This is a genomic window from Paludisphaera sp. (genome assembly GCF_037189885.1).
Taxonomy (GTDB): Bacteria; Planctomycetota; Planctomycetia; order Isosphaerales; family Isosphaeraceae; genus Paludisphaera.
Map to the genome: position 1 here is coordinate 1 of NZ_JBBCIR010000025.1, position 57671 is coordinate 57671.

Here is a 57671-nt window from a genome sequence, read left to right on the forward strand (position 1 = left end):
GGCGGCGGCCGCGCGCCCCCGCTCCGTCATCCTCCTCATGCTGGTGGGGGGGCCGAGCCAACTGGAGACGTTCGACCCCAAGCCCGACGCCGCCGAGGACGTCCGCGGACCCTTCGGCTCGATCGCGACGCGCTTGCCCGGCGTCCGCGTCTGCGAGCACTTGCCGGGGGTCGCGGCGCGGATGGACAAGCTGGCGTTGATCCGATCGCTCCACCACGACCAGGCCCCCATCCACGAGACGGGCCTGCAACTGATGCAGACGGGCCGATTTAGCCGCGACGGCGAGCATCCCCACTTCGGCGCGGTCGCCTCCTCGCGGTCCGGCCGCCCGGACGGCCCGCCGCGCTTCGCCGTCCTGCCGGGCCCGATCGGCGACACCGGCGTCCAGATGCCCCGGGGCCAGTCGGCGGGCGTCCTCGGCGAGCGTCACGGCCCGACTTTCCTCGACCCCGACGCGGATCTCGCCCTCGCCGCCGAGCCGCCCCGGCTCCGCGAAGCCTACGGCGAGACCCGGTTCGGCCGGAGCTGTCTCGCGGCGCGGCGGCTTGTGGAGGCCGGTTCGCGGGTGGTGACGGTCAACATGCACGACACCGTCTTCGGCCGGGTCTCCTGGGACTGCCACGGCTACCGCCCGTTCAGCTCGATGGACGACTACCGGAGCGAGGTCCTCCCCACCTTCGACCGGGCGTTCTCGGCGCTCATCGACGACCTCGACGCGCGCGGGCTCCTGGCGACGACGTTGGTGGCGGCGGTCGGCGAGTTCGGCCGGACCCCGCGGATCAACGAGCGCGGGGGGCGCGACCACTGGCCGGGCGTCTGGAGCGGCGTGATGGCCGGCGGCGGCGTCCAGGGGGGCCGCGTCGTCGGGGCCAGCGACGCCCGCGCCGCCGAGCCGATTGACCGCCCCGTCACGCCCGGGGAATGGCTGGCGACGATCCGCATGACGCTCGGCATCGACGAGCCTTCCGAGGATGGCGCCGAGCCGATCCGGGAATTGTTCTGACTCAATAAAGAGGACGAGACGCATGCCCCGGCGTGCTTCGCGGGTCACGATGCTGGTCGTCGCGGCCTACGCGGTCGCGCTGGTGGGCTGGGCCTGGTTCGTCACGACCGTCGATCCTCCGTGGCTCACCTTCGATCGGCCGGGGGGACGGCCCGCCGCGCTCGGGACGGCGATCGGCGGCGCGATCGCGGCGCACGGGGCGTTGGTGCTGGCGATCCTACGTTGGGGACGCGGCGGGGGGAGGGCGGGGGCCTTGGCCTCGGGCATCCTGATCGTCGCGAGCCTGGCGCACCTGATCGTCTCAACCATCGTCGGCGAATATCAGGATTACTACCTGTTCCTGGACATCTGGCGCGAGATCCTCGCCGGTCGCGACCCGTGGTTCCTCGTCGTGGGGGGGCCGCGGGGGTCGTACTCGCTGCACGCCTACGGGCCGCTCTACAACCTTCTGGCCCCCCTCACGCACTGGCATCCGCTGGGGCCGAAGCTGTTATTCGCCGGGGCGTACTGGGCATTCGTCGCCTGGCTCTCGCTGACGGCGCCGAGCCGAGGGATGCCGCGATGGTCGGCCCCGGCGATGGCGGCCTGGTTCGCCGGCCCGTTCGCGTGGGTGGAGATCGCCGTCTTCGGGCATTTCGACGTCCTCGTCGCGCTCCTTTGCGTGGGGGCGGTCGACGCCGTCGCCCGGGGCCGATGGGGCGCGTCCGCCGTCTGGACCGCCTCCGGGGTGCTGTTGAAGTACATCCCCGGGATCCTCGCCCCGTTCCTGGCGTTGGACCGGGGGAAGGTCCGATGGCGGTGGCTGGCGGCGACGGCGGGGCTGTCGCTCGCCGGCCTGGGGGTCGCCTGGGCGATCTGGGGCCCATCGGTCCTCCGGCCGATCTTGCTGGCGACGAGCCGTGAATCCGCCGGCCTATCGTTCTTCCGGTACCTGCGCGGGATGCATTCTCCGGTCAGCGGCGAGGATTTGTTCTTCCGGACCGACGAGTACGCCGGGCCGGCCCTGCTGCTGGGCCTGTACCTCGCGTGGCGATGGTCGAGGCGGGAGCGACTTGAGCCGGCCGCCTCGGGCGTCCTGGGCCTCGTCGTGACGCTCGCGCTCTACAAGGTGGGGTTTCCGCAGTACTTCATGGTGCCCTATCTGCTCGCGCCATACTGGTTCGCGCGCGAGCACGCGACGCTCCCGCGCCGAGGATGGCTGGTCGCCACGTACCTGGCGGCCTTCGCCTGGGTCTCCTGGTTCAACATCCTGATGGCGGGGAATCGCCACGTCTGGGTCGAGCACTGGGCCGGGCTGGTGACGCTCCCGCTCATGCTGGCGCTGGCGGCGGCGATCGCCGTGGCGGGGCGGGATCAGTCCCTGTCCGAGGTCAGCCGGCCGACGCCTGGGCCAGAATCTCGTCGAGCGTGACCATCCGGGCCTCGTCGACCGCCTTGCGGACCAGAAGCCCGGCGAGGGTGGCGTCGCGAGCCTCCAGGAGCGTGACCGGCGGGGCGGGGGGGGCCTCGGCGAGCGTCGCGGCGATGAACGCCTCGACGGCCAGCCTGGTATCGTTGCGCTGGCCGGGCTCGACGACCCGACGGGGACGCTCGCGGTCGCGGAACGTCAGCGCCCCGGAGCCGAAGTCGAGCCCGCCCTCCATGCCCAGGACCCGGAGGTGCGAGCCGGTGAAGTTCTCGTCGGCCGGCGCGATGTAGCTCTGGACGAACGACGCGTGGAAGCCGTTGTCCCAGAGCAGCTCGACGCCGTAGTGGTCGGTCACGTCGCGGCCCGGCGCCTGGGCCGTGAACAGGCTCTTGCGGCCCCAGCCGAAGGCCTCGCTCGGCGGCCCGCCGTGGATCCAGTTCAGCACGTCCCAGACGTGCACGGCCTGCTCCACCATGAAATCCCCCGAGCGCCGGCGGCTGCCGAGCCAGCCGTCATGCCCCAGGAGCGGGCCGTTGCTGCTGGTCCAGTAGCCCCGGGCCTCGATCAGCGACCCGAGCGTCCCGGAGCGGATCAGCCCGACCCCTTCGCGGAATCGGGGATTGGACCGGCGCTGGAAGCCGACGTGGACGGCCAGCGTGGGTGCCGCCGCGGCCGCGGCGATGAGCCGGTCGCAGCCCTCGATGGTGATGGCGAGCGGCTTCTCCGCGTACAGGTGCTTGCCGGCCCGGATCGCCTCGGTCGAGACGTGCTCGTGGAGGTCGCACGGGATGGCCACCACGACGGCGTCGACGTCGGGCCGCTCCAGCACGCGGCGGGGGTCCGGGTACGAGTCGGGCCGCCGTCCAGTGGCCTTCTCGACGATCCCCTCGCCCCGCGCCCGATGGCGGGGCTCCGGGTCGCTCACCGCGGGGATGACGACGCCGGGGATGTCCAGCAGGGTGCGGAGGAGCGTCGTGCCCCTGTTGCCGACGCCGATCACGCCGACGCGCGGGCCCCCGGCTGGCGTCGCGGCGTGGGATGCGCCCTGGGTCAGCGCGAAGCCGGCCCCGGCGGCCGAGCAGCCGAGGAACCGGCGGCGATTGAGGGCGATCGGCGGCATGGGCCCGGGTCTCCCAGTCGAGTCGCGGCGGACGAGACGTCGACCGTCCATTGTAGTCGCCCCCCGCCCGGACTTCGACCGCATTCCGAAGACCGGGCGTCCGACCCTACGGGTTGAGACGGGCGATCGTGCCGTTGAGCGCCCCGGCGAACGTCACCCAGGCCAGATAAGGCGCGAGCATCCAGGCGGCCGGGCGGTCCACCCGCGCGGTCGCGACGATCGTCGCCAGGATCGCCAGCCAGAGGGCGACCAGCTCCACGAACGCCAGCGTCGGCCGGTGCAGGCCGAAGAAGAGCCACGACCAGCCGACGTTCAGCGCGAGCTGGAAGCCCCAGCACGCGAGGGCCTCCTTGCGCCGGCCGGCGGGGGCGTCGTCGCGCCGCCAGACCCGCCAGGCGGAGGCCGCCATCAGCAGGTAGAGCGTGCTCCACACCGGGCCAAACAGCCAGCCCGGCGGTGTCCACGACGGCTTGCGCAGGCCCTCGTACCAGTGCCGTAGGCTAGGGTATGTGGCCCAGGAGCCGAGCGCCCCCGCGACCGCCACCACCGCGACGAATCCCGCCAGCGCGACGACCTGGGCCGGCCTGCTCCGCGATGTCATGCGAGGCCTCCGGGTATCAGCGGCCGAAGATCTCGCGCGCCCAGCCGGCGGCCCCGATGAAGCCGGCGTCGCCGCCGAGTTCCGCGTACTCGATCCGGCTCCCCTCGCTGACGGCGGGGAACGCCATCGTCTGGACGTGCTGGCGGATGTCTTCCAGGAATCCGTCGCCCGCGGCGATCATGCCGCCGCCGAACAGCACGATGTCCGGGTCGATCGTGTGCAGCAGGGTCGTCGCGCCGACGGCCAGGTAGTACGCCGTCTCCTTCATCAGCCGACGCGCCGCGTCGTCGCCGGCCTCGGCCGCCAGGTTGATGGCCCGGCTGGTGATCTGGTCGATGGGGATGTCGCGGAGGCTGGTCTTGACCGACTCGTCCTCCAGCATCTCCTGCGCCCGCTTCACCAGGGCCGTCGCCGAGGCGTAGGCCTCCAGGTGGCCGTAGGCGCCGCAGCCGCAGCGCCGGCCGTTCTCCATCTGGATGATGATGTGGCCGCACTCGCCGCCGTGGCTGTGGCGGCCCTCGATGATCCGCCCCTCGACGATGATCCCGCAGCCGATGCCGGTCCCCAGCGTGAACATGACCAGGGACTTGGTGTTCCGCCCCGAGCCGGCCCAGTACTCGCCGAAGGCCGCGGCGTTGGCGTCGTTCTGGAGGACCGTCCGCTTGCCCAGCTTGGCCGCCAGCAGGTCGCGGATCGGCAGGTCGTCCCAGCCCGGGAGGTTGGGGGGCTGGAGCAGCATCCCTCGCGAGAGGTCCATCGTGCCGGGGGAGCCCAGGCCGACGGCCGAGATCGCGTCCCAGCCCACGCCGCTGGCCTCGACGGCCATCCGGCCGGCCCTGGCCAGGTTCTCGACCCCCACGACGGGACCCCGATCGGCTTCGGTCGCGATGCTCACCGACGAGACCGGGCGCCCCGTGTCATCCACCACCCCGCTCTGGATGTTCGTCCCACCGAGGTCGATGCCCAGGTAGAACGGCGGGCGGGGCTCGAACGCGCTCATGAAACTCAGCCTTTATATTTGGGATGCTACGACCGGCGGCCGGGGAGGCGGGGCGCCCTTGTTAAGGGTTATCAGCTTACGTCCCGGCCGGCTTCCGGTCAACGTGACGACGGCGTCCGGACGGGTTCCGCCCCCCGGTCGCGGGCGATCCGATACATCGCCGCGAACCGGGAGGCCCCGAGCCCCAGCGCCGAGGCCCCGACGGCGCACCAGAGGAGCGTGCCGCCGGCCAGGAGTCGGCGCAACGCGCCCGCGATCGGTCCGGCTAGCTCGAGGACCGGCGCCGGCCCCCCGCGTAGCCACTGGAGCCCCGCCGCGGGGGGGATGGGGCGCGGCGAGATGGACCCGCCTCCCAGCGCGATCTCGCGGGCCACGGCCAGGCCGCCGATCGCCAATTTCCAACCGAACGCGGCGCCGCCGGCCGCGTACGCGCCGACCGCGAGCCCCCCGACCGCGACCCAGCCGAACGCCCCGCCGCCGACGGCCACGCCGCCGATCGCCAGGCCGCCAAGGCCGACCCCACCGATCGCGATCCCGCCGAAGGCGACGAGCCCCAGCGATCGGTCGCCGATGGCGATCAGCCCGACCGCCCGGCCTCCGACCGCCAGCAGCGCCCCGCGGGCGTCGTCCCCCACGGCGATCCAACCCGTCGCCGATCCCCGCGGCCCGGCCGGGCGGATCATGACGCCGTCTTCGTCGAATCCCGGCGGGTCGGCGACCTGGACGTCGAGCAGCGGCAGCCCGAGCAGGGTCCAGCGGCTTCGATGCGACCGCCCCCGGACGTTCGCGGCGACCTTCGCCATCCCGCGCCGCGCGGCGGTCCGATTCGGCTCGTCGGCGTCCGTCCGGCTCGCCTTCGCCTCGCGCAACTTTCGTGTCAGGACCACCACGTCCACGAGGAGCCACGCCTGGAATCCGACCATCGCGACGAGCCAGGCGGGGAGATACCAGCGCGTCCCGGCCGCGAAGTAGACCAGCCCGGCGATCGTCGCGGTGAAGACCAGCCCGGCGACGAGCATGCGACGCCCGCTCGCCAGCATCAGATCGCGCTCGCGGACGGTCGGGGCCGCCTGGGCGGGTAGCCATGCCCCGAACCACGCGCCGGCGAGCCCCGCCCCGGAGCCGAGTAGGCCGCCGAGCAGTCCCGACGATGCGACGAAAGGCGCGGCGGCCCCCGCCACCCCCGCGGCGGCGGGCTTCGCGGCCAGGTTCGCCCCGAGTCCCGCCATCACGCCGACCGTGAACGACCGGCCCGGTCGGCTGGCCCGCAGCCCCTCCTCGACCAGGCCCGCCAGGCGCTCGCGGAGCATGGCCCGGCCGCGCGAGAGCCGCTGCTTCACCGCGTCCTGGGAGATTTCGAGCGTCGCGGCCACCTCGGCAACCGACTGATCCTGCCGATGATAGAGGATCAAGGGCTCGCGATAGAGATCCGGCAGCTCCTCCAGCGATCGCCAGATGAGCGCCTGCTCTTCGCGCCCCAGGGCCGACTCCGCGGGTCCGTCGCCCGCGTCGGGCACGTCATCCCCGCCGAGGGCGGCCGTCCCCGGCCGCGCGGCGGCCTTGCGGCGAGAGTTCGCGGCCAGGTTGCGGGCGATCCCGCAGAGCCAGGGACGCAGGCGGTTCGGATCCTGGAGGGTGTCGCGTCCCCGCCAGGCGGCCCAGAACGCCTCCTGCGCCACGTCCTCGCTCGTCGCCAGGTCGCCGCGCACGTTGTACGCCACCGCGGCCACCGCCGACTGGTGGCGCTTGACGACCTCCTCGAAGGCGCTCCGATCACCCTCGCGCACCCGCCGCCAGAGATCCACGTCGGTCGTCGCGTCCGTCATCACCGCCTCCGCGCTTCCCGGAAGATTGCCTTCGGACTCTCCCCCGGGTGGCGTGCGGCGCGGCGACGGTGACAGGATTTCTCGGAGCCCGACCTTACCGGCCGGCCCAGCCCAGGTCCAGGAACTTCGCCATCAGCCGCCAGCCCTGGTCGAGGAAGGGGCCGCCGCCGTCGCGGGCGTGCTCCTCGTCGTAGCGGAGGCCCGAGGGCGGGATGCTCGTCCCGGCGATCGCCCAGGCCACCGGGGCTCGGTCGTGGGCGCGGGTGCGCAGGAGCGTGGAATGGTCGGGGGATATGAGGAGCCGCCACCGGGGATAGGTCGCCCGGAGGTGGGCGACGATCGGGGCGACGATGTCGCGGTCGATCCGCTCGATCGCCTCGACCTTGGCGTCGCCGCGGCCTTCGTGGCTGGCCTCGTCGGGTGCCTCGACGTGCACGCAGACGACGTCGTGGTCGGCCAGCGCGGCGATGCCGGCGCGGCCCTTGGCGGCGTAGTCGGTGTCGAGATATCCGGTGGCCGTGGGGACGTCGATCCGCTCCCAGCCAGCCAGCACGCCGACCCCGCGCACCAGGTCGACGGCCGAGATGATCGCCCCTCCCAGGCCGTGAAGCTCGCGGAACGCCGGCATGTGGGGGGCCTCGCCCTGGCCCCACAGCCAGACGGCGTTGGCGGGCTTCTTGCCGGCGGCGACGCGGGCGCGGTTGACCGGGTGGTCGGCCAGGATCGGCCGGGCCCGCTCCATGAGATCGATCAGCGCCTCCGCGCCGGGGCCTTTCGGGAGGTAATTCGCGGCCGGCTGGTCGGGGTGGTCGTGGGGGGGGACGGTGACCGTCTCGCGCGTGAACAGCGGCGAGCCCGACCTGCCGCGATAGGCCAGAAGGTTGCGGTAGCTGACGCCCGGATGGAACTCGAATTCGGACGACCCGAGGGCCTGTTGTAGCGAGGCGATGATCGCCGCGCCTTCCTCGCTGGTGATGTGGCCGGCGGTGAAGTCCGCGAGGAGGCCGTCCTCGATCGTCATCAGGTTGCAGCGCACGGCCCAGTCGTCGGGGCCCAGCGGTACGCCGACGGCGGCGGCTTCCAGCGGGGCGCGGCCGGTGTAGTATGCCTCCGGGTCGTAGCCGAGGAGGCTCAACGTGGCGACGTCGCTGGCTGGGAGGAAGCGATCCGGGACGTTCCGCGACCGGCCGACGATCCCGCTCGCCGCGACGTCGTCCATGGCCGGGATGTCGGCGGCCTGGAGCGCCGTGCGTCCCCCCAACGCCTCGAACGGCTCGTCGGCCGCGCCGTCGGGGATCACGATGACGTACTTGGTGGGGGGGGCCACGGCGGGGCTCCTCGGCTCGGGTCGGCTGGGTGGGGACGCGGGAGGCCAGGTCACTCCTCGACGCCGAGGCAGACGCTGGGCGCGCGGACGACGTCGAGGCGGTCGATCTCGCGGACGGCGTCGCGGAGATCCTGCTCGACGGCCAGATGGGTCATGATCACCAGCGGGACGGGGCCGGGCTCGCCGTTCTCGTCCTCCTGGGTCGGCTCGTGCTGGATGACGCTGGCGATGCTGATCCCCTTGTCCCCCAGGGCGTGCGCGATGGCCGCGATCACGCCGGGGCGGTCGGCGATCAGGAACCGCAGGTAATTGCGCCGCCTGGTCCGGCTGGCCGGCAGCACCGCGATCGGCGCGGCGGCGGCGGGCCAGAAGTCCAGGGCGCGGGCGGTGATCGCGGCGCGGCCGGTGGCCACGTCGATCAGATCGGCGACGACGGCGGAGGCGGTCGGCATCATGCCGGCGCCCCGGCCGCAGAACAGGGTCTCGCCCACGGCGTCGCCCTCGACGCGCACGGCGTTGTACGAGCCGTGCACCTGGGCCAGCGGCCGGTCGTTCCTGACCAGGCTGGGGCCGACGCGCAGCTCCAGCCCCCCCTCGGCCAGCCGGGCGTGGGCGAGCAGCTTGATGGTGTAGCCCAGCTCGCGGGCGTAATTCAGGTCGGCGATCTCCAGCCGGTCGATCCCCTCGCGCGGGATGTCGGCCGTGCGGACGTCGGCGCCGAAGGCGACCTGCGCCAGGATGGCCAGCTTGTGGGCGGTGTCGGTGCCGTCGACGTCCAGCGTCGGGTCGGCCTCGGCGAAGCCGAGCGCCTGGGCGTCGGCCAGGGCCTCCGCGTAGGCCACGCCCCCCTGGGTCATTTGCGTCAATATATAGTTGCAGGTGCCGTTGAGGATCGCCGCCAGCGATTGCACCTGGTTCGCCGCCAGCCCCACGCCGATCGCCCCGACGATCGGGATGCCGCCGGCGACGCTCGCCTCGAACGCCACGGCGCGATCCGCCTTGCGCGCGGCGGCGAAGATCTCGGGGCCGTGCTCGGCCAGCAGGGCCTTGTTCGCCGTGACGACTTGCTTGCCGGCCGCCAGCGCGTCCAGCACGATCCGACGCGCCGCGTCGACCCCGCCGATCACCTCGACGACCACGCCGACCTCCGGGTCGTCGATCACCCGGCGGGCGTCGTCGACGATCCGGACGCCCTCGAAGTCGGCGTCGCGCCGCTTCTTCACGTCGCGGACGACGGCCCATTTCAGCTCGATCGGCCGCCCCGCGCGGCGAGCGACTCGGTCGGCGTGCCGCGTGAGGATCCGGGCCACGCCGGCGCCCACGGTCCCCAGTCCGACCATCCCCACGCTGAGTTGCTGCATCGCGATCGCCGTCGAGCGCTCCGGTAACCAAATGGGACGCCGCGCCCCCCTCCCGGCGGCGCGACAAGCCAGTGTAGGACTCCCCCGCCCGCCCCGCAAGCCGAGCGGGGGAGTCGTCGATACGGATCGTCGCCCCCGGCGTCAGATCCGCGCCGGCACGCTCCCCTTCACGCCCCGGGCGATCAGGATGATGCCCAGCTCATAGAGGAGGATCATCGGCAGGGCGAGCAGGGTCATGCTGATGGGATCCTGGCCGGGGGTCAGGACGGCGGCGGCGATGGTGATGACCAGGATCGCGATCTTCCGCTTGCCCCGGTAGTCGTCCACCGAGAAGATCCCGATGCGCTGGAGGAACAGCATGATGAGGGGCGTCTGGAACGCCAGGCCGAAGACCAGCGGGAGGATCGTGGCGAAGCTCATCCACTCGCTGAGACGCAACGTCGGCGCGACGCCCAGCCAGACGTTGAAATCCAGCAGGAACGCGAGGGTCAGGGGCAGGACGAACGTGAAGCAGAGCAACACCCCGCCGATGAACAGCCCCAGCGAGAACGGCAAGAACTTCATCACGTAGAACCGCTCGTGCCGGTACAGGCCCGCCGCGACGAACGCCCAGATCTGGTAGAAGACCCAGGGGCTCGCCAGGACCAGGCCGGAGACCAGGCAGACGAAGAAGTAGATCGTGATCGTCTCCAGCGGCCCGAGCGAGATCAGCGAGTTGTCGATCTGGTAGGCCGACTTCTCCGTCACGCCGATCATGTCCGACATGTCGTAGCGGATCGGGAAGTCCAGCATTTCCCCCTTCACGGCCTCCGGGTCGGGGAGCTTCAGCTCCGGGGCGAGCTTGGCCAGCGCCACGATGAACGACTCGGCCGGCACCTGGGCTCGGACGTTGGGGGTCACGGCCTTCTCGGCCTCGGCCTCGGCCCGCTTCTTGGCGTACTCGCTGGCGTAGAAGGACGTCAGCGCGCGCTTGGCGGGGGCCTCCATCCTCGTCATCACCCGCTTGCCGATGTCGAGCGGGGGGATGAAGACGATGATCACGCCGACCATCAGCCCGGCCAGAGCCAGGATGAGCCGGACGCGCAGCTCCTCCAGGTGCTCGCCGAAGCTCATCGTCACCATCGTCTGCTCTTCGGTGAACAGGTCGCGATCGCTGGGCATGGATGTGGACCAACGGGGGTGGGCCCGCCAGGGGGGCGGGGCGACGATTCGACGCGGAGGAGACGCGGGCTGCGACGGCCGGTCCCGAGGCCGGAGCCCTTGGCGGGCGGCGCCGCGCGTCGGCCTCGCGGGGACGGCCGGGCGCGCGGGGGCGTTCCTGTGCCGTCGAGTCTAGCAGCCGTCGCCTTGCCACGCCAGCCGCGATGGACTCGGCGCGGGTTTCGCGATACAACCGGCGGGCATCGCGCGCCCGCGCCGACGCCCCAACGACCTAGACGAACCCGCCGCCACGCCCCGGCCCCCCTTCGTCCCCGGGCCTCGCGGCGGGCATGGAGGCCCATCATGCAGGCGCCGCTGGAACCGCTGGCCTTCACCCCCATCCTCCGCCGCCTCGTCTGGGGGGGGCGACGGCTCGGGACTCTCCTGGGCAAGCCGATCGGCGACGGCGACGACTACGCCGAGAGCTGGGAGCTGGCCGACTACCACGACCAGGTCAGCGTCGTCCGAGGCGGCTCCCACGCCGGCGTCTCGCTGCGCGACCTCGTCCGCCATCGCCCCGCCGACCTCTTCGGCAAGGCCCGCGCCGACCAGGAACAGTTCCCCCTGCTGGTCAAGCTGCTGGACGCCCGCGAGAACCTCTCCGTCCAGGTCCACCCCGACGACGTTCTCGGCCGCGAGCTGGCGAACGACCGCGGCAAGACCGAGGCCTGGGTCGTCCTCGACGCCGAGCCCGGCTCGGCGATCTACGCCGGGCTCAAGCCGGGCGTCGACCGCGAGACCCTCCGCCGTGGGATCGATTCCGGCCAGGTCGAGTCGCTCCTCCACCGGATCGACCCCAAGCCCGGCGATTGCCTGCTGATCGAGGCCGGCACGGTCCATGCCCTGGGGGGGGGCGTGCTGGTCGCGGAGATCCAGCAGATGTCCGACGCCACGTTCCGCGTCTTCGACTGGAACCGCGTCGGCGCCGACGGCAAGCCGCGCGAGCTGCACGTCGAGAAGGCCATGCGCTGCATCGACTTCGATCGCGGCCCCGTCGACCCGGTCGTCCCCACGCCGCTGGTCCTGGAGAACGGCGACGTCCGCGAACCGCTGGTGTCGTGCGCCTACTTCGAACTGGAGCGGTGGACCCTCTCGGCGGCGACCGAGATCGGCCGCGACGATCGGTTCACGATCCTCATGACCCTGGAAGGCGAGGCCCTCGTCCGCGCGCCGCGCGGGGACCTCCCGCTGCGTCGGGGCGAGACCATCCTGCTCCCGGCGTCAATCGGCCCGACCGTCGTCATCCCGGTCGGCCGGGCCGCCGTCCTCGCCTGCCAGCAACCTTGACGCCACGGGTGGCGACTAATTCCTTAAGCTTGGATTCCGGGTATTTTCAGAAGTTTCCGCTCCTGGTCACGACCGGGTCGTGTCGCGTATCGTACTAATGGGAGACCGCGCGAGAAAACTTCAACCATTGCACGACGCCGACGGCCGGGAGAACAACATGGCCACGATCTCCATGCATTGTCCCTCCTGCGGGGCGGAAGGCCGGATCCCCAGGGACAAGGTCAACGTCCGGATGCTCTGCAAGCGTTGCCTCAAGAGCTTCCACCTGACGCCGGGGGGGAAAATCCTCGCGGGGGGCCCTCCGATCGATCCCGCGACGGCGGGCCACGGGCGGCACGTGGACGAACTCGAGGTCGTCGACCACGAGATCGAGGTCGTCGTGGGGAAGCTGAAATCCGCGGCCCCCAAGGTGGCGATCGCAGGCGGGGTGCTCCTGGCGCTGCTGCTGGGCTGGCTGCTGTTGCGGGGTGGGGAGGTCGCGAGCCTGGACGACCAGACGATCCGCCTCGCGCGGGCGCTGGCGCGCAACGACCTGGACGAACTCCGGTCGCTGGCGGTGGACGGGACCGACGACGAGGCGGCGGAGCTTTCCCAGGCCCTCGCGCCGGAATTCCGCGATCACGCCGAGATCCCCCGCGCCGCCTCTCCTTCCGTGCATGTTTCCCGCCATCCCGAGTCCCCCGGGCCGGGACTCGCGGCGATCACCGCCACGATCCGAGCGGACCAGCCGGTGGGACGGATGGGGGTGGCGCTGCCGGACATCTCCACCAGCATGAAGTCCGCCTCCATCGAGGTGCCGATGGTCTTGGCCGGCGACGACCGGCGGGGCTGGCGGCTCGACGGCGAGCGGAGCCTGGAAGCCTACCGTAAGTCCCGCGCCCCGGCCCCGGCGGCTCGGCCCGGGATGCCCATGTCGCCGTCTCCCAGGTCCACCACGACCGAAACCGCCGGAGCGCTGTGAGGCCCGACCGATCGGGAATAATTTCGACAAACATGAAATCCGCCCGCCTGTCCGCGGATCATGCGAGTGTTCGATGACCCGCTCATTGACATCCCGGATTCGGTTCGACGCGGCTCGTCACGGGAAGCCCGCGCGAGGGGCGTCGAAATCAAGGTCACGGCCGGAGCCGGGCCACCTCCCTGACGAGCGTGTACCACGCGCCTCCTCTCCCGGCGGGCATAGCCATGGCCACAATTTTTCGTCCTGGGATTTGGGTAGGATAGGGCAGGGGTGTCCGTCCCCGCTGTCGCCGGGAGAGGGCGGCCCGGAGGGTCGGTGAGGCTCGCCGGATCGGCGGAGATAGCGACGGCTCACGCCATGCCGCGCCCACGCTTCATCCGCGCCCTCGGCGACTCTCACTCGCCGCTGCCTCCCGCGGTGGGAGAGGGGGGTATGGGACCCGAGACCCCAAAAAAACCATTCGAAGACGACGAACGAAGCCAACTTCAAAACGATGCAATCTCTGAAATTCCAGGGAGATGCGTCCATACTCCATGACATCGCGGCGCGCGAACGAAGCCAACGTCGGCGGGACCCCGGCGGGCGTCGTGGGCGGGCGGTATCGAGGCGGACGAGGTGCCGGCGAGGGGGGGCACCGGCATCGCCCCGGGGACACCGCGACTGTGGGGCCTTCCCCGGCGCTCGGGCCGCTTGACGCTCGCGGGGCGGGCGGCTACCATGCGTCGGTTCGTCATGGGTCAGGTCTGGTCGCCAGTCGGGGTCGGTCGCTTGCAGCACCCTTTCCAGGAATTCCGGGAGTTCGTCGCCGAGGACCAGCCCCTGGCCCCGCTGTCGTGGTTCCGCCTCGGCGGGCCCGCCGCGTACTTCGCCAAGCCCCGAACGGTCGAGGATCTCCGCGGCCTCCTTCGCCGCGCGGTCGAGTCCGAGATCCCGTTCAAGCTGCTCGGCGGCGGGACGAACGTCCTGGTGCGCGACGAGGGGGTCGCCGGCCTGGTCGTCCACATGGAGAGCCCGCATTTCTCCGACGTGACGATCGAGGGGGAACGCATCCGCGCGGGGGCCGCCGTCCCGCTGACCGCCCTCATCTCCCAGGCCGCCCGCGCCGGGCTGGCCGGGCTGGAGATCCTCACGGGCATCCCCGGGACCGTCGGCGGCGCCCTTCGGGGCAACGCCGGCAGCCGTCAGGGGGCCATCGGCCCTTTCGTCGGCCGGGCGACCGTCCTCGATTCCTCCTATGAGGTCCAGCAGCGCGAGCGCGACGACCTCAGCTTCGGCGAGCGCGAGTCCAACCTGGACGAGCCCGTCATCCTCTCGGCCGAGTTCGAGCTGACCCCCGAGGATCCCGAGGGGGTCGTCCGTCGGATGCGGCGGATCTGGATCGTCAAGAAGGAGAATCAGCCGTACGGCCACCAGTCGGCCGGCTGCATCTTCAAGAACCCCTCGCCCGACGTCTCCGCCGGCTCCCTGATCGACCAGGCCGGATTGAAGGGGACTCGCCACGGCGGCGCGGAGATCTCCGACCGCCACGCCAATTTCATCGTCGCCCACCCCGGCGCGAAGTCGGACGACGTGCTGCACCTGATCGACCAGATCCAGCAGCGCGTCTGGCAGCAGTTCGGCTACGAGTTGGAACTCCAGCTCCAGGTCTGGTAGGGTGGGGGCCGTCGGGGATGGGCGAGGCGACGGGGAGTCGCCGCGACGTCGCGCCCCGGGCCGCCGCGCGCCGGGCGCTCAGGGAGGGGCCGGGGACATGGAGTACCGCGATCTCCCGCGGATCGTCGCCCCGGATGACGGAGGCGACGACCTCGGCCCGCGCCCGCGCCAGCGTCGCTTCCCCCTGGCCCGCCCCGGCCGCCTGGACGCGCGCAAGATCGCCACGGTCGGGATGCTCGCCCTCAGCCTTGCCGCCGTGATCTTCTACGCCGGACGGCAGGCTCTCGACGCCTCGGTGGAATGGCTGCAAAACCAGCCGCGATACCAACTCCCGTTCGGCGAGATCCAGCTCCCGGAACCCCCGCCGGATTGCTTCCGCGGGGGGACGGCGGCGTTCCTGGAACGCGTCCGTCGCAACGCCAAGGAGCCGGAAGTGGTCTCGCTCCTCAAGGTCGATCCCGTCCGGCTGCGCAATGCCTTCAAGGCGTTCCCCTGGGTTGAGTCGGTCGGGGAGATCGAGAGGCCCCCCGGCGGGCTGGTGGTCCACCTCAAGTATCGCCGCCCCGTCGCCAAGGTGGCCGTCAGCGGCGCGGGAAATTTCGTGCTCGACGCCGAGGGCTGCGTCCTGCCGCTCGAGGACATCGACGCCGAGCGCGTCGGCCGGCTGATCTGGATCGTGGGCAACGGCCTGACCGCGCCTCCCCGTGAACGGGCGGGGACGATCTGGAGGACGGCGCCCGCCGACTCGGCCGAGGTCGAGGGGCTTGACAGGGCGGTCGTCGAGGGGGCCAAGCTCGCGGCGTTCCTCCTGGACCCGTCGCGAGAGGCCGACACCCCGCCCGACGCCCGGGTGTACTCGATCACGGTGACGGAGGTACGGGGCGACCCCGTCCTGTTCGTCGTCACCGATCGGACGGCCCAGATCCAGTGGGGGCGGGGCCCCGGCGACGAGGAGCCGGGGGAATTGACGGCCGTCGAGAAGTGGGATCTGCTCGTCCAGCAGGCGCGCCGCGGGCTCGATCAGAAGGACCCCCACGACCTCTGGCTGTTCAACCGCTCGGGGATGGTCTACCGCCCCGCGCGGCCGGCCCGCTGACCCTTCCGTCTTTTGTTCGGGAAGCCGTCGCCCTTCGACGTCCCGTTCCCTTCGGCGGGATCCGCGCCGGCGCGCTTCGAGCGGCCGGTCGAGGCGGGCCCGGATCGCGAGACCCCGGGGAAGTCAGAGGACGCATCCATGGCAAGCCGCCTCGGCGTGGGATGGATCAACCAGGTGGGCCGGCTGGCGGGGCCGACGCCCGTGGGCCGGTTCGCGTCGTTCGCCGTTCAGGTCCATCGGGTCAACGCCCTGGAACCCTCCATCGAGCCCCTGAGCGACGCCGAGATCCGCGAGAAGGCCTTCGCCCTCCGCCTCCGCGCCCGCCAGGGGGATTCGCTCAACGCCCTGCTGCCGGAGGCCTTCGCGCTGACCCGCGAGGCCGCCAAGCGGACCATCGGCCAGCGCCAGTTCGACGTGCAGGTGCTCGGCGGGGTGGCGATCCACAACAAGTGCATCGCGGAGTTGGAGACGGGCGAGGGCAAGACGCTGGTCGCCACGATGCCGGCGGTCCTCAACGCGCTGCCGGCCAAGGGCGTGTACGTCGTGACCGTCAACGACTACCTGGCCCGACGCGACGCCGAGTGGATGGGCCAGATCTATCGCTACCTGGGCCTGACCATCGGCTGCATCCAGACCGGGATGTCCGACCACGAGCGCCGGCGGGCTTACGCCTGCGACATCACCTACGGCACCAGCAAGGAGATGGGCTTCGACTTCCTCCGCGACGAGCTGAAGCGGCTGCAACTCGGCGACACCACCCGGAAGTCGTTCGAGGAGGCGTTCCTGGGCTCGGGGACGCACCAGGAAGCGGAGACTCCGGTCCAGCGGTCGCACAACTTCGCGATGGTCGACGAGGCCGACAGCATCCTGATCGACGAGGCCCGTACCCCGCTGATCATCGGCGCCAACAATCAGCCGACCCAGGAGGAAGCCTCCGCCTACTACGGCGCCGATCAGCTCGCCGCCACCCTGGTCCGCATCAAGGACTACAAGTACGACCCGATCGAGAAGAAGGCCGAGCTGACCGCCGCCGGCCGCCGCAAGGTCCAGGCCCGCGCCGGCCACTCGTCGTTCGGCATGCTGACGGTCGATTCGCTGTACGAGTACGTCGAGCGCTCGCTCCGGGCGCAGATCGCGTACCTCCGCGACCGCGACTACGTCGTCCACGAGGGTGAGATCGTCATCGTCGACGAGTTCACCGGCCGCATGATGCCCGGCCGCCAGTGGCAGGACGGGCTGCACCAGGCCATCCAGGCGAAGGAGAAGCTGGAGATCACCCTGGAGACGATCACCGCGGCCCGCGTGACCGTCCAGGACTTCTTCAAGCGGTTCAAGAAGCTCGCCGGCATGACCGGCACCGCCAGCACCGACGCAGCCGAGCTGAGGCGGATCTACAAGGTGGGCGTGATGACCATCCCCACCAACCGCACGAACGCCCGCGTCTGGCTCCCCGACCGCGTCTTCTCCACCGAGCTGGAGAAGTTCCAGGCCGTCGCCGACCAGATCGTCGAGTGGAACAAGAAGGGTGCCCCGGTCCTGGTGGGCACCCGGTCGATCGAGAAGTCCGAACACCTCAGCGCCCTGCTGGCCGAGGCGGGGATCGAGCACCAGGTCCTCAACGCCAAGAACCACGAGGTCGAGGCCCAGATCGTCGCCCAGGCCGGGCAGCAGGGGAGGGTGACGGTCGCGACCAACATGGCCGGCCGCGGCACCGACATCAAGCTGGGGGAGGGGGTCGCCGCCCTGGGGGGCCTCCACGTCATCGGCACCGAGCGCAACGAGTCGCGCCGGATCGACCGCCAGCTCGCCGGCCGCTCCGCCCGCCAGGGAGACCCCGGACTCTGCCAGTTCTTCGTCTGCCTGGGGGACGAGATCGTGGAGGCGATCGGCGAGAAGCGCGCCAACCGCATCCGCGCCCGCCACGCCGGCCGGGGCGAACTCACCAGCGCCCGCTGGCGGCAGTTCTTCATCCGGGCCCAGCAGCGCAAGGAACGCCAGCACTTCCGCGACCGCAAGCTCCTGATGCATTACGAGAAGCAGCGGGCCGAGATGCGGTCGAACATGGGGCTCAACCCCGTCCTCGGCTGATCTCCTCGGTCACGACCGCGACAGCTCGCGGGCCAGTCGCCTCAACTTCTCGTCCAGCTTGTCGACCGGCCCTAGGCGCTTCTCCAGGATCGCCAGCCGGTCGCCGGTTTGGGTCCGCATGTCGTCGAACCAGCCGACGACCTCGGGCCACAGCGAGCGGGACGCCGTCAGCAGGTGGTACATCAGCAACCACGACTGGCCGTAGGCGAGCTGAGCGGTGTCGGGGGCGTCGAACAGCGAGTCCTCCGTCAACAAGCGGGAGAGCTCGATCCAGGCGTCGCCGGCCCGGGTCGCGTCGCGGATCGCGTCCAGGCGAGGGCGGTTGACGCGTCCGGCGGGGACGCTGACCGTCTTCCGCCACATTTCGAAATACGTCGCCACCCCCTCGGCAACGCACTTGCCGGGGTCGCGGTCGAGGGCCAGCAGCCCCGTGTTGTAGGCGAGCAGGTGCGTCGTCTCGTGGACGAGCGTGAATGTGTTGATCCGCTCGGCGCCCGAGCCGGGGGACTGGCCGGGCCGGAAGTCGAAGACGACCAAACGGTTGGAATCCAGGTCGTAGTGGCCGCCGAGCTCATCCCCCGGGGCCTGTCCCACGAGAGCCCCGTAGGACTCGGAGTCCTTTAGCACGACCACCATCATGCGGTCTGCCGGAAGATCGACGCGGAAACCCCGATCGCGCAGGTGCTTGACGAACACCTTGCCGAGCGCCTCGCAGACTCCCAGGGCCTCCCGGCGATACCCGTCCGACGCGTCGCCGACGCCCAGGAAATTCTCCGTCCGCGAGACGCGGAACGGCGCGATCCCGGCTTTTTTCGCCCGCTCTTCCAGCTTGGAGATCCGGGCGTCCTCCGCGCCATCGGCCCCGAAGGCTCGCCGAGGGCCCGTCCCAAGCGTCATCGTCCCAAGCGTTAACGCCAGCCAGGCGCGGCGGGAAGAGTCGAACTCGGGTCGGTCGGGAAGCATCGGGAAGGCCCTCGCAAGTCGTCTCGGCGCGTGCGGCGAAGTCGATTATACTCCGCCCCGTCCAATGGGAGGGCCCTCGCCCCGCGCGGGGCCCGACAGGGATGGTTATTGGATCAAGATCGACACCAGCGCCCTCGCGAGCCGAGCCGACCGACACCACGACGTCCGCTCCACGCGCCGGGACGCCTGCGAGGACGCACATGCCAGACCGCATCCTGCTGACCGGCGGCACCGGGTTCTTCGGCCGCCGCATCGCCGACTCCCTGCGCGGCCAGGGGCACACCGTCGTCACCCCCGGGCGGCCCGACTTCAACCTGATGGACCCGGACTCCACGCGGCGCACGCTGGAGCAGGTGAAGCCCGACACCGTGGTCCACTCCGCCGCCCACTATGGCGGCCTGGGGATCTGCGTCGCCGAGCCGATCGAGATCTTCCAACGCAACGTCATCATGGGGGTCAACCTCCTGGACGCGGCGAGCAAGGTCGGCGTGAAGAAGTTCATGACCATCGGCTCGGCCTGCTCCTACGCCGGCGCCGTCAACGGCGATATGAAGGAGAGCGACGCCTGGTCGGGCCCGCTGCACCCCTCGGTCGAGGCCTACGGCTTCACCAAGAAGGTGATGGAAGTGGGCATGCGGGCCTACCAGCGCGGCTGCGGCATGATCGCCCAGATGCCGATCGTGACGAACCTCTACGGCGAGCACGACGTCTTCGGCGAGTACCGCTCGCACGTCGCCGCCGCCCTCATCAAGAAGTTCGCCGACGCCGTCATCGAGAAGAAGAAGCAGGTCGTCTGCTGGGGGACCGGGGCGCCGGTCCGCGAGTTCATCTACGTCGGCGACGCGGCCGAAGGGGTCGCCCGGCTGCTCGCCAGCGGCCACAACGAGCCGTTGAACCTGGGGACCGGCATCGGCACCACCATCAAGGAACTTTCCGAGATCGTCGCCCGCCTCACCCGGTTCGAAGGCGAGATCGTCTGGGACACCTCCAAGCCCGACGGCGTCATGCGCAAGGTCCTCGACGTCTCCAAGATGGCCGAGGTCCTCGACTGGCGACCCCCGACCAGCCTGGAAGCCGGCCTCGCCAAGACCGTGAAGTGGTACATGGAGAACAAGGCCGAGGCCGACGCCCGCGCCTGACCCTCTTGACCCGATCCACGGCGCCCCACCCGCGGCGCGACGCCCACGATGGCCGTCGCGCCGTTCGCCGTTTCGGCCGGGAAGCTCGAAGGAGGGGCCCCGCCGGGCCGATATCAAGAATGATTCTTGATAAGGGCGGTGCCGGCGCGATATAACGGACTCGGCCCCGGTGCGAGGGGCCGGGCAAGCTCGCGCGCGAGACGGAGGGACGACGATGTCGGCCTCGGCGGCGATGACGAAACCTCGCAAGACGGTCCCGAAGATCTTGGCGGTCATCGACGCCGATGAGTGCACGGGATGTCTGGCGTGCGTCGAGGTCTGCCCGGTCGACTGCATCGATTCGATCCCCGATGAGCGGTACCCGGGGGTCGTCTCGCTCTGCGAGATCGATCTCGACCGCTGCATCGGATGCCGCCACTGCGCCCAGATTTGTCCCTGGTACTCCGCCAAGATGGTCGATACGCCCTCCGTGGCGGCCCGAGTGGCCGACAAGGGGGGCCCCGCCTGGTACGTCGGCGCCCACCGGGATGCCCTGGTGGAGCGGGCCCGACGCAACGCCGACGAATTCCTTGCCAAGAGACGTAAGTGACGAGACGCGATGACGCGGCGGCCGCCTCGCCTCTCCAGGGGCGGGACGACGCCCGTCATGGGACGCCGCGCGCGTCGGTCGATCCCGGCCATGTTCGGTGCCTCCCCATCCGGAGTCGTTTCATGACGCTGAAGAAGACACGTTGGCTGCTGACCTCCGGCCTGCTCTCGATCGCGGGCCTGGCCCTCCTCCAGCAGTCGATGAAGGCCAACGCCCAGGACCCGGCCCCGCCCGAGGTCGTCGACGAGATCAAGAACAGGAGGGTGGAGAAGGCGGAAAGCGACCCCGCCGCCCCCGAGGACTTCCTCTGGCAGAAGGCCGACACGAGCCTGATCCAGGACGAGCCGCTTGTGGTCAAGGCCCCGCGCGGGCTGCCGCCGCTGGCCGCCAACTCGGTCGTGCCCGCCTCGAACCCGCTCACCAAGGGGGGATATGAGCTGGGCCGGCTGCTGTTCTTCGACCCCCGTATCTCGCTCGACGAGTCGGTGAGCTGCGCCACCTGCCACAACCCGGACAAGGGCTGGAGCGACGGCACGCGGGTCTCGACCGGGATCGACGGCCTGCGCGGCACGCGCAATTCGCCGACGGTCTTCAACGCGGCCTACGCCAAGAGCATGTTCTGGGACGGCCGCGCGGCCAGCGTGGAACTCCAGGCCCAGGGCCCGATGGTCAACCCCGTCGAGATGGGCGACCAGACGTACGAGGAGATCGTCCATCGGATCCGCGAGATCCCGGCCTACCGCGAGATGTTCCGCAAGACCTTCGGCACCGACGTCACGCTCGACGGCATGTCCAAGGCCATCGCCACCTTCGAACGCGTCGCCGCGTTGACTGGCAACTCCAAGTACGACCAGTACGTGACCGGCGATCTGGAAGCCCTGAACGAGTCCGAGAAGCGCGGGATGGTCCTGTTCGGCCTGCGGCTCAGCCCCCAGGACGAGTACGAGCCCGAGGTCGAGCTCCAGAAGGCCAAGTGCACCCTCTGCCACGTCGGCGCCAACTTCACCGACGAGCAGTACCACAACCTGGGCGTCGGCTGGGACGAGAAGAAGGGCGAGCACGCCGACATCGGCCGCTGGGTCGCCGAGGCGATCGGCCACAAGTCGGACCACAGCTTCGGCGCCTTCAGGACCCCGACCTGCCGCAACGTGGCCCTCACCGCGCCCTACATGCACGACGGGAGCATGAAGACGCTTGAAGAGGTGATGGAGCACTACAACAAGGGGGGCACTCCGAATCCTTCGCTGGACAAGGACATGAAGCCCCTCAACCTGACCGAACAGGAGATCGCCGACGTCATCGCATTCATGCACGCCCTGACCGGCGAGTACAAGCCCACCTCCGAGCTGATCCCGGAGAAGCTCCCCCCGAACGCCGACGGCGATTCGCCGGACCCGGTCGCGGCGCTGACCCCGCCGGGCTCGTGACCGGCCCATCGACGTCCTGAATCGCGGCGACGCCCGCCCCTCGAACCCGAGGCGGCGGGCGTCTTCGCGCGCGCCCGGGTGTGCTACACTGGCTCGCGACGACCCGCCCGAGCGCCCCGAGACGTCACCCCATGAATCGCAAGCCCGCCCCGACGATCGCCCTGGTCATCGCTTGCCTGGCCGCCATGCTCCTGGCTTGCTTCCACCGGGTGATCCTGGACGGCCACCAGTTCTCCTACCGAGACGCCGCCCACTACTACTACCCGCTCTACGAGCGCGTGCAGCGCGAGTGGAACGAGGGCCGTTGGCCGCTCTGGGAGCCCGAGGAGAACGCCGGGATGCCGCTGATGGGCAACCCCACGGCGGCGGTGCTCTATCCGGGGAAGGTCGTGTACGGGGCGCTCCCCTACGCTTGGGCGGCGCGGGTCTACATCATCGCGCACGTCGCGCTGGCGTTCGGGGCGATGCTCGCCCTGATGCGCTCGTGGGGGACGAGTTGGGTCGGCTCGGGCCTGTCGGCGCTGTCCTACGCGTTCTGCGGCCCGGTCCTGTTCCAGTACTGCAACGTGATCTTCCTCGTCGGCGCGGCGTGGCTGCCGCTGGGGTTCCTCGCGGTGGACCGCTGGATCCGGACCGGGAGCCGGATGGCCTTGTCCGGCCTGGCCGTTGTCCTGGCCATGCAGACGCTCGGCGGCGACCCCCAGGCGGCCTACCTCCTGGGCCTGTGCGCCCTGGGATACGCGGCGGCCTCGGCGTGGAGCCGCGGGCGGGCCTTCCGCGAGCCGAACCCCGCGGAGCCCGCGCGACCGGCGAGAGGGCGGAAGGTCGTCGCGCTGGCATTGGCCGGGATGGCGGCCTGGACCGTCGTCACGCTGACCATCGCGTATCTCGCCCCGAGGCTCCGCCCGCCGTATCCTCCCGATCAGCCAACGCCGGCGCTCCCCTGGATGCTCTGGGCGCCGAAGGCCGTGCCGATCGTCTGGGCGGTCGCGCTCGCGTTCTACTTCGGCCGGAGGAGGCCGATCGAGGGCAGGCGGACCCTATGGCGGCTGACCGTCGGGCTGGCGACGGCCGGCGCGATGGCGGCGTCGATCACCGCGGCGCAGTTGCTTCCCGTCATCGAGTTCACCCAGCAGACCGTCCGCGCCGCGGCCGAGGGCCCGCACGAGATCTACCCGTTCAGCGTCGAGCCGTACCGGCTCGTCGAGATGTTCTGGCCCAATGTCTTCGGCTCCTACTTCGGCGGCAACGCGAGCTGGATCGACCTGCTGAAGCTTTCCGAGGAGCGCGGGAAGGTCTGGACGCCGTCGCTTTATATCGGCGGGGCGGTCGTCCTGCTGGCGCTGCCGGCGCTTACGTTTCGTCGGGGAGGGGCCACGAGGGTCTGGCTCTCCTGGATCGTGGCCATCACGCTCCTCGGGAGCTTCGGCCAGTTCACGAGCCCGATCTGGGCGACCCGACTCGCGGCGAAGACGCTGGACCTGGGCGTCCCGCCGATCGGCCCCCTCGACCCCCCACGCGAGCCGCCGCTCCGCAAGGACGGCTATCTCCGCGATGGCGACGGCGGCCTGTACTGGGCCATGACCACCTTCCTGCCGGCATTTCGCCAGTTCCGGTTCCCCAGCAAGCTGATGACCTTCAGCGTCCTGGGCCTGGCGGCGCTCGCCGGGCTGGGATGGGACGACCTGACGCGGGGGCGGTCTCGCCCCGTCCGCCGGCTCGCCCTGGGGCTCGTGGGGCTCTCGGCCGTGACGGCCCTGGCGGCGTGGCTGGGGCTCGACGCCCTGTTCCGGGCGCTCGATTCCAAGTCGCTCGCCAGCGCGTTCGGACCGTTCAACCCCGCGGCGGCGCGACGAGAGACGCTGGCGGGGCTTGGGTGGGGAGCGGCAATCGCGGCGTCCGTGTTCGGCGTCGCGAGCCTCGCCACGCGACGGCCCGTCGCCGCGGGGGCGGCCGTGCTGCTGCTCACGACGGCGGACCTGGCCTGGGCCAATCGGGCGTTGGTCGCCACCGCCCCGCAGTCGATGTTCGAGGGCACGCCGGAGGTGCTGGAGGTCATCAACGCCGCCGAGGCCGAGCGTCCGGCCGAGGGCCCATACCGGATCCACAGATCGCCGATCTGGAACCCGGTCGGCTGGACCTTGAGGTCGTCGCCCGACCGCGTCCGCGACTTCATGCAGTGGGAACGCGACACTATCCAGCCCAAGTACGGTATCAACCTTGGCGTCGAGTATACGCACACCCTGGGCGTCGCCGAGTTGTACGACTACGAATGGTTCTTCGGCGGCTTCCCGTATTCCACGAGCCCGGAATACGCCGCCGCGCTGAAGATCCCGCCGGGCCAGAAGGTCGTCTACTTCCCGCGGAAGTCTTTTGATATGTGGAACACCCGCTACTTCGTCCTCCCCTCGTTCACCAACGACTGGATGGACGAGAACCGCGGGATCGCCGGCTTCCTCTTCGACACCGAGATCGTCCACCCCCGCCAGGAGGGGCCCGAGACCCCCGAATCGGAGGCGAAGGCCAGGGAGTGGATCGAGACCAAGGACTACCAGATCCGCCGCAACCGCCGCGAGTTCCCGCGCGCGTGGATCGTCCACGCGGCGGAATCGCTGCCGCGCATCTCCGGCCTCACCCGCTCCGATCGCGCCGGGCCGATGCAGGACGTGATGTACGACGACCAGGACCCGATCTGGCGCGACCCCAACCGGGTCGCCCGCAACCTGCGTCGCACCGCGTGGATCGAGGCCGACGACGCGCCGGCGCTCGCCCCTTACATCCGACGCACGCCGGGGAGGGCCACGGAGAAGGTCATCGTGAACTATCCCCGGTCGGATCGCGTGGAGCTGGAAGCGACCCTTGAAACGCCCGGGATCGTCGTCCTCGCCGATGTGTACTACCCCGGCTGGAAGCTGACCATCGACGGCCAGCCCGCGACGATCCATCGGATCAACCGCATGATGCGCGGGGCGGCGGTGGAGGCCGGGACGCACAAGCTCGTGTACAGCTACGAGCCGGCCTCGTTCCGGGTCGGACTGATCGTCTCCGTCATCGGCCTGGCCGCGACCGTAGGCCTGGCCGCGTTCGCCTCGCGTCGGCCGCGCTCGGCGTTGCCGTGGGTCGACGCCAACCGAGGAGCCATCTGAACATGTCGTTCCGATTCCCGTCTCGCCTGGCGGCCGCCCTGCTGGCGCTATCGCTCTCGACCCCCGCCCCGGCTCAGACGCCGGCGCAGCCGAAAGTCGCGCCGGGTCCGAACGAGCCCGACTGGGACGTGGTCCTCCGCGACCGCTACGGCCTTGCGATGTTCGACGACCTCCTGAACCCGGTCCGAGGGGACGTGGCGGAGGTTCGCGCGCTGTTCCGCAAGGCGGGGCCCGGCCCGGTCACGTATCGGCCGGTGATCGCGCTCGGCCTGGAGACGAGGAATCGGGGCGGCTGGTATCGCCCGTCGAAGGAAGGTCCCCCCGAGAAGACGCGGGCCTGGTCCTACACGTTCAAGAACACGACGAAGGACCTGGAGTCCGGGGAGAACCTCCCCCCGCCGCTGGAGGAAGGCTCCGACGTCGAGTTCGACCCGGGCGACGCGACGTTCGGCCTCTGGGCCTCCAACGACGGACTGGACGACGGCGGCGTCTTCACCGAGCCGTCGGCCGTCGCGCGCGTCAACGAGCGCCTTGCGGGCCAGCCGTACAAGGCCATGATCTACCCCAACCGCGACAAGGCGACGGGAGAGATCATCCCGAACAGCTACATCGTCGGCTGGGAATACTCGACGAACGACGACTTCCAGGACATCGTCTGCCAGGTGGACAACGTCGTCCTCCTGGATGCCCCCGGGGCGCGCTGATCGCAGTCGACCGGGCCCCATCGCGTGGGGCCCGGTCGAGTCGGCTCATCGGCGGACGGCGGTCCAGCCGAGGCTGTCCATCACCGACGCCAGCCGGTTCCGGCGCGGGGCCTTCGCCTCGGCGTGGTTGTGGTTGTGATTGTGGCCGTGGGCGCGCTCGGCCGAGGCCTGGATGGGACGGCCGAGGTCGGGCGCCTGGTAAGGCTGGTCGAGGCCGGTTTCCGGCATGGCCAGGAGCGGCGAGCCGGCCTGGTCGGCGTCAACCTCGGCCGAGCGGCGGACGCGGCCGGCGCGCGCCGCGGTGGGGGAGGAAAGTTCCGGCGTCGCCGGCGCGCCGCCCGATCCGGCCTGGGGGTCGAAGGGCGAGCGGTCGGCCGGGACTTCGGGCAGGCCGGGCTGGGCGCGAGGGGCCGGGACCTGGCGCGGGGGCGTCTCGGCGTCGGGCTCCGCGTTCAGGTCGTCCATCTCGAACGGGCTGCGCACGTTCTCGGGGGGCGGGGTCGGAAGGCCCGGGCGGGCCGCGTCAGGCTGTGCGGGCGGCGCGCCATCCTCGGGCTCGTCGCCGAACTCGTCCCCGTCGATGCCTCCCAGGGCCGGCGGCTCGTCGAGCGGAATTTCCCGGAACGACGCGGCGCGGTCCGGCGCCTCGGGGCTGGGCGCGCCCCAGCCGCTGGGGAAGGGGCGCCAGAGGGTCGGGTGGTAGCCGAAGTACTGGTCCTTGTAGATCCGGTAGACCGGGTCTTCCTGATCGCACGGGACGCGCTGCCGCTTGATCGGGGCCAGCGGGAACAGGCCCGTCTGCTGGGCCTGGGCACCCTCCGACCACAAGACCCCGGCCGCCGCAGCCGCCAGGAACAGCGGGCCGACGGGCCCGCGCCGCGATTTCGTGCGCATTCCTTGCCTCATACGAATCGGGTGTACCTTCCGCCTCCGGGACTCCTCGGGGAGGCCGTCCCGACGACTCCGCCGTCACGACTCATGGGCATCGATCGGGTCGAAGGCTTCCTCGGCTGTAGATAAACCAGTTAAACGGGGCGGTTGCAGGATGTTGCGCAAATCGCGATGAGTCGGCATGCGCCGGTTGCCTGGGATGTCGCGGGCGTCCGGGTGGTCGGCGTGAGAATGATTGGAACGGCCGTCGACATGGTCCGATGAAGGAGGTGGCGGGAGTTGATGAAACGGCGGCACGGGGGGATGGATCATGACGGCACGATCGAGATGGCTGGCGGGGATCGCGGCGGCGTCCATCGCGGCGGCGGGGGGGACGGCCGGGGCCCAGGCGACTTCCACGGCGCCGACCGTGATGTTCGGGCCCTCGGGTCAGGCGGTGATGGTCGACCCGTTGATGACCGAGATGATGATGGGGACCGGCGTGCCGCTCACGCGGGGCCAGGCGGGACTGGCGGCGGCGTCGACGGTGGGGAACATGACCGGCATCGGGTCTGGCCGGGCGAGCGGGACGCGGGGCGTCGCGACGCGCCGGGGGACGGCGAGCGTCCGGGAGACGGCCGGCAGGCGGCCGACGCTGGGGACGCCCGCCGGGCAGGCGTCGAGCTATTTCGGCCGCTACGGCCGGGGGACGTCGGTCAACGTATCCTCGCCCGCGGCCCGCGCGTCGACGGGCAGGTATTACAACCGGCCGGCCGGGTTCTTCCCGGAAGGGGTCCAATAATCGGCCGGGACCGGTTTCGATTTGAGCGGGCTCGGGAATCTGCCGATTGTAGGTCGTGTCAAGGCTGCTCGTGCGACGAGACGATCGAGAACCCGCGCCGGGGCCGCCGAAGAAGGATCGCGGAAAAGATCGGGGATCCATGAGGAGTGGGAGACGCCGCGAAGGATCGCGGCGTCCGCTCGGGCCGGGCGCGGGATCCCCGCCGAGCCGGTCTCGGAACGCCGGGAGGAGAGGGCATGGAAAGTTCAAGGAGTATTCGCCGGGCCGGCCGGGTGATGATCTTGCTGGCCGCCTGCGCCGCCTGCGGCTGCCAGACGGTGAAGACGCCCGAGGAGACCATCGCCAACAGCAACATCCCGACCGAGTTCAAGAAGGTCTCGATGCCCGACTACGTGGTCGAGCCCCCCGACCTGATCCTCGTCGAGGTGCTGGACGCCCTGGAAGGGCGGCCGATCACGGGCGAGCGACTGGTCCGGCCCGACGGCAAGATCACGCTGGGGTTCTATGGCGAGGTCTACGTCGCCGGCCTGACGATCCCGGAGGTGAAGGAGAAGATCGTCCTCCACCTGCGGAAGTACCTGACCGACGAGCTGCTCGGCCTGTGGGACTTCGACCCCAAGACGGGCAAGCCGGTGCAGATCGATCCGCGCGACTCGGACCGGGTCTTCGTGGACGTCACGGCTTACAACAGCAAGAACTATTACGTGCTGGGGGACGTCGGCGCCCCGGGCAAGCTGCCGATCACCGGCAACGAGACGGTGCTGGACGCGCTCCAGTACGCCGGCGGGCTGATGCCCACGGCCGCGCCGCAGAACATCCGGCTCGTCCGGCCCGCCCCCCCGGGGGCCTGCTGCGAGCAGCTCCTGCCGGTGAACCTGGCGGCGATCACCAGCGGCGGCGACCCGACCACGAATTACCAGCTGATGCCGGGCGACCGCATCATGGTCTACCGCGACCCGATCGTCCGCACGACGATCTTCCTGGACCGCCTCGCGGCGCCGTTCCAGACGGTCATCAACTCGATGCTCCAGACCACGTTCACGATCCGGAGCATCCAGTACTCCCAGCTCGGCGCCCGCGGCCTGGGCGGGGCCGGCGGGGCGACCAATCCCCCCTCGCTGCTGACCCAGCCCGGGGCCCGCTGATCGGCCCGATAGCCTGAAGCGACCGTCGGCCGCCGCCAGCCAACCTCGGCTCGCGGCGGCCGTCGTCGTCGGGTCGGATTGACCCCGCGACGGTCGCGGCCCAAGATGGACCGTCCCGCGGGATGGATTCGAAGGAGGCTTGGTTTGGACGACCCACGCGGCTCGACGCCCCCCCCCGACCCGATCGCGCCCCCGCCCCGCCGACGGGTGGCGCGGCATCTCCGGCGGTCGGCCCTGCTCTTCGGCCTGGTCGTCGGGCTCTTCGTCGGGACGCTCGCGATCCGGCCCTACGTCAGCCTGAACCTGGGCGTCATCGCGCCGGGTCTCGCCTATCGCTCGTCGACGCCGGGGGGCTGGGTCGGGGACGTGATCCGGGAGCAAAGGCTGGCCTCGATCCTCAACCTTCGCGGGGGCAAGCCGACCGACGGCTGGTACATCCGGGAGGTCCAGGGCGCCCGCGAGGCCGGCGTCGACTTCTACGACTTCCCCCTCAGCGCCGTGCGACGCCCCACGCGCCGCGAGCTGTTGATGCTGATCGACGTCCTGGCCTCCGCCCCGCCCCCCATTTTGATCCACTGCCGGGCGGGCGCGGACCGGACCGGTCTGGCTTCCGCCCTCTACAAGCTCTATGTCCTGGGCCTCCCCCCCGAGGAGGCCATGGACCAGTTCTCGATCCGTTACGGCCACGTCGCGTTTCTGGGCACCGAGCGGCTCCACGAGCCGATCAATGAATACGCGGCGTGGCTGAAAACGCGGAAGGTCGCGCACTCGCCGGACCGATTCCGACGCTGGGTGATGGACGACTATCGCGCCGAGGATCCCTCCGTCGAGCCCCGCCGGCTCGCGGCCGGCCCGCGGCACCCGGTGTGAGCCGCCGAGGGGGCGATCGCCGTTGACCCTGCCGCGGTTTTATGCCAAAACTCCCGCGGCCCCCGCCGATAACCGAGACGATGAGTGGCGCGAAGGAATCGCGCCTCCCCGGGTCGTCGCACGCGCGACGCCCGAACGACGGGACGAACCAGGAGCCGCTCATGGGCATGGATGCGCCGCAATCGCCGACGACCCGCGCGGGGGCCGTCCCCCACCGCTGGACGCGCGTCGAGGAGCCGGGCGCCGAGGCGGTGGTCGCGGCCTACGAGACCGTCATCGCCGGCGGCGGCCCCGCGGGGCTCACCGGGGCCTACGAGCTGGCCAAGCATGGCGCGTCCTGCGTCGTGCTCGAGGCCGATCCCCGCCTCGTCGGCGGCATCAGCCGGACCGACGAATACAAGGGCTACCGCTTCGACATCGGCGGCCATCGCTTCTTCTCCAAGAGCGACGAGGTCAACGCCCTCTGGCGCGAGATCCTCGACGACCAGTTCATCAAGCGGCCCCGCCTCAGCCGCATCTACTACGACCGCAAGTTCTTCCACTACCCCCTCAAGCCCTTCGACGCCCTCTCCAAGCTGGGCGTCGCGCGATCGGCCCAGATCCTCCTGAGCTACCTCAAGGCCCGGCTCCTGCCGATCCGCCCCGAGCGCAGCTACGAGGACTGGGTGGTCAACCGCTTCGGCCGGGTGCTGTTCGACACCTTCTTCAAGTCGTACACGGAGAAGGTGTGGGGCATGCCCACCAACGCCATCTCCGCCGACTGGGCCGCCCAGCGCATCAAGGGGTTGAGCCTCGTCGAGGCCGTCCTCAGCGCCTTCAAGAAGTCGGCCGGCGCGGGGAAGGGGGGGGTCGTCAAGACGCTGATCGAGGAGTTTTACTACCCTCGGCTCGGCCCCGGCCAGATGTGGGAGGCTGCCCGCGACAAGGTGCGCGGCATGGGGGGCGGGGTCCACATGGACCGCCGCGTCACCCAGATCGACCACGACGGCGCGTCGGTCACGTCGCTCGTCGCTCGCGACGCGTCGGGGAAGGCCTATCGCTACACCGGCGAGAACTTCCTCTCCACGCTCCCGATCCGCGAGCTGATCCGGGCCATGAACCCCGCCGCCCCCGACGAGGTCCGTCGCGCCGCGGAGTCGCTGGGGTATCGCGACTTCCTCTCCGTCGTGCTGATCGTCGACCGACCCGAGACCTTCCCGGACACGTGGATTTACGTTCATGAGCCGGGCGTGCGGGTCGGCCGCATCCAGAACTTCAAGAACTGGTCGCCCGACCTGGTCCCGGATCCGAGCAAGACGAGCCTGGGCCTGGAATACTTCTGCTTCGAGGGGGACGACCTCTGGACGATGTCGGACGCCGACCTCGTCGCCCTGGGCCGTCGCGAGATCGACGCCATGGGCCTCGTCCCGGCCGATGCGGTCGTCGACGGCTGCGTGGTCCGCATGCCCAAGGCTTACCCGGTCTACGACGACGCCTACCAGCGCCACCTGGGCGTGATCCGCGACTGGCTGTCCAGGCTCGGCAACCTGGAACTGGCCGGGCGCAACGGCATGCACAAGTACAACAACCAGGACCATTCCATGATGACCGCCCTGCTGGCGGCCCGGAATATCCTGGGGCACGGCGAGTACGACACCTGGAAGGTCAACACCGACGCCGAATACCACGAGGACGGCCCGTCCGACGACGAGCAGAAGCCGGGCGTCGGGCGTCTCGTCCCGCGCCGGGCCGCGTCGGCCTGATCCGACCCTGGGTCGGCGAGTTGGCTTCGTTCGTGCGACGCGGTCTCCCGTCGTTTTGCGTTAAGACGTTGACGGCGGGCGATTTGCGGCCGGCGGAAGTTGGCTTCGTTCGTCATTTTCGAAGAGGTATTTTTCGCCCAGCACGCTTACGATGCGCGCCTTCAATCCTTCTGCTCGTGGCGCGTGCGGTCGGGATGCCCGCGGCACGATAAGCCGGCCAGGGTAGTCGCGGGTCGTCGCCCGGCGATGCTTCACCGATTCCTGGTTGTCAAAGAACACCGCCATCAAACACCCACAAGGTCAGCACCCGGGTCGGCGGGATTTCAGGAATCTCGATTATTTCCCGGACCCTGGCGGCCCCCCGCGAGTCTGATCGCGGCGGCGAAAGGGACGGTCGACTCGTTCGACCCCTATCATCGGGGGTCGAACGCGGGTTACGATCGAGGCGGGTACATCGGAGCGCATGTCCCGCGCCGGCGGCGGACGCGGCGTGGCTCCGCGCCTCGACCTCGCGCGAGGGCCTTCCCATGGCACCCCAAGTCCCACGATCCGACGGCTTCCCGATGATGTCGACGCGCCGGCACTTCTTCGGCCGCGCGAGCCTCGGCATCGGCGGCGCGGCGCTGGCGAGCCTCCTGGGGGGCGCGTCCGACCCGTCCCCCGCGAGCCCGGACACCGTCCGCGGGGCGATCGGGGGGACGCACTTCGCGCCCAGGGCAAAGCGGGTCATCTACCTGTTCATGAGCGGCGGGCCGTCGCAGCTCGACCTGTTCGACTACAAGCCGTTGCTCAATCAGATGAACGGCAAGGACTTGCCGGACTCGGTGAGGCGGGGACAGCGGCTGACGGGGATGTCGTCGAACCAGGCGGCCCTGCCGCTGGCGGGGTCGATCTTCTCGTTCGCCCGGCATGGCGAGTCGGGGACGTGGGTCAGCGATTTGCTGCCGCACACGGCGAAGGTCGTGGACGAGTTGTGCTTCATCCGGTCGCTCCACACCGAGGCCATCAACCACGACCCGGCCATCACGTTCTTCCAGACCGGCTCGCAGATCGCCGGGCGGCCGGCCATCGGCGCGTGGCTGAGCTACGGGCTGGGGTCGATGAACGAGAACCTCCCCGCGTTCTGCGTGCTCATCAGCCAGCGGCCCGTCGACCAGCCCCTCTACTCGCGATTATGGGGCAACGGCTTCCTCCCCTCGATCCACCAGGGCGTCCAGTTCCGCGCGGGGGCCGAGCCGGTCCTTTACCTCGACAACCCTCCCGGGATCACCGCCTCGGGCCGGCGCAAGATGCTCGACCGCCTGGCCGAGTTGCAGCAGCGCAAGCACGACGCCGAGATCGACCCAGCCGTCTCCGCCCGGATCGCCCAGTACGAGATGGCCTATCGGATGCAGACCAGCGTCCCCGAGGCCGCGGGGGTTTCGGGGGAACCCGATCACATCCACGAGCTATACGGGCCGGACTCGCGGAAGCCCGGGACCTTCGCCGCCAACTGCCTGCTGGCCCGCCGCCTCGCCGAGCGCGGGGTGCGATTCATCCAGCTCTACCACCCCGGCTGGGACCATCACGGCGGGCTCCCGGGCGGCATCCGTCAGTTGACCCGGGAGACCGACCAGGGCTGCGCGGCGCTGATCCAGGACCTCAGGCAGCGCGGGATGCTGGAGGACACGCTCGTCCTCTGGGGGGGCGAGTTCGGCCGCACGAATTACAGCCAGGGGAAGCTGACGGCCACCGACTACGGCCGCGACCACCACCCGCGCTGCTTCACCGCGTGGGCGGCCGGCGGCGGCGTGAAGCCGGGCGTGACCTTCGGCGAGACCGACGAGTTCGGGTACAACGTCGTCGCCGATCCGGTCCACGTCCACGACTTCCACGCCACCATCCTGCACCTGCTGGGCATCGACCACGAGCGGCTGACCTACCGGTTCCAGGGCCGCTACTTCCGCCTCACGGACGTCGCGGGAGAGGTCGTCAAGCCCATCATCCGGGCGTGACGCGGTTCGGTCACGACTGCCGCAGGCCGACGGCGACGTACTTGGTCTCGAAGTAGGCGTCCAGGCCCTCGACGCCCAGCTCGCGGCCCATGCCCGACTCCTTCATGCCGCCGAACGGGCATTGGGGCGTGGCGGGGACGGGGTCGTTGATGCCGATGATGCCCGCCTCCAGGCCCTCCGCCATCCGGGTCGCGACGGTCAGGTCGTTGGTGAACACGTAGGCGGCCAGCCCGTAGGGCGTGGCGTTGGCAGCGGCGATCACGTCGTCGAGCTTGCTGAAGTCCAGGATCGGCATGACCGGGGCGAAGGGCTCCTCGGAGAGCAGCCGCATCGAGCCGTTCACGTCGGTCAGCACGGTGGGCTCGAACCAGAACCCCTTGTCGAAGCGGGACGACCGCCCGCCGCCAAGCCGGACCTTCGCCCCCTTGCCGCGCGCGTCGTCCACCAGCGTCTGGGCCTTCTCCAGGCCCGAGGCGGAGAGCATCGGGCCGACCTGGACGCCGTCCTCCAGGCCGTTGCCGATCTTGAGCTTGCGCGTCAGCTCGACGGCCGCCTCGGTGAAGTCCCTGGCGATCTTGTCGTGGACGTAGAAACGCGACGGCGAGACGCACACCTGGCCGTTGTTGCGGAACTTGCCGATCACCGCCGCCTGCGCCACCTGCTCCACGTCGGCGTCGGGGAAGACGATCAGGGGGGCGTGGCCGCCGAGTTCCAGGCTCAGCCGCTTCACCTGGTCGGCCGAGCGCCTGATGAGTTCCTTGCCGACGCGGGTCGAGCCCGTGAAGCTGATCTTGCGCACGGCTGGATGGTCGAACAGGGCGTCGGCGAAGGGCTCCGCGGGGCCGATCACGAGGTTGGCGACGCCGGCGGGGACGCCGGCTTCCGCCAGGCATTCGAACTGGAGGATCAGCGAGAGCGGCGTCTGCTCGGCCGGGCGGCTGACGATCGTGCAGCCCGCGGCCAGCGCCGCGGCGATCTTCCGGCTTGCCAGCGCGGCGGGGAAATTCCAGGGGGTGATGGAGCCGACCACGCCGACGGGGTGCTTGATGGCGTAGTACCGCTTCATCATGTTCGACGGCGGGATGATCCGGCCGTAGGCGCGCTTCCCTTCCTCCGCGAACCACTCGTAGGTGTCGGCCGTGGCGAGGGTCTCGGCCTTCGCCTCCGCGAGCGGCTTCCCTTGCTCCATCGTCATCGCGCGGGCCATGAAATCGGCGCGCTCGCGAATCAACTCGGCCGTGCGCTTGAGGACCTTGGCCCGGTCGTAGGCCGAGGTCGCCTTCCAGGCGGGGAACGCCTTCGAGGCGGCCTCGATGGCCTGGTTCGACTCATCCGCCTCGGCCCACGCGACCTCCGCGACGGTCGACTCGTCGGCCGGGTTGACGACGGGGCGGGTCTTCCCGCCGGTCCCCTCGCGCCAGGCGCCGTCGATGTACATGCGGGTCGGGAAGCTGGTCGAGGCGGTGCTGGCGGCCATGGGGGCGCTCCGATGTCGTGACGAGGGCGGGACTTCGGCCTACCTGGCACGAAGTCGCGGGCGAAGTCCATGGGTCATGTGGACGAGGCCTGGGCGGCGGATGCGGCTCGACCGCTATAACCCGCAACTTCGTCGATGCAATCCTTCGGATCGCGTCAATGGGTGAAGGCGTCGCAACCGATCTCACTGGTGTCGAACGAACGTCCGGACGTGGGAGTCGCGCCGGCGACGTTGGACCTTCCGATCACGAGGCGGGTGAAGCATGGACGCGAACGGAAAAGGGCGGAGGAGGCGGGCCATACGGCGGTCGATTCTCGGCGTGGCCGCGGCCTGGCTCGCCTTGCCGGTCGCGACGACCGAGGCGGCCCCGATGCGCGGGGGCGCGATGCGAGGGGGCTTGATGGCCCAGGAACCGGCCCCTCCCGGCGCGTCGATCTCGCTGCCGGGGGCATGGCAAGCGTTCCTGGCGGGCGGCCCCTCGACCTGGTCGGCGTGGCGGTCGCCGCCGTTCACGCTCCCGGTGCGGGCCGCGTTGCAGACCCTGATCGGCGGCGACCCGGCGATGGCCGCCGCGAACCCGCTGGTGCAGTATTTCGCATGGCGTCGCAGCCTCAACCCCGCCCGGTTCGACCGCTACCATCCTTTTCTCGGACCCCGGATCCCCCAGGGCTTCATCCCCCCCTCGCCGCCGCCGCCGGTGACCCCTCCGAGCGTCCCCCAGGTCCCGATCCCGCCGGTGACGCCGCCGGTCCCGAGCGTGCCGCCGCAGGTGCCCGAGCCCTCCGCCTTCATGGTGATCGCGGTGGGCGCGGCCGGGGCCTTCGCCATGCGGCGCCGCTCCCGACCGTGAAGCCGGGGCGGCGCTCCCCCGGGTCGCGACGATCCGCCGCGACCCGGGGAGTTGGGCCGTGTCAGACCGGGACGACCGATTCCCACTTCTGGTGCTCGGCCGAGTCGAGGACGGCGTCGCAGACGGCCTGGGTGGCCAGGGCGTCGCGGAACGTCGGCGCGGTGGACTTGCCCTCGGCCAGGTTCGCCAGGAAGTCGGCGACCTGGTGGACGAAGGTGTGCTCGTAGCCGATCTGGAGGCCGGGCACCCACCAGTTCTTCATGTACGGCTGGTCGCCGTCGGTGACGTGGACCGACCGCCAGCCGCGGACGACCGAGTCGTCGCCGTGGTCGAAGTACTCCAGCCGGTGCAGGTCGTGGAGGTCCCAGCGGATCGACGCCTTCTCGCCGTTGATCTCGAAGGTGTAGAGCGCCTTGTGGCCGCGGGCGTACCGGGTCGACTCGAACAGCCCGAGCGAGCCGTTGTCGAACCGGCAGAGGAAGGCGCAGGCGTCGTCGATGCCGACCTTCTCAACCTTCCCGGTGAGGTTGTGCTTGCGCTCCTTGATGAACGTCTCGGTCATGGCCGACACGTTCGTGATGTTGCCGTTGAGCCAGAGCGCCGTGTCGATGCAGTGGGCGAGCAGGTCGCCGGTGACGCCCGACCCGGCCGCGGCGGCGTCGAGCCGCCAGAGCCCCGCGCCCCCCTGGGGGAGGTCCGACGAGATGGTCCAGTCCTGCAGGAACTGGGCGCGGTAGTGGAAGATCCGGCCGAGGCGGCCCTCGTCGATCAGCTTCTTCGCCAGGGTGACGGCCGGGACGCGGCGGTAGTTGTACCAGACCGTGTTGACGATGCCGGCCTTCTCGACCGCGTCGACCATCGCCTGCCCCTGGACGAGGTCCATCGACAGCGGCTTCTCGCAGAGGATCATCTTGCCGGCCTCGGCGGCGGCGATGGCGATCTCGGCGTGGGTGTTGTTGGGCGTGCAGATGTCGATCGCGTCGATGTCGTCGCGGGCGACGAGCTTGCGCCAGTCGGTCTCGATCGACTCGTAGCCCCAGGTGTCGGCGAACTTCCGCGCCGCGGCCTCGTCCCGGCCGCACACGGCCTTGAGAACCGGCCGGTACGGAAGGTCGAAGAAGTCGTTGACGCGCTTGTAGGCGTTGGAGTGGGTACGGCCCATGAAGCCGTAGCCGACGAGGCCGATGTTGAGGGGTTTCTTCTCGGGCATTCTCTCACCTGTTCTCGTGATCGTGGGCGTGGACGTCGATGGACGTCGTCGCGGTCACTCGGTCCAGCCGTGGGCGTCGCGGACCTGGATCATGGCGGCGAGGACGTCGTTCCAGGTCTGGGGCTTCATCATCACGTCGTTGGGGAACATGCAGCCGTCCCAGCAGATGTGACGGGCCTTCTTCGTCAGCCGGCCGGACTCGTCGCGGAGCCAGAATCCGGCGTGGTGGGGGATGTCCAGCTTGCCGGCGGGGTCGTTCGCCAGGCAGTGTCGGCCCGTGTGGTCGTGCGAGCCGGAGCCGAATACGGTGGCGTCGTTCTGGGCGACGTGGAAGTCGATCGTCCACGGCCGCAGGGCGTCGGTCAGGGCGCGCAGGGCGTCGTCGAGGACGGCCTTGTCGGACCAGTCGTAGCCGTCCGGGAGGATGCGATCCTCGGGGGCGTTCTCGCCGAGCGTGTAGAGGAGCGTGTGGGCCATGTCGGCCTGGAAGCCGACGACCTCGGGGCGGTCGACGCGCTCCAGCAGGTCGAGCATCTTCCGCCAGGAGTGCATGCCGCCCCAGCAGATCTCCCCCTCGGCGGCGAGCTTCTCGCCGTGGTCGGCGGCGATGTCGGCGGCCTGGCGGAAGGTCTCGGCGATCCTGGCCTGGTTCGCGTCGGGGTCGGACGACCACTCGGCGGGGGAGCAGGCGGAGTCGATCCGGACGACGCCGTGCGGCCGGACGCCCAGCTCGCGGAGCTTCCTAGCGATGCGGCAGCCCTTGCGGACCTGCTCCAGGAACTTGCGCCGGCCTCCGCCCTCGTCCATCGCCGAGCCGCCGCCGGTGGGGGGCCAGACGGGGGCGACGACCGAGCCGATGACCAGCCCGCGGCGGCTCGCCTTGTCGGCCAGCTCCTTGATCTGGGCGTCGGTCGAGTCGATGTCGACGTGGGGGGCGAACAGGAACAGGTCGAAGCCGTCGAACTTGACCCCGTCGACCTCGGCGGCGGCGGTCAGGTCGAGCATGACGTCGAGGTCGATGGGCGGGTCGCCGCCGTCGCCCCCCTTGCCGACCACCCCGGGCCAGGCGGCGTTGTGGAGCTTCGGGAAATTGTGAGCGTGCGTCGGGGCCATCGGGGCTTCCTCGCGGGTCGGGTCGTCGGGGAGGGTCGGGAAACGGGTCGGGCCGGCGATGTCACCAGCGGGGGAACGGGTCGATGAGCGTCTCGTGCAGCAGGCGGTCGACCGAGCGGACGCCGCGGATGCCGAAGAAGCCGACCGCGCGCCGGGTGCTCGACACGGCCACCTCGAACACGAGGTCTCCGGTGCCGTCGGGGTACTCGTGGCGCGACGTCTCGGCGATCATGCCGGGGATCAGCGACAGGCAGCGCAGCTCGCGGCGGGAGTCGTATCGGCCGATGATGGCCCGCTGGTCGGTGATGGCGTAGACGGTCCGGGCGAGGGCCCAGCGGCGGGCCGCCCAGCCGCAGACGCGCTGGAATGCGTAGGCCGCCATCAGCCCGCCCAGGGCGATCGGCCCGACCGCGATGACCGCCACGATCATCTCGGCCGGCAGGGCGCCCGGCCGGAGCGCCCCGAAGATCGCCGCGAGCGCGACGCCGGATAGGCCACTGACCACCGCCACGAACAGCAGCGGGACGGCGCGGATCCGCCGCAGCCGGGGCAGGGCGGGCCGCTCGGACCAGAGCAACTGCTCGCCGGGCCACAGGTCGGCCTTGATCTCCGCGAAGGGGTCGTCGAGTTCGTCCGGGACGTACCAGCCCTGGTCGTCGATCACGGCGAAGCCCTCGCGGAATCGGGTCGATCACGATGCCGGCGGACGGCGGTCCGATCGGCCGGGGCGCGGGGCCTCGGCCGGTCGGACCCGCTGGATTCAGCTCACCTTGAGATAGTCCCCGACGCTCGGCAGGTCGGGGTGGGCGTCGGGGCCGAAGTAGCGGAGGCTGACGAACGGCTCGCTGCCGGTGTTGGTGAAGGTCACGCCCTCGCCGGCCCGCTTGTGGGCGACGAAGACCTCGTCCTTCGTGACTTCGCCGAACCGGATGAAGTTCGGGCTGTCGACGTCGAGCTTGCCGATGGTCCCGCTCCCCTGGACCACGATCAGGCCGTAGGCGCCGGGGTCCTTGATCGTGCAGGAGCGGCCGGGCAGGACCGTCAGCTCGCAGGCGCTGAAGACCTGCTTGCCGGCGATCGTCCCGTAGACGATCCACCTGTCGAAGAACCCTTCCTGCTCCGAGCCGGTCCGGACGATCGGCTCCAGGTAGTGGTTCGTCTTGAACTCGGGGTCGACGTTCTGCTCCCAGTCGAGCTGCTCGACGAGGTAGTCGAGGTCCTGGTGGTACTCGGGGGGGACGTCCTTGACCAGCAGCTCCCAGGGGACGCGGCGGCCTTCCACGAGGGACTGGTACATGCCGAAGACGTCCGAGCCCCACTGCGGCTCATACGTCACCAGCGAGCCGGGGGCGTGGAGCACGTCGGGGGGGACGAGCCAGCCGGTGCCGGGCTTGAGGCGGTACGCCTTGGACAGGTCGAGGATGCCGTTGTCGCCCTTGTTCCAGTCTTCCAGGCAGCGGCGGACGTCTTCCTTCTTCGTGCCGGGCTCCAGGCCCATGAACGTGTAGGGGAAGTTGTTGCCGGTCCAGTTGAGCTGCGGGGGGAAGTAGTAGCTCTCGGGCTTCCCCTCCAGGCCGAGCTTCTCGGCCTGCTCCTGCGACTGGTGCATGTGGTGCGGGATCGGGCCCAGGTTATCGAAGAACTTGCTGTAGACGGGCCACCGCTTGTACTTGTCGAAGATCGCCTTGCCGACGATCTCCTCGCCGTGGGCGCCGACGGCGTCGCGGAGGGTGAACTTGCCGCCGTCATGGACGACGTAGCTGAGGCCCTCGTCCGGCGGCGCGCCCTCGTTGGCGGCCGGGGTGGTCGAGCCGAACCAGCGCTCGTCGATGCCGCCGCGGTGGGTGCCCAGGGCGTAGAGATCCTGCTTCGCCAGCTTGAGCCGGGCGCCGGGCATGAGGAACGACCGGGGGACCCACGTCGGGGCCAGCCGCAAGATGCCTTCGCCCGCGTCCAGGGCCGCTCGCGTCCGCGCCGCCACGTTCTGCTCGCTCATCCCACCCTCATTCGTCTCGGGTTCCCCGGCCGATGCGCACGACGCCGGGTCCATGCCTGCTCAAACCGCCCCCGCCGTTCGCGCCGCGGGGCGGAATCGGTTGTAAGTCACCACGCGTTTCGACGCAAGCGCCGAGGCACGACGAGCGACGATTCCCGCGGCGACCGGACCGATCATGCCCGCCAGGAAGGCTCTCCCGTCCCGGCCTCGCGTGGGCGCGTGATCGCCTGGCATCACTCAGGCTATCTCTACCGCTTCGTCACGGCCTCGTCGTGGTTGAACATCGCCTGGGCGACCACGGCCATCGCGGCGGCCTCGGCGGGGTCGAGCGCCGGGTCGCGGGGGGCGTCGCCGACGGCCAGGTACTTCTCGGCCTCGGCGCGGTTGGAGGCGAACTCGTCGTACTGCTCGCGGTGGAGGGCTTCCAGGACGTCAATCTCGGCGGCGTCCGGCCGGCGGCCGGTGAGCAGGCGGAAGACGAAGGCGACGCGATCGCGCGTCGTCGGGCCGGCTTCGCGGAAGGCTCGTTCGGCGACGCCTCGCGCGGCCTCGACGTACTGCGGGTCGTTCAGCAGCACGAGCGCCTGGAGCGGCGTGGCGGTCGGCTGGCGTCGGACGGTGCAGACCTCGCGGCTGGGCGCGTCGAACGTCAGCATGGCCGGCGGGGGGGAGGTCCGCTTCCAGTAGGTGTAGAGGCTGCGGCGGTGACTCCCCGGGCCGACGTCGCGCACGAACTTCAGGTTCGACTTCTCCTCCCACAGGCCCTCCGGCTGGTAGGGCTTCACCGCCGGCCCCCCCATCGTCCCGACCAGCAGCCCCGACGCCGCCAGGGCATTGTCACGGAGCATCTCGGCCGAGAATCGGTCGCGCGGGCCGCGGGCGAGCAGGACGTTGTCCGGGTCGCGGGCGGTCAGTTCTGCCGAGGCGTCGGACGCCTGCCGGTATGTCGCCGATTCGACCATGAGCCGCCACGTCCGCTTCACGTCCCAACCTGAATCGACCAACTCGCGGGCGAGCCAGTCCAGGAGTTCGGGATGCGACGGCGGCTGCCCCTGCGCGCCGAAGTCCTCGGAGGTGGCGACCAGGCCCCGGCCGAAGATCGACTGCCACCAGCGATTGACGGTCACGCGGGCCGTCAGCGGGTTCCGCGGGTCGACCGTCCAGCGCGCCAGCCCCAGCCTGTCGCGCGGTAGGTCGGGCGCGAAGGCGAGGAGGCTGTCGGGCGTGTCGGCCGAGACCGGTTCGCCGGGGGAATCGTAGGCGCCCCGGTTGAGGACGAACGTCGGGCGCGGATTGGCCATCTCCTTCATCACCATGATCTCGTCCACCGGATCCGCGAGCCTGGCGCGGGCCTGGCGGACTTCCGCGAGCTTCGCCGAGGCGGCGCGGTGGGGCTCGTCGTGGTTCGCCAGGTAGTAGGCGAAGAGGGCCTCTCGGTCGGCGTCCGCGAGCGTCGCCGGGTCGGCCGAGAGTCGGGTGGAGAGCGACTCGCCGTCGAACAGGTGGGCGGCCTCGATCGCCGTGAGGGCGCGATCGAAGACCTGGAGTTCGTCGACCTCGCCATCCTTGAAGCCCCGGTCGCGGAAGCGATGGCCGACGGCCAGGTCGTCGGCGCCGCCGCCGGTGATCGTCTTCGTGAGGCCGTCGCGGACCACTTCGAGCGTCGCGGGCTTGCCGTCGACGTACAGCGCGAGTCCCCCCGCGCGGCTGGAGCCGTCGTAAGTCAGGGCGACGTGGGTCCACTCGCCGATCGGGAGCGGGCCCTTCGCCGCGACGCCGATCGCGTTGCCGGGCCAGAAGTGCACGAGCGCGGCGGTCAGCCGACCATCCTCGATCATCAGCTCATAGCCGCGGCTGCCGGCGTCGGTCCAGGCCATCGAACGTCGCAGGATGACCGCTCGGTCCTTGAGGTCGGGCGTCTTGATCCAGAGGGCCAGCGAGAACGGCTGGAAGCGGTCGAAGTTCCCCATGGGCAGGGTGACGCCGTTCTCGCCGTCGAGCCTCAGCGCCTTGCCGACGCGGCCCTCGACCAGCGCGGGCGACTCCACGGCCGAGGCCGGCCTGTCGCCGTCGCGACGCGCCGGCGACTTCCCGTCGGCAAGGTGGTCGAACGGGTAATCGCCGATGAGTCCAAAGACCTCGCCCGCCGGCGGCTTCTCGCGATCCGGCCCGTTCAGCCACGCCTCGAACGCCGGTCGTCGCTCGGAGGCGATCCGGGCGGCGTCGGCCTCGGCGGCGCGTTCGCGGGCCTCGGCGTCGGCTAGCGCCTTCTCGGTTTCGGCGTCCACGAGCGGGAGGGCGGGGGTGGGCACGGCGTCGGTGAAGTGGGAGTAGAGGCCGGATTCGTCGATGCCGTTGAAGAAGGCGGAGAGCGAGTAGAAGTCCTTCTGCGTGATCGGGTCATACTTGTGGTCGTGGCAGCGGGAGCAGTCGAACGTGAGCCCGAGGAACGCCGAGCCGTAGGTGATCGTCCGGTCGTTGACGTACTCCGTCCGCCATTCCTCCTCGATCGAGCCCCCCTCGTTGGTCTGCCGGTGATGGCGGTTGAAGGCGGTGGCGAGGATCGTCTCGCGCGTGGCGTCCGGGATCAGGTCGCCCGCGAGCTGCCAGGTGATGAACCGGTCGTAGGGCAGGTTGTCATTGAACGCCTTCACGACCCAGTCTCGCCAGGGCCACATGGCGCGGTAGACGTCGGCCTGATAGCCATGGGTGTCGGCGTAGCGGGCGACGTCCAGCCAGTCGACGGCCATCCGTTCGCCGAAGCGTGGCGAGGCCAGCAGCCGGTCGACGAGCTTCTCGTAAGCGTCTGGCGATCGATCGGCGAGGAAGGCGTCGACCTCCGCGAGGGTCGGCGGCAGGCCGGTCAGGTCGAACGCGGCGCGGCGGATCAGGCGCTCGCGCGTGGCCTCCTCCGACGGCGCCAGGCCCTCGGCCTCCAGGCGCGCGAGGACGAAGCGGTCGATGTCGTTGCGCGGCCAGTCGCGGCGGGCGACATCGGGCAGGGGGGGGCGCTCGGGGGGGATGAACGCCCAGTGGTCCTTCCATTCGGCCCCTTGCTCGACCCATCGTCGGAGGACGTCGATCTCCTCCGGCGTCAGGTCCCGCCCGAGGCTCCTGGGGGGCATGCGGTCGGCCTCGTCGTCGGTCGTGATCCGGGCGATCAGCTCGCTCTCGTCCAGGTCGCCGGGGACGACGGGAGGGAATCCCGACCGGGCCGCCTCGAAGATCCCCTCGGCGGTGTCGAGCCGCAGCCCCGCCTTGCGGTCGTTGGCGTCGGGGCCGTGGCAGGCGAAGCAACGGTCCGATAGGAGCGCCCGCGCCTGACGCGTCAACTCGACCCCGTCGTCGGCCGTCGCCACGCCTCGCGCCGCGAGGACCAGGCCGCAAGCCATCAGGAAGATCCGACCCGATCCTCGTCGCGACATGGTTCGTCTCCGGGGCGGGGCCCGGCCGAGATCGGCGTTCGGCGGGCGTCTGGGAGGGACTGGCGGCCGGATTCCAGTCTAGCGGAGCCGGCGACGCGGGGCCAACATTCGCCGAGTCGCGAGGGCTTCGAAATGAAAACGGCCCGCCCGCGCCGGGGGCGCGGGCGGGCCGGGATTGGACGCCACTCTAGCCGAGCCTGGGGGCTCAGTAGGAGTCGGAGCTGACCGTCTCGCCCTGGGCGCGGGAGCCGAGGGCCCACAGGGTCTGCCAGTTGATGCTGTTCTTGATGAACCGCACCGAGCCGTCGGCGAAGGCGACGTTGGCGCCGCCGGGGTGGAAGCTCGACAGGCCGTTGATGCCGGCGGAGTCGAAGTCGCCGTTGCCTTCCCAGAACTGGCAGTAGGGGTACTGCGAGTTGGGCGGGACCAGGGTGTTGCCGAGGGCGTGGCCGTAGTTGCCGACGTGCCACATGCGGCCGTTCCAGCTGCGCTGGCCGTTCGTCCCGTACGCGGTGTTCGAGCCGGTCCGGTGCTCCTGGGCGCAGGCGTTGAGCGCGGCGGTCAGATAGGCGGCGCCGGCCGGCATGTTGGCCGTGGGGGCGTCCATGTTGCGGTTGGGGACGCCGGGCCAGCCGACCGAGTTCCAGGGGACGGAGACGATGTCCTGGAGCGACCGCTGCTGGTCGTTGAAGTCGCCGGTCCGCCACTCGCCGAAGGCGATGGTGTTGGACGTGCCGTCGACGATGTCGCGGATGCCGAAGGCGGCGCCGCCGACGTTGAACACGCCGTTGGGGTTGTTGATGGGCCACCCGATCCACATGATCGTCGAGCCGGCGCTGGCGAAGTAGTTATTGCCGGGGAAGAACCCCATCACGATGCCGTTGGCGTCCCAGCGGTTCTGGGTGATGCGCGGCGGCGGCGAGGACGAGGGGCACAGGAACGAGTTGATGGAGGCCATCATCCCGGTGTAGTTCGCCACCTCGCGGTCGCCGTTGCCGCGGGCGAGCGTCATGAAGTTCAGGGCGTTGTACACGGAACGCTGCTCGATGTACGGGAGCAGCATGGAGTGCGCGCTCCAGGCACCCCAGTCATAGCAGCCACCGTGGGTGACCGGGTCGCAGTACTGGCCGAGGCCCTGCGGGCCCGAGTTGCCGCCGAGGGGGAACGAGCCGGCGGCGGACTCGTAGTTGTGCAGCGACAGGCCGAGCTGCTTCAGGTTGTTGGTGCATTGCGACCGCCGGGCGGCCTCGCGGGCCGACTGGACGGCCGGGAGGAGCAGGGCGATCAAGACCGCGATGATGGCGATGACCACCAGCAGCTCGATCAGGGTGAAGCCGTCGCGTCGCGAGGGGCGACCGACGTCGGTTGCGAGAGCATGCTTCATCGAGAGGACTCTCCCTGGGATGAGAGGATTCGAATGCGGGAAGGGCGATGCATCTATCTCCCGGCCACGGTCGCGAAAAACGTGCCGGGCCGGAGCCAAGGGCGGCGGGGGCGGGCCCGCGCCGCCCGGATGGCCGGGCTCAGTTCGAGCGGGTCGTGTCCTTGCCGGAGTCGGAGCCGGTGTTGGCCTCGATCTTGGAAGATCCCTTGGCCGGCGGCGTGCTCTTGGCGGCGTCGACCGCGTCGGCGGCGGGCGGCGGCGGGGGCGGCTGGACGGGCTCTTCCTGCTGGCAGCCGCCGATGGTCGCCATGCCGAGTAGCAGGCAGCAGATCATGGACGCGCGATGGAAACTCATGGAAACTCATCCTTCAGTGGTGGTCGCCGACCAGATCGCGACGCAATGCCTCGGGCTCCAGGTCGGCCGGGAGCCCATACGTACCGCCATCCTTCGAGGTCGGGCTTGCCTGAAAGACTACCACGAGCCTCGACGGGGCGTGTCAACTGCATGACCTAGGCGTTTATCGGGCGGTGGAGGTCCGGGAGGAATCTCGCGGAAGGACTGTTTCGTCCGTCGCTCCCGAGAATCAGGCGCGGGCGCGCACGCGCCGGCTTGCGACTTCAAGTGAATTTTGGATGATTCATCAGATACCGCCGAAACCTTTCCGAGTCAAGCGGTCAGGCATGGCGTCGGGCGCATTTTGGTCGATATCCTGCCGCATCGATCGCAAGACGAAGGAATTCGGAGACGCCCTCGACATGGCCGGAGACCACGGCGGCGACGCGCCGCGACCGGTGCTGGTGCTGCACGAGCGGACGGGAGATTGGGCCCGGCGGCTGCGCCCGCGGCCGTGGGCCGTCTCGGCGCGATGGGTGGAGTCGCGGTCGACGGCCGACCTGCTGGGGGCGACCTCGGCCCGCGCGTGGCCGGTCGTCCTGATCGAGGCCGCGGCCGACCCCGCGCCCGCGCTCCGGGACCTGGGGTCGCTGGTGGAGGCCGCCTCCGCGCCGCTCGTCCTGTTCCTGGACCCGCGCGGCCGCCCCGGGGTGGTCCGCGCGGCGGGGGAACTGGGGGCCACGCTGGCGGCGGGGGGGAGGCCCGCGCCGCCGGATGTCGCCGACCTGCTCGCTCGTTGGCTCCTCCTGTCGGCGCGGGCGATCGCGCGGGAGGGTTGGACGACGCCGACCCCCGCCGACCCGGCGCGAGAGCCCGACGAATGGGTCGACGAGGTGGTCGCGGAGGCCGCGGGGGGGGCGCGGTCCTGGTCGCCGCGGGGGGCTTCCGCTACAATGGACGGACGTTCGGATCGCGATCGGAAGTCCCCATCTTGAGGATGCCGCGGAATGCAGGGCGAGTCGGAAAACGTGCTGACCGAGGGCGACGTCCTGGCGGCGTTGAAGGGCGTGAAGGATCCGGACCTGGGCCGCGACCTGGTCGACCTGGGGATGATCCGGGACGTCCGAATCGGCGACGGCAAGGTCTCCCTGGCCGTCAACCTGACCACCCCGGCCTGCCCGCTCAAGGCGAAGATCGAGGCCGACGTCCGCCAGGCCCTGGAGTCGCGGCTCCCCGCCGGGCTGGCGATCGAGATCCGGATGACCGCCGAGGTTCGCGGCAAGCGCGAGGCCGAGACGGGCGACATCCCCGGCGTGAAGAACATCATCGCCGTCGGCTCGGGCAAGGGGGGGGTCGGCAAGTCGACGATGGCCGCGTCGATCGCCTTCGGCCTGAGCGCCCACGGGGCCTCGGTCGGCCTGATGGACGCCGACATCTACGGGCCCTCCGTCCCGCACCTCGTCGGCGCCGCCGGCCGCCCCATGGCGCGCGAGGACCGCATCGTGCCGATCGAGGTCGGCGGCCTGAAGCTCATGTCGATGGGCTTCCTGCTCGACCCCGACCAGCCGGTCGTGATGCGCGGCCCCATGCTCCACGGCATCGTCCAGCAGTTCCTCCGCAAGGTCGAGTGGGGCGACCTGGATTACCTGATCATCGACCTCCCCCCCGGCACGGGCGACGTCCCGCTGAGCCTGGCGCAATCCTTGCCTATTACCGGCGCCGTGGTCGTCTGCACGCCCCAGGAGGTCGCTCTGCTGGACGCCACCCGCGCCGTCTCAATGTTCCGCCAGCTCCGGGTGCCGGTGCTGGGGATGATCGAGAACATGGCCTTCTTCGACGTCCTGGCCTATCTCCAGGAGCGCGGCGGGCCGGTGGCTCGCGGGCTCGTGGAGGGGAAGGCTTGCTTCGACGAGCCTGGCGACGAGCGCGCCTACCTGTTCGGACAGGGGGGGGCCCGCCGCAAGGCCGATGCGATGAACGTCCCGTTCCTCGGCGAGGTGCCGATGAACGTCTTCATCCGCGAGTCCGGCGACGTCGGTCGGCTCCAATCCGCCCTCCAGGAGGGGTCGCCCACGCGGCGCCACCTGATGAGCGTCGTCGAGAACCTGGCGGCGCAGGTCAGCATCCGCAACATGAAGAACGTCAAGATGCCCAAGCTGGAGATCATCTCCTGAGCCGCCTCGTCGGCGCGCCGGGCATCGCCGCGAATGGAGTTTCCGCGATGCGATTGAGTCCCCTGTTGTTGTCCGCCGCGCTCGGACTGGCCCTGGCCGCCGCCCCCGCCCAGGCCCAGTTCCTGGGCCAGACCACGATCGTCGCGCCCGGCCCGGGCGTGGTCGTGGGGAGCCCCACCGTCGTCGCGCCGGCCTACGGCTACCCGTACGGGACGACCGTGGTCTCCCCGTACTCCTCCGTGGTCGCGCCCGGCCGCGTGGTGGTCCGCCGGAGCACGGTGCTGACGCCCACCGTGTACGGCGCGCCGGTCGTCGCCGCGCCTGTGGCGCCGGGCCCGGTGCTGATGTCGCCGGGGGTGAGGGTCGTCCGCCCCGGCTGGGGCTGGGGCCCCGGCTTCGGCCCGCGTCCGAGGGCCTGGCGCGCCTGGTGAGCGAGCGCCAGAGTCAACGGAACTCCAGGCTCCGCCAGAGATACCAGCTCGCGACGGAGCGGAACGGCCGCCAGGCGTCGCCCAGGGAGGCGCACTCCCCGGGCGACGGCGGCCCATCCATCCCCAGCTTCCTGCCGAGCGCCGCCCGCACGCCGAGGTCCCCGACGGGCCAGACGTCCGGGCGGTTCATCGCGAAGATCAGGAACATCTGGGCGGTCCACACCCCGACCCCCTTGATCGCCGTGAGCGAACCGATGATCGCCTCGTCGTCCCAATCATCGAATCGGTCGACGGGGGCCGACCCGTCCGCGACCGCCGCGGCGACGTTCAAGACGTAGAGCGCCTTGGAGCGCGAGAGCCCGCACCCGCGCAGGGCGTCCTCGCCCAGCTCGATGAGGCGTCCCGGGTCGTAGGGGCGACCGGCCAGCTCGTGGAGCCGGCCGCTGATGGAGGCCGCGGCCTTCGTCGAAATCTGCTGGCTCACGATCGAGCCCACGAGCGACCCCAGCCGATCCTCCCTCGGCGCGAGTCGGCAAGGGCCGACGCGCTCGATGAGGTCCTTGAGGTAAGGATCGGCCTTCCGCAGATGGCGGACGGCCTCGTCCCAGGGATCGGGCGAGGCCTCGACGGGTCGGCTCATCTAGGCGGCTCCTGGCGCGGGATCAGCGCGACGCGATCACCTGGGCGAGCGGGCGCACCACGCGCGGGATGATCGACTCCTGGAGCAGCATCTCGCCGATCTCGCGCTGGCGACGGAACGATTCCAAGAACGACATATCGGGCCCGTTGCCCCAATACTGGCGGACCTTCAGGTAGAGGCTGATCTGGTCGTCGCCGAACTCCCCCGTCCGCACCTGATAGGCGCTGGTGCGGGTCTCGATCGAGAGCCGGGCCTGGAGCTGGCAAGACTCGTCCAGCGCGATCGTGAGCGAGGGCTCGAAGTTCACGACCTTCCGGGCGCGGGGGACTTCCAGCAGGCCCTCGAAGGCCGACCCGACCCCGAGCGCCTCGGCGACGACCTCGTCATGATTGCCGTCGTAGGTGAAGTCGAAACCGAAACTTACGTCGAGGGCCTCGCAATCTAGCAGGCTGATCGACAGGAGGTGCGGGGCCAGGTCGAGGACCAGGTCGTGCTGGCGGTAGGCGTCGGCCAGGGACTCGGGGTTGGTGCAGCCGGAGACCAGCCGGCGGGGCTCGATCGCCACCGACCGGAAGAAGTCCTGCTCCTTGTCGCTCTCCAGCACCAGATCCCCGTTCTCCTGCGCCTGGAAGTCGCGCAGCTCGGGGAACCCCTTCCGCATCTGCTCGAAGAAGTGGAGGACCGTGTCGCGGCCGTTCGGCAGTTCCATCTCGGTATTCAGATTGACGTTAACGTAAAAATCGTCGGCGTCGGCGTTGTATCGATTCATCCGCGGGGCCCCTTCGCTTTCCCTGAGGTTCAGACTCCCGCCCGACGGCGGCCCATGGTGTACAGGTATCTGCCTGGTATTCTACCAGATTCGGTCCGCGGGGGAAACTTCTCGCCCCATCAGGCGCTCGCGAGCGTGCATGCGTGTCAAACGCGAGCGCGACCGGTCTCGGGGTGTCGGACGCGAATCGGCGGGAGGGAGTCGGGGTCGCGAGAGGGGTCGGGGAAGGCGCGCAGGTGTTCCTCGGCGAGGCGGGGGCCGGCGGGGATGGACAACGCCGCGCCGTCGCGCGACGCGGGAAGCCGGGCGATCACGTCGCCGTCCTCGACGCCGATTGGGACGGCGCGGGGGTTGGCGACGACGACCAGCGGCGGCGCCTCCGCGCCCGGGGGCTCGGTTCGGATCACGAGGGTCCACGGCCGGCCCGGGAGCCAGGGGCGTTTCCAGCGATACGAGAGGGTGACCTCGGGGTTGGGCCCGGGGGCGACGGTCGCGGCGGTCGGCTCGACGCCGGGGGAGAATCGCGGGCCGTCCTCGGCGTCCTCGCGAACGTAAACCCGGACGTGCCAGTGGTTCGCGCCGTCGCCTTCCTCGATCGGCCCCGGGGTCGGGGCGTTCAGGATCCAGCCGGCCTGCCGCTCGTACTCGTCGCGGGCGACGTCGAACCTCAGCGCCGCGACGTCCTCCGGGCCCGAAGGCGACGCGCCGCGGCGTGCGACGACGCGCGCGGCCTGGGCCTCGGCCGGCCAGGTCCACCGGAGCTGGACGCGGGCGACGTCGGGCGCGGCTGCGGTCGGGTCCAGCCGCTCGGCGCGGAGGTCGGTGGGATCGGCCAGGCTGGCCAGCCACGCGCCCTGGCCGACGATGAGGCGGCCGTCGATCGCCGTGAAGGGGGTGTAGTAGCGACCCGTCGGGCCGACGGGGTCGAAGTCGTCGGCGGCTCCCGGTCGATTCGGCTCGATCCAATCGCCGGGCGTGGACTCGGCTTCGGCCGCGGAGACGATCGCGCCCGGAGGCTGTGGCGGGGGGCCGGCGGAGCGTCGCAGCCGGACCGACCCTCGCGACGGCTCGACCCATTCGACGCGGACGCGGCCCGTCGGTTCGAGCGAGACGCGGGGGGGGCCGACGGGGGTCAAGGGGCTGCCGGCGGCCACCGAGATCGTCGCGCCGGGGGAGGGGAAGCGACGGCCCTCGGGCGATCGGTAGACGGCAAAGACGCCGTAGTGGTAGACCTTCCCCTCCGTCACGTCCCGGTCGAATGCGCGGTCGTTGGCGGCGGCGAGCCGGTCGCCGTGGCGAGGGTTGCGGGGCACGGCGATCGTGTTGCGGACCACGCGGATCTCCGCGAGGCCGGCGGGGGGACGCCAGGTCAGGGCGATCTCGCCGTCGCGGGCCTCGGCGTGGAGGTCACGCACGTCGGGGAGGTAGGCGATCGGCCCGGCGGCGACGGCGGCGAGCGACTCGGCCCGGCCGCGACGGCTGATGACGGCGTAGCTGACGGTCGCGCCGGGCTCGACGGTCGCGTCCAGGTATTCGGCGGTCGTGGCCTCGCCGATCCGGGCGCCGTCGTTCGGGTGCTCGGGGAGGCCGCCGGGCTTGCGGAGGATCACGAACGTCGGCGCGTCCAGGCCGTCGGGCTCCGGAGGGCGCCAGGTTAGGCGGACGCCGTCCTGGACGACGCGGGCGTCGAGGTTCGTCGGGGCGTCGGGCGGGCAGCGTTCCAGGCCCTGGGCGGCGGCGGCGAGGTCGGCGGCCAGGTGGAGGCTCCGGGCGTAGAGGCGGCGGGCCTCGGTCGGCTCGATCCGCTCCAGGCGTTGGGCCTTGGCGGCGAGGGCCTCGGCCTTGCGGAGCCGCTCGGCGACGCGATCGCGCGCGGCGGCGACCTCGATCGAGCCCGCCGGCACGATCTTCCGCCACGCGGCCAGGGCGCGGGCGGCCTCGACCAGCCGGGCCCCCGCCTCGGCCCGCCCGAACGCGGCGCGGAGGTCTTCGACCTCGCGCTCGCGCTCGGCGATCCGCTCCAGGCCGTTCCGCGCCCCGACGTGCGCCGGGGCGTAGCGCTGGACCTCCTCAAGGTGCCGCCGGGCGGTCGCCATGTCGTGCGTTCGGAACGCCTGCTGCGCGGCGGCGAACCGCGCGACAAGGGCCTCGCGGAGCGACATCCGGAACCCGCAGGCGCACTTCGCCGCGTCGACCAGGTTCGACCGGCGGCAGACGGGGCATTCGCGCCGCAGCGAGGCACCGCAATGGCGGCATCGGGCCGTGGCGATGTTCCGGGCGGTCGGCGCGAGTTCGGTCACGCCCGCGCAGTTGCGGCAGCGGAGCAGCTTCGTCCCGGCCGTGTCCGCCGCGACTCCCGGCGTCGGCCCCCCCCCGCCGATCGCCGCCCCCGCCTTGCGGCCGGCCCGGACGATGAGCCGATGGGCGCGATCCGGCGGGATGCCGCGCGAGCCCGCCTCGTCCACCAGCGCGACGTGCGTCCCCGAGTCGACCCGGGCGAGGCCGCGGAGGGCGAACGCGGCGACCTCCTCGAAGCGATCCTCGGCGTCCAGGGCCAGCGTGCGATCGTAGCGGGCGCGTGACTTCGCGTCGCCCAGGTGGGTCTGCGCCAGCGAGACGACCTCCAGCCAGGCGGTCTTCTCGGCCGTGACCTGGGCCTTCTTCATCCACCGCCGGCGCTCCTCGTCGGCCCGCGAAGCGATCAGGTCGAGCGGGGCGTCCCGGAACAGGCCGAGGGCGTCGTACAGGTCGCGACGGTCCAGGTGCTCCAGCGCCATGCGGATCTGGCGGCGGGTCGAGGAGTCGAGCACGTCCGGCGGCGGCCCGAGGTCGTCGTCCGGGTCGTCCGCAGTCGCGGCCGGGCCGGTGAGGGTCGGATGGGCCTGCGTCAGCCGATCGAGCGAACCATCGTCGACGCCCAGCCGGCGGGCCTCCTGGCGCAGGAGGTCGCGATCGGCCGGGGCGAGCCCCCCCTTCGCGGCGCGGAGGCGGACGAGCCGGTGCAACTCGTCGAGCGACTGCTCGCGGCGGGCGACGTGGGCGGCGGCGAGCTGGGCGTCGTAGGCGGCGCGGTTGTCGGCGCCGGACAGCAGCGCGGCGCGGAGCGCGGGGATCTCGTCCAGGTAGAGCTGGTTGGCGTGACGGGTCTTGGGGTTCCGCGTCCCCATCGACCAGGCCGGCTGCTTCTTCTTGAGCGCGGCCTCGATCTCCGCCGGGGAGGCCCCCGGCTCGACCCCCAGTCGCTCGTAGTAGTCCGGGATCATGTCTAAATCAGTCGCCCCGTTGCGCCTCGTCGCCCCGATCCATTCTCGGCGCGCCGGCCCGGCGAGTCCACCCCCCGGCCCGGGGTTGTGGCGGCCTCGCGCGACGCATACGCTGGCTCGGGACGGGCCCCGCCGCGCGGCGGGAGTCCCGAGACCGAGGTAAGACCACGGGAGCGATGCGCGCCATGACCCCCAACGTGAAGATCACAACGACCCCGCACAACGGCCGGACGCTGGCCTCCAGCGGATCGACGTGGGAGGGAGCCGTCGGCTACTCGCGGGCCGTGCGCGTGGGAGAGCAGATCCACGTGACGGGGACCGTCGGCGTCGAGGAAGACGGCGGCTACGCGCCGACGCTCGCCGGGCAGTCGCGCCGGGCGTTCGCCATCATCGCCGCGGCGCTGGAGGCGCTGGGGGGGAAGCTCTCGGACGTCGTCCGGACGCGGATCTACGTCACGGACATCACCCGGTGGCGCGAGGTCGGCGAGGTCCACGGCGAGTTGTTCGGCGAGGTCCGCCCGGCGCTGACGATGGTCCAGGTCTCGGCGCTGATCGACGCCGGGGCCACGGTCGAGATCGAGGTCGACGCCGTCATCCAGGGGGAGCCGCCGAAGGCGGGATGACCCGCCGCGTCGGGCCGGGCCGTCCTGAGTCAGTTCGGCTCGGCCTCTCGCAGCTCGTCCGGCACGGGGAGCCGCGACAGGGCGTAGCAGTATCCGGCGACGGCGCGGATCTGGGCGTCTTCCAGCAGGGGCCCCCAGGGGGCCATGCGGGTGCCGGGGACCCCGGCGCGGATGACGCGGAGCACGTCCCCGGGCTTGTCGCCGTGCTTCCACTCGCCGTCGGTCAGGTCGCCCACCTGGGCGCCGGCGAACCCCGACGCCATCGGGCCGTCCCCCCTGCCGGACGGGCCGTGGCAGGGGACGCATCGAGAGAGGAACACCGCGCGGCCTTCCATCAGGAACGGGTCGCCCGCCACGCCCGGCGGCGGGGGCTCGACCTCGGGCACGAAGCTGAAGTACCCCACCGCGCCGGAGATCAGCAGCATCGCCAGCCCCACCAGGATCCAGGGCAGGACGGGGGCGGGGGACGAGGTGGCGGGAGCGGGCGAGGGGCTGGATTCAGGGTTCGACATGTCGGCCAATGAGTCCGTCCGGCGGGGTACTTGGTCGAGGATTCTCGTCTCCACCATAGCCGGCGACGATCGCCGCGGGCAAGGCGGGTCGTCGGGCGATCAGGCGTCGGCCCGGGGCGTCTCCGTCAATTCCGGACGGGGCCGGATCATCAGCATGAGGACGGCGGAGATCAGGGCGATCATCGCGAAGGCCCCGAAGATGACCGCGAGCGGGACGTGGCGATCGCGGAGGAAGCCGAATCCCCAATCGGCGAAGCCGCCGCAGCTGATGCTCACCAGGTTCATCAGGCCGTATCCCGTCGCCCGGCGGTCGGGCGGGGCGATCTGCGAGAGGATCGGCATGTTGTTGCAGTCGAAGAACCCCCAGCCAATCCCATAGACGATCAGGAAGACGACCGCCAGCCAGAGGTGTTCCGAGAACCCCACCCCGAAGAGCGCGGGGAGGAACAGGACCATCCCGGCCGCGCTCACGTAGATGCGGCCCCGGACCGTCCGTCTCATGAGGCTGTCGGCCAGCCAGCCGCCCAGCAGCACGCCCACCACCGACGCGATCTGGACCGGGAGCACCGAGTACACCCCCGCCGATCCTTGCGGCAGGTCGTAGCGCTCCTTGATGATGTCGGGCATCCAGTCCTTGACGACCCAGCCGGCCAACGCGGGGAGGGTGAAGCAGGCGACGAGCAGGAGGAAGTTCCGGTTCCGCATAAGTTCGGCGATCGACGCGAAGGCCGAGGCCTCGCGATGCGCCTTCGCCGCCGCGTCGGTCCGGATGGGCGGGTCGCGGAGGATCATGAGGAGGGGCAGGGCGTAGACGACGCCGACCAGCCCGCACGCCTTGAACGCGAACCGCCAGCCCAGGTCGGGGGCGTCGGCGACGTGCCCCATGAAGCCGCCGATGATCAGGCCGGCGTAGATGCCGGTCTGGTGCAGCCCCACGGCGCGAGATCGCGTCGCCCCGCGATGATGGTCGGCGATCATCGCCAGCGCGGCGGGGATGTAGAACGCCTCGCTGATGCCCATCAACGCCCGCGTGGCGACGAGCGTGTTGAAGTCCTCGACGTACCCGGTCGCCCAGGTCACGGCCGACCAGACGAACAGGCTGGCGACGATCACCAGTCGCCGGCCGAAGCGGTCGGCGATGTAGCCCCCGACCGGGCTGAGCAACGCGTAGACCCACTTGAACGAGCCGAGCATGAACCCCCAGTTCTCGCGGCTGGCGATGTCGGGGATGTCGGCCATCACCGACGTCTTCATCACCGCGAGCATCTGGCGATCGAGGTAGTTCAGCAGGGCCACCGGCACCAGCATCGCCACGATCAGCCAGGCCAGCCGGCCGGGGCCCGGGGAACGGTCGGTGAGGTCGGCGTCGATCGGCTCGGCGGGCATCGCGCGTCTCGGGAGGGTGACTTCGTCGTCGTCGCGGGCCGCATTATCGCCCGACGGTCGCGATGAAGCCAGGGGGGGGTATCCCCGGGGCGTCGGAGGCCTCGCGAGTTGGGTTCGTTCGCGCGTCGAGGCCGCCGCGTGGTTGGATGCAAGTCAATTTGGGAAATGCCTTTGCGTCTAAATTGATTTGGCTTCGTTCGTCGTTTTCGAAGTGGTTTTTCCGCGAGCCGAGCGTAAGACGCGCATCCCATCTCCCGCCATGGCAACGGTTCATCGCGGGCGCGATCGACGCTCGCCCAGAAGTTCACCCTTCTTACTTGTCGCCCCGCGCCGGGCCTCCGAGCGCCCCGCCGCTGGACGTCCCGCCCGTCGCTCGCGGCCGATACGGAGACGGGGACGATCGTGCCGCCCACCTCCCGGACGGCCGGACGAAGGCGGCGAAGGCCACCGCGACGAGGACGTGCGTCAGGAGCGAAATCGTGAATATGTTCGCGTATGAGGCGGGCGGCACCCTGGGCGAAAGCTGACCCAGGGCAATCGGCATCATCAGCCAATACCAAACATCCCCCGGAGTGGACCTCCGAAGAGGAGCAGCACGCGCCAGCCGATCGCCTGGCAGGCCGTGATGATGGCGGCTTCCGTGGCCGCGTCGCGAGCCTCGCGGCCGAGGGAGAGGCCGGAGAGGAAATACACGACCAGGCATATCGACGCCATCAGGACGGGCAGTCGGCGGGCTTCCCACGGGGGCAGGGGGTCGTGCGCCGAGTACCGAGGCTCGTTCATGGTTGGGAATCCCGCCCCGTCGGGACGCCTCGCCCCGAACCGGCCATGAGGCCCGGCCCCCGCAGCTCATCGGAGTCCGCGCGAGGCCGATTCGACCACCAACCGGCCACTCGCCTGACGACTCCGGCCAGTAGCGCAAGGCACACGCACTGCGTCAGGGACCGGGGGAGTACGTCCAAATACGTATAAGGCGAGACCTTCGGCGACACATAGCCTGACATGGATATGTAAAACAAAATGCCGCAGCCCGACAACCAACTCCGATCCAACTCGCCGAACATTCTCATGACGCCCCAGCCGACCAGGGCCGAGATGACGAGGACGATGGCCTTCAGGCCCGCGTCTCGCGTTTCGAGCCCTTGAAGGCGGCCCATCAGGAAGAAGAAAATCCCGAAGACGCCGGTGTAGGTCAGGATCATGATCGTGGCCCCTCTCGGCGACATGGGCGGGAGACCCGGCGAGCGAGGTTCGTTCATGGCTGGGCATCCCCCTGGCCCGCCGCGGCCTCGCGGTCGCCGCCGGACGTCCCGCCGGCCCCTCGCGGCCGGTACATGCTCGCCACGAACCGTCGCGTCCGCCTGCTAATCGCTCGGCCGACGGTTCCAATGATCAGACCCATGGTGCCGGCCATCAGCAGGGATCGGATCAGGATGCTCGCGTAAGAGAGGGGCGTAACCCTCGGCGTGAGTAGGCTGACGATGAAGCCCATCGGCACCACCCAGAACCACTCGTCGCCCTGGACCGGCCGACCGAACAGCAGGAGGACTCCCCAGCCGCCCAACATGGAACCGGCACAGATGAGCGCCGCGACGGCCGCGTAATGGGGGCCGTGCCCGTATGCGAGGCCGACGGCGAACGCGACGATCGCGAGGATCGCCGTCCCAGCCAGGGGCAGGACGCGGGCGAGCCTCGGCGACATGGGCCGGAGGTCGGGCGGCGCGTTCTCGTTCATGGTTGGACTGGCCCTCGGGACGACGGCCGGGGGGCTCGATGATGCGTGTGGATGCAGCATATGAGGGCCGTCGACCTCCGCGACAGGCCATGCCGCCGAAACGTGGCGAGGATCCGACATCAGCCCGTCGCCGTCGCCCGGGGCGCGAGGCACCGCGAGTTGGCTTCGTTCGCGCGCCGCGTCTTCCGCGCGGACGCCTGTAAGTCACCACTAGTTATTATCTTGTGCTGGAAACCAGTTGGGTTCGTTCGTCGCTTTCGAAGTAGTTTTCCCACTCAATCGAGCGTGCGACGCGCGTCCGCTCTCCCGCCTGGCCGAGGACCCGACACTTTTTCGGTTACCGATGCCGGGGCAAGGCTCGGCCTCGACCGGCTCGGGTCTCCGACGACCTTCCCCCCTGGAGGGGGAAGACAGACCGCGAAGCGGTCAGATGAGGGGGAGCTTGCCCGCGAGGCTTCGGAATTCGCGACACCGCCCATGCCGACGGCCACGCAAGGCCCCCGCGAACCCCGAGACCCGTCTCGCTCGTCCCCCCCTCATCCGGCCCTCCGGGCCACCTTCCCCCGCCAGGGGGGAAGGCCGTGATGATGGCCGCTCGGAGAGCGTCGGCGCCTCCGAAATCCGACGACCCCCGCCCGCCGCTGGCGCGGCTGCTCTCTTTCGGCGGGGGAGGGGACGGGATCGGGCCGGGGGCACTCTTTGATCTGGAGGCGATCGCCCCCGGATGCTTTACCGCGCCCGTGTTGCCAAGGAGCACCGACATCAAACATCCGTATGGTCAGCGACGGGATCGGCGGGATTTCAGGTTTCCGGAGATATTTCCGGACGCGGCGTCTGTCCGCCCGTCGGATCGCGCCGTCTCGGTCCGTGGGAGGCGAAAGGCACGCACGCGAAGGAAGTTGGATTGTGCCGCCCGTTCGCGGATCTTAGGCTATTGGGCTTCCGTGGGAATGGACCCCGAAGGCGCGCCGGCGTCGCGCGCCGAACGCATCGCATGGCCTAGCTAGCTGGAGTATCCCGAGGCATG

The 57671-nt window shown here is 70.7% G+C and carries 49 protein-coding genes (1 of these 49 running past the window's edge); 23 read left to right on the plus strand and 26 right to left on the minus strand.

Translation table 11 applies throughout. The features are described 5' to 3' along the window. Together WG209_RS09845 and WG209_RS09850 are read left to right on the plus strand one after the other, a co-directional pair. The coding region (locus WG209_RS09845; protein ID WP_337174859.1) for a DUF1501 domain-containing protein at positions 1-1003 on the plus strand (1003 nt) is incomplete at its 5' end. 22 nt (positions 1004-1025) lie between these two features. Further along, complete coding sequence (locus tag WG209_RS09850; protein WP_337174860.1) at positions 1026-2414, plus strand: glycosyltransferase family 87 protein; 1389 nt, start codon at positions 1026-1028, stop codon at positions 2412-2414. Here WG209_RS09850 and WG209_RS09855 read toward each other — a convergent pair. From WG209_RS09855 to tatC, 7 genes are all read right to left on the minus strand, one after another. After that, positions 2374-3531 (minus strand): Gfo/Idh/MocA family oxidoreductase, encoded by a 1158-nt coding sequence (locus WG209_RS09855; RefSeq protein ID WP_337174861.1) that lies wholly within the window; start codon positions 3529-3531, stop codon positions 2374-2376. The genes WG209_RS09850 and WG209_RS09855 overlap by 41 nt on opposite strands. Positions 3532-3637: 106 nt before the next feature. Then, entirely contained in the window at positions 3638-4132 is a 495-nt protein-coding gene (locus WG209_RS09860; protein WP_337174862.1) for a TspO/MBR family protein, read from the minus strand. Positions 4133-4148: 16 nt separating this feature from the next. Continuing rightward, entirely contained in the window at positions 4149-5132 is a 984-nt protein-coding gene (locus tag WG209_RS09865) for an ROK family protein (protein WP_337174863.1), read from the minus strand. A gap of 98 nt (positions 5133-5230) precedes the next feature. After that, the gene (locus WG209_RS09870; RefSeq protein WP_337174864.1) at positions 5231-6958 is read right to left on the minus strand and encodes a sigma-70 family RNA polymerase sigma factor; all 1728 of its coding nucleotides are present in this window, start codon (positions 6956-6958) and stop codon (positions 5231-5233) included. A gap of 94 nt (positions 6959-7052) precedes the next feature. After that, positions 7053-8285, minus strand: coding sequence for a cofactor-independent phosphoglycerate mutase (locus WG209_RS09875; RefSeq protein WP_337174865.1), 1233 nt, complete (start codon positions 8283-8285; stop codon positions 7053-7055). 50 nt (positions 8286-8335) lie between these two features. Beyond that, positions 8336-9646 carry a homoserine dehydrogenase gene (locus WG209_RS09880; protein WP_337174866.1) on the minus strand — a complete coding sequence of 437 codons (1311 nt, stop codon included), beginning with the start codon at positions 9644-9646 and terminating at the stop codon, positions 8336-8338. Positions 9647-9787: 141 nt separating this feature from the next. After that, positions 9788-10807, minus strand: a complete 1020-nt coding sequence (gene tatC, locus WG209_RS09885; protein WP_337174867.1) for a twin-arginine translocase subunit TatC — start codon at positions 10805-10807, stop codon at positions 9788-9790. 342 nt (positions 10808-11149) lie between these two features. On the opposite strand from tatC, the gene WG209_RS09890 reads away from it, so the two are divergent. From WG209_RS09890 to WG209_RS09910, 5 genes are all read left to right on the plus strand, one after another. Further along, on the plus strand, positions 11150-12133 hold the full coding sequence (locus tag WG209_RS09890; RefSeq protein ID WP_337174868.1) for a type I phosphomannose isomerase catalytic subunit: 984 nt from the start codon (positions 11150-11152) through the stop codon (positions 12131-12133). Between the two features lie 157 nt (positions 12134-12290). After that, positions 12291-13094 (plus strand): hypothetical protein, encoded by an 804-nt coding sequence (locus tag WG209_RS09895; protein WP_337174869.1) that lies wholly within the window; start codon positions 12291-12293, stop codon positions 13092-13094. A gap of 768 nt (positions 13095-13862) precedes the next feature. Further along, entirely contained in the window at positions 13863-14747 is an 885-nt protein-coding gene (murB, locus tag WG209_RS09900; protein ID WP_337174870.1) for a UDP-N-acetylmuramate dehydrogenase, read from the plus strand. 97 nt (positions 14748-14844) lie between these two features. Next, a complete protein-coding gene (locus tag WG209_RS09905; RefSeq protein WP_337174871.1) occupies positions 14845-15843 on the plus strand; it encodes a hypothetical protein in 999 nt (332 codons plus the stop codon). Positions 15844-15981: 138 nt separating this feature from the next. Then, positions 15982-17931 (plus strand): preprotein translocase subunit SecA, encoded by a 1950-nt coding sequence (locus WG209_RS09910; protein ID WP_337174872.1) that lies wholly within the window; start codon positions 15982-15984, stop codon positions 17929-17931. Between the two features lie 9 nt (positions 17932-17940). Here WG209_RS09910 and WG209_RS09915 read toward each other — a convergent pair whose 3' ends face one another. Further along, positions 17941-18894 carry a DUF1570 domain-containing protein gene (locus WG209_RS09915; protein ID WP_337174873.1) on the minus strand — a complete coding sequence of 318 codons (954 nt, stop codon included), beginning with the start codon at positions 18892-18894 and terminating at the stop codon, positions 17941-17943. Between the two features lie 200 nt (positions 18895-19094). On the opposite strand from WG209_RS09915, the gene WG209_RS09920 reads away from it, so the two are divergent. The 5 genes from WG209_RS09920 (at position 19095) to WG209_RS09940 (ending at position 25899) form a co-directional block, all read left to right on the plus strand. After that, the gene (locus WG209_RS09920) at positions 19095-20033 is read left to right on the plus strand and encodes an NAD-dependent epimerase/dehydratase family protein (RefSeq protein ID WP_337174874.1); all 939 of its coding nucleotides are present in this window, start codon (positions 19095-19097) and stop codon (positions 20031-20033) included. Between the two features lie 214 nt (positions 20034-20247). Further along, positions 20248-20622 carry a 4Fe-4S dicluster domain-containing protein gene (locus WG209_RS09925; RefSeq protein ID WP_337174875.1) on the plus strand — a complete coding sequence of 125 codons (375 nt, stop codon included), beginning with the start codon at positions 20248-20250 and terminating at the stop codon, positions 20620-20622. Positions 20623-20744: 122 nt separating this feature from the next. Further along, positions 20745-22049, plus strand: a complete 1305-nt coding sequence (locus tag WG209_RS09930) for a cytochrome c peroxidase (RefSeq protein ID WP_337174876.1) — start codon at positions 20745-20747, stop codon at positions 22047-22049. A 131-nt stretch (positions 22050-22180) separates the two neighbouring features. Continuing rightward, positions 22181-25195 carry a YfhO family protein gene (locus tag WG209_RS09935; RefSeq protein WP_337174877.1) on the plus strand — a complete coding sequence of 1005 codons (3015 nt, stop codon included), beginning with the start codon at positions 22181-22183 and terminating at the stop codon, positions 25193-25195. Positions 25196-25197: 2 nt separating this feature from the next. Beyond that, on the plus strand, positions 25198-25899 hold the full coding sequence (locus WG209_RS09940; RefSeq protein ID WP_337174878.1) for a hypothetical protein: 702 nt from the start codon (positions 25198-25200) through the stop codon (positions 25897-25899). Positions 25900-25944: 45 nt separating this feature from the next. On the opposite strand, the gene WG209_RS09945 is transcribed toward WG209_RS09940, so the two are convergent. Both WG209_RS09945 and WG209_RS09950 read right to left on the minus strand, forming a co-directional pair. Further along, positions 25945-26793, minus strand: coding sequence for a hypothetical protein (locus WG209_RS09945; RefSeq protein WP_337174879.1), 849 nt, complete (start codon positions 26791-26793; stop codon positions 25945-25947). A 75-nt stretch (positions 26794-26868) separates the two neighbouring features. After that, the gene (locus WG209_RS09950) at positions 26869-27102 is read right to left on the minus strand and encodes a hypothetical protein (RefSeq protein WP_337174880.1); all 234 of its coding nucleotides are present in this window, start codon (positions 27100-27102) and stop codon (positions 26869-26871) included. Between WG209_RS09950 and WG209_RS09955 the strand changes: the two genes are divergently transcribed. The 5 genes from WG209_RS09955 to WG209_RS09975 all read left to right on the plus strand — a co-directional run bounded on the left by WG209_RS09955 (position 27101) and on the right by WG209_RS09975 (position 33322). Further along, complete coding sequence (locus WG209_RS09955) at positions 27101-27571, plus strand: hypothetical protein (RefSeq protein ID WP_337174881.1); 471 nt, start codon at positions 27101-27103, stop codon at positions 27569-27571. The genes WG209_RS09950 and WG209_RS09955 overlap by 2 nt on opposite strands. A 236-nt stretch (positions 27572-27807) precedes the next feature. Beyond that, entirely contained in the window at positions 27808-28716 is a 909-nt protein-coding gene (locus WG209_RS09960) for a polysaccharide biosynthesis/export family protein (protein WP_337174882.1), read from the plus strand. 144 nt (positions 28717-28860) lie between these two features. Beyond that, positions 28861-29586 (plus strand): tyrosine-protein phosphatase, encoded by a 726-nt coding sequence (locus WG209_RS09965; protein WP_337174883.1) that lies wholly within the window; start codon positions 28861-28863, stop codon positions 29584-29586. Between the two features lie 161 nt (positions 29587-29747). Then, complete coding sequence (locus WG209_RS09970; protein ID WP_337174884.1) at positions 29748-31328, plus strand: NAD(P)/FAD-dependent oxidoreductase; 1581 nt, start codon at positions 29748-29750, stop codon at positions 31326-31328. A 527-nt stretch (positions 31329-31855) separates the two neighbouring features. Then, a complete protein-coding gene (locus WG209_RS09975; RefSeq protein ID WP_337174885.1) occupies positions 31856-33322 on the plus strand; it encodes a DUF1501 domain-containing protein in 1467 nt (488 codons plus the stop codon). A gap of 10 nt (positions 33323-33332) precedes the next feature. On the opposite strand, the gene WG209_RS09980 is transcribed toward WG209_RS09975, so the two are convergent. Further along, on the minus strand, positions 33333-34799 hold the full coding sequence (locus tag WG209_RS09980; RefSeq protein ID WP_337174886.1) for an NAD-dependent succinate-semialdehyde dehydrogenase: 1467 nt from the start codon (positions 34797-34799) through the stop codon (positions 33333-33335). Between the two features lie 400 nt (positions 34800-35199). On the opposite strand from WG209_RS09980, the gene WG209_RS09985 reads away from it, so the two are divergent. Continuing rightward, positions 35200-35649 (plus strand): PEP-CTERM sorting domain-containing protein, encoded by a 450-nt coding sequence (locus WG209_RS09985; protein WP_337174887.1) that lies wholly within the window; start codon positions 35200-35202, stop codon positions 35647-35649. A gap of 61 nt (positions 35650-35710) precedes the next feature. Here WG209_RS09985 and WG209_RS09990 read toward each other — a convergent pair whose 3' ends face one another. The 7 genes from WG209_RS09990 to WG209_RS10020 all read right to left on the minus strand — a co-directional run bounded on the left by WG209_RS09990 (position 35711) and on the right by WG209_RS10020 (position 45132). Beyond that, entirely contained in the window at positions 35711-36859 is a 1149-nt protein-coding gene (locus WG209_RS09990) for a Gfo/Idh/MocA family oxidoreductase (protein WP_337174888.1), read from the minus strand. A 54-nt stretch (positions 36860-36913) separates the two neighbouring features. Beyond that, positions 36914-37972 (minus strand): TIM barrel protein, encoded by a 1059-nt coding sequence (locus WG209_RS09995; RefSeq protein WP_337174889.1) that lies wholly within the window; start codon positions 37970-37972, stop codon positions 36914-36916. 61 nt (positions 37973-38033) lie between these two features. Next, on the minus strand, positions 38034-38636 hold the full coding sequence (locus tag WG209_RS10000) for a hypothetical protein (protein ID WP_337174890.1): 603 nt from the start codon (positions 38634-38636) through the stop codon (positions 38034-38036). A gap of 96 nt (positions 38637-38732) precedes the next feature. Next, on the minus strand, positions 38733-39968 hold the full coding sequence (locus WG209_RS10005; protein WP_337174891.1) for a hypothetical protein: 1236 nt from the start codon (positions 39966-39968) through the stop codon (positions 38733-38735). Between the two features lie 248 nt (positions 39969-40216). Further along, a complete protein-coding gene (locus WG209_RS10010; protein ID WP_337174892.1) occupies positions 40217-43393 on the minus strand; it encodes a DUF1553 domain-containing protein in 3177 nt (1058 codons plus the stop codon). A gap of 205 nt (positions 43394-43598) precedes the next feature. Beyond that, complete coding sequence (locus WG209_RS10015; protein WP_337174893.1) at positions 43599-44777, minus strand: DUF1559 domain-containing protein; 1179 nt, start codon at positions 44775-44777, stop codon at positions 43599-43601. A 139-nt stretch (positions 44778-44916) separates the two neighbouring features. Next, positions 44917-45132, minus strand: coding sequence for a hypothetical protein (locus WG209_RS10020; RefSeq protein WP_337174894.1), 216 nt, complete (start codon positions 45130-45132; stop codon positions 44917-44919). A gap of 401 nt (positions 45133-45533) precedes the next feature. Between WG209_RS10020 and WG209_RS10025 the strand changes: the two genes are divergently transcribed. Genes WG209_RS10025 through WG209_RS10035 form a run of 3 tightly spaced genes read left to right on the plus strand, consistent with a single transcriptional unit; the run spans position 45534 to position 47716 of the window. Further along, positions 45534-46106 (plus strand): hypothetical protein, encoded by a 573-nt coding sequence (locus WG209_RS10025; RefSeq protein ID WP_337174895.1) that lies wholly within the window; start codon positions 45534-45536, stop codon positions 46104-46106. Between the two features lie 12 nt (positions 46107-46118). Continuing rightward, on the plus strand, positions 46119-47285 hold the full coding sequence (locus WG209_RS10030; protein WP_337174896.1) for an Mrp/NBP35 family ATP-binding protein: 1167 nt from the start codon (positions 46119-46121) through the stop codon (positions 47283-47285). A 47-nt stretch (positions 47286-47332) separates the two neighbouring features. Continuing rightward, a complete protein-coding gene (locus WG209_RS10035) occupies positions 47333-47716 on the plus strand; it encodes a hypothetical protein (protein WP_337174897.1) in 384 nt (127 codons plus the stop codon). A gap of 13 nt (positions 47717-47729) precedes the next feature. On the opposite strand, the gene WG209_RS10040 is transcribed toward WG209_RS10035, so the two are convergent. The 3 genes from WG209_RS10040 to WG209_RS10050 all read right to left on the minus strand — a co-directional run bounded on the left by WG209_RS10040 (position 47730) and on the right by WG209_RS10050 (position 52388). Beyond that, positions 47730-48356, minus strand: a complete 627-nt coding sequence (locus WG209_RS10040; RefSeq protein WP_337174898.1) for a DNA-3-methyladenine glycosylase 2 family protein — start codon at positions 48354-48356, stop codon at positions 47730-47732. Positions 48357-48378: 22 nt separating this feature from the next. Next, positions 48379-49125, minus strand: a complete 747-nt coding sequence (locus WG209_RS10045) for a hypothetical protein (RefSeq protein WP_337174899.1) — start codon at positions 49123-49125, stop codon at positions 48379-48381. Between the two features lie 146 nt (positions 49126-49271). Continuing rightward, a complete protein-coding gene (locus tag WG209_RS10050; RefSeq protein ID WP_337174900.1) occupies positions 49272-52388 on the minus strand; it encodes a hypothetical protein in 3117 nt (1038 codons plus the stop codon). 185 nt (positions 52389-52573) lie between these two features. Here WG209_RS10050 and WG209_RS10055 point away from each other — a divergent pair, with 185 nt between their 5' ends. After that, positions 52574-53011 carry a Rid family hydrolase gene (locus tag WG209_RS10055; RefSeq protein ID WP_337174901.1) on the plus strand — a complete coding sequence of 146 codons (438 nt, stop codon included), beginning with the start codon at positions 52574-52576 and terminating at the stop codon, positions 53009-53011. 29 nt (positions 53012-53040) lie between these two features. On the opposite strand, the gene WG209_RS10060 is transcribed toward WG209_RS10055, so the two are convergent. The 5 genes from WG209_RS10060 to WG209_RS10080 all read right to left on the minus strand — a co-directional run bounded on the left by WG209_RS10060 (position 53041) and on the right by WG209_RS10080 (position 56644). After that, positions 53041-53523: a c-type cytochrome gene (locus WG209_RS10060; RefSeq protein WP_337174902.1), complete on the minus strand. Its 483-nt coding sequence runs from the start codon at positions 53521-53523 to the stop codon at positions 53041-53043. 99 nt (positions 53524-53622) lie between these two features. After that, positions 53623-54909, minus strand: a complete 1287-nt coding sequence (locus tag WG209_RS10065) for an MFS transporter (protein WP_337174903.1) — start codon at positions 54907-54909, stop codon at positions 53623-53625. Between the two features lie 546 nt (positions 54910-55455). Then, positions 55456-55692 (minus strand): hypothetical protein, encoded by a 237-nt coding sequence (locus WG209_RS10070; protein ID WP_337174904.1) that lies wholly within the window; start codon positions 55690-55692, stop codon positions 55456-55458. Beyond that, positions 55689-56111 carry a hypothetical protein gene (locus tag WG209_RS10075; RefSeq protein ID WP_337174905.1) on the minus strand — a complete coding sequence of 141 codons (423 nt, stop codon included), beginning with the start codon at positions 56109-56111 and terminating at the stop codon, positions 55689-55691. The genes WG209_RS10070 and WG209_RS10075 overlap by 4 nt, the downstream gene beginning before the upstream one ends. Before the next feature lie 53 nt (positions 56112-56164). Next, positions 56165-56644, minus strand: a complete 480-nt coding sequence (locus WG209_RS10080) for a hypothetical protein (RefSeq protein WP_337174906.1) — start codon at positions 56642-56644, stop codon at positions 56165-56167. 1024 nt (positions 56645-57668) lie between these two features. Here WG209_RS10080 and tkt point away from each other — a divergent pair. Continuing rightward, positions 57669-57671 carry the beginning of a transketolase gene (gene tkt, locus WG209_RS10085; protein ID WP_337174907.1) on the plus strand. It continues 2091 nt past the right edge of the window, so only the first 3 of its 2094 coding nucleotides appear in the window; the start codon lies at positions 57669-57671; the stop codon falls past the right edge of the window.

Coding starts and splice junctions, on each gene's coding strand:
- WG209_RS09850 (WP_337174860.1), top strand. CDS start 1,026: ATGCCCCGGCGTGCTTCGCGGGTCACGATGCTGGTCGTCGCGGCCTAC.
- WG209_RS09855 (WP_337174861.1), bottom strand. CDS start 3,531: ATGCCGCCGATCGCCCTCAATCGCCGCCGGTTCCTCGGCTGCTCGGCC.
- WG209_RS09860 (WP_337174862.1), bottom strand. CDS start 4,132: ATGACATCGCGGAGCAGGCCGGCCCAGGTCGTCGCGCTGGCGGGATTC.
- WG209_RS09865 (WP_337174863.1), bottom strand. CDS start 5,132: ATGAGCGCGTTCGAGCCCCGCCCGCCGTTCTACCTGGGCATCGACCTC.
- WG209_RS09870 (WP_337174864.1), bottom strand. CDS start 6,958: ATGACGGACGCGACGACCGACGTGGATCTCTGGCGGCGGGTGCGCGAG.
- WG209_RS09880 (WP_337174866.1), bottom strand. CDS start 9,646: ATGCAGCAACTCAGCGTGGGGATGGTCGGACTGGGGACCGTGGGCGCC.
- tatC (WP_337174867.1), bottom strand. CDS start 10,807: ATGCCCAGCGATCGCGACCTGTTCACCGAAGAGCAGACGATGGTGACG.
- WG209_RS09890 (WP_337174868.1), top strand. CDS start 11,150: ATGCAGGCGCCGCTGGAACCGCTGGCCTTCACCCCCATCCTCCGCCGC.
- WG209_RS09895 (WP_337174869.1), top strand. CDS start 12,291: ATGGCCACGATCTCCATGCATTGTCCCTCCTGCGGGGCGGAAGGCCGG.
- WG209_RS09905 (WP_337174871.1), top strand. CDS start 14,845: ATGGAGTACCGCGATCTCCCGCGGATCGTCGCCCCGGATGACGGAGGC.
- WG209_RS09910 (WP_337174872.1), top strand. CDS start 15,982: ATGGCAAGCCGCCTCGGCGTGGGATGGATCAACCAGGTGGGCCGGCTG.
- WG209_RS09915 (WP_337174873.1), bottom strand. CDS start 18,894: ATGCTTCCCGACCGACCCGAGTTCGACTCTTCCCGCCGCGCCTGGCTG.
- WG209_RS09920 (WP_337174874.1), top strand. CDS start 19,095: ATGCCAGACCGCATCCTGCTGACCGGCGGCACCGGGTTCTTCGGCCGC.
- WG209_RS09925 (WP_337174875.1), top strand. CDS start 20,248: ATGTCGGCCTCGGCGGCGATGACGAAACCTCGCAAGACGGTCCCGAAG.
- WG209_RS09930 (WP_337174876.1), top strand. CDS start 20,745: ATGACGCTGAAGAAGACACGTTGGCTGCTGACCTCCGGCCTGCTCTCG.
- WG209_RS09935 (WP_337174877.1), top strand. CDS start 22,181: ATGAATCGCAAGCCCGCCCCGACGATCGCCCTGGTCATCGCTTGCCTG.
- WG209_RS09940 (WP_337174878.1), top strand. CDS start 25,198: ATGTCGTTCCGATTCCCGTCTCGCCTGGCGGCCGCCCTGCTGGCGCTA.
- WG209_RS09945 (WP_337174879.1), bottom strand. CDS start 26,793: ATGCGCACGAAATCGCGGCGCGGGCCCGTCGGCCCGCTGTTCCTGGCG.
- WG209_RS09955 (WP_337174881.1), top strand. CDS start 27,101: ATGACGGCACGATCGAGATGGCTGGCGGGGATCGCGGCGGCGTCCATC.
- WG209_RS09950 (WP_337174880.1), bottom strand. CDS start 27,102: ATGATCCATCCCCCCGTGCCGCCGTTTCATCAACTCCCGCCACCTCCT.
- WG209_RS09960 (WP_337174882.1), top strand. CDS start 27,808: ATGGAAAGTTCAAGGAGTATTCGCCGGGCCGGCCGGGTGATGATCTTG.
- WG209_RS09970 (WP_337174884.1), top strand. CDS start 29,748: ATGGGCATGGATGCGCCGCAATCGCCGACGACCCGCGCGGGGGCCGTC.
- WG209_RS09975 (WP_337174885.1), top strand. CDS start 31,856: ATGGCACCCCAAGTCCCACGATCCGACGGCTTCCCGATGATGTCGACG.
- WG209_RS09980 (WP_337174886.1), bottom strand. CDS start 34,799: ATGGCCGCCAGCACCGCCTCGACCAGCTTCCCGACCCGCATGTACATC.
- WG209_RS09985 (WP_337174887.1), top strand. CDS start 35,200: ATGGCCCAGGAACCGGCCCCTCCCGGCGCGTCGATCTCGCTGCCGGGG.
- WG209_RS09990 (WP_337174888.1), bottom strand. CDS start 36,859: ATGCCCGAGAAGAAACCCCTCAACATCGGCCTCGTCGGCTACGGCTTC.
- WG209_RS09995 (WP_337174889.1), bottom strand. CDS start 37,972: ATGGCCCCGACGCACGCTCACAATTTCCCGAAGCTCCACAACGCCGCC.
- WG209_RS10005 (WP_337174891.1), bottom strand. CDS start 39,968: ATGAGCGAGCAGAACGTGGCGGCGCGGACGCGAGCGGCCCTGGACGCG.
- WG209_RS10010 (WP_337174892.1), bottom strand. CDS start 43,393: ATGTCGCGACGAGGATCGGGTCGGATCTTCCTGATGGCTTGCGGCCTG.
- WG209_RS10015 (WP_337174893.1), bottom strand. CDS start 44,777: ATGAAGCATGCTCTCGCAACCGACGTCGGTCGCCCCTCGCGACGCGAC.
- WG209_RS10020 (WP_337174894.1), bottom strand. CDS start 45,132: ATGAGTTTCCATCGCGCGTCCATGATCTGCTGCCTGCTACTCGGCATG.
- WG209_RS10025 (WP_337174895.1), top strand. CDS start 45,534: ATGGCCGGAGACCACGGCGGCGACGCGCCGCGACCGGTGCTGGTGCTG.
- WG209_RS10030 (WP_337174896.1), top strand. CDS start 46,119: ATGCAGGGCGAGTCGGAAAACGTGCTGACCGAGGGCGACGTCCTGGCG.
- WG209_RS10035 (WP_337174897.1), top strand. CDS start 47,333: ATGCGATTGAGTCCCCTGTTGTTGTCCGCCGCGCTCGGACTGGCCCTG.
- WG209_RS10040 (WP_337174898.1), bottom strand. CDS start 48,356: ATGAGCCGACCCGTCGAGGCCTCGCCCGATCCCTGGGACGAGGCCGTC.
- WG209_RS10045 (WP_337174899.1), bottom strand. CDS start 49,125: ATGAATCGATACAACGCCGACGCCGACGATTTTTACGTTAACGTCAAT.
- WG209_RS10050 (WP_337174900.1), bottom strand. CDS start 52,388: ATGATCCCGGACTACTACGAGCGACTGGGGGTCGAGCCGGGGGCCTCC.
- WG209_RS10055 (WP_337174901.1), top strand. CDS start 52,574: ATGACCCCCAACGTGAAGATCACAACGACCCCGCACAACGGCCGGACG.
- WG209_RS10060 (WP_337174902.1), bottom strand. CDS start 53,523: ATGTCGAACCCTGAATCCAGCCCCTCGCCCGCTCCCGCCACCTCGTCC.
- WG209_RS10065 (WP_337174903.1), bottom strand. CDS start 54,909: ATGCCCGCCGAGCCGATCGACGCCGACCTCACCGACCGTTCCCCGGGC.
- WG209_RS10070 (WP_337174904.1), bottom strand. CDS start 55,692: ATGAACGAGCCTCGGTACTCGGCGCACGACCCCCTGCCCCCGTGGGAA.
- WG209_RS10075 (WP_337174905.1), bottom strand. CDS start 56,111: ATGATCCTGACCTACACCGGCGTCTTCGGGATTTTCTTCTTCCTGATG.
- WG209_RS10080 (WP_337174906.1), bottom strand. CDS start 56,644: ATGAACGAGAACGCGCCGCCCGACCTCCGGCCCATGTCGCCGAGGCTC.